This is a genomic window from Pantoea dispersa, assembly GCF_014155765.1.
In the GTDB taxonomy this organism is placed as follows: domain Bacteria; phylum Pseudomonadota; class Gammaproteobacteria; order Enterobacterales; family Enterobacteriaceae; genus Pantoea; species Pantoea dispersa.
Genome location: NZ_SCKT01000002.1, coordinates 653,216 through 710,164, shown reverse-complemented (window position 1 = coordinate 710,164; position 56,949 = coordinate 653,216). Strand labels below are relative to the sequence as shown.

The 56,949-nt window shown below is 59.1% G+C and carries 50 protein-coding genes (1 of these 50 running past the window's edge); 22 read left to right on the top strand and 28 right to left on the bottom strand.

The window, feature by feature from the left end; all coding sequences use genetic code 11:
* The 3 genes from H7K56_RS10070 to H7K56_RS10060 all read left to right on the top strand — a co-directional run.
* Positions 1-715: integrase core domain-containing protein (locus tag H7K56_RS10070; protein ID WP_182688995.1), on the top strand; the 715-nt coding region annotated here is incomplete at its 5' end.
* Between the two features lie 628 nt (positions 716-1,343).
* A complete protein-coding gene (kup, locus tag H7K56_RS10065) occupies positions 1,344-3,212 on the top strand; it encodes a low affinity potassium transporter Kup (protein WP_150360237.1) in 1,869 nt (622 codons plus the stop codon).
* Positions 3,213-3,494: 282 nt separating this feature from the next.
* Positions 3,495-3,800, top strand: a complete 306-nt coding sequence (locus tag H7K56_RS10060) for a YdgH/BhsA/McbA family protein (RefSeq protein ID WP_058770126.1) — start codon at positions 3,495-3,497, stop codon at positions 3,798-3,800.
* Positions 3,801-3,825: 25 nt separating this feature from the next.
* Here the strand turns inward: H7K56_RS10060 and H7K56_RS10055 are convergent, their stop codons facing one another.
* Genes H7K56_RS10055 through leuC form a run of 4 tightly spaced genes read right to left on the bottom strand, consistent with a single transcriptional unit; the run spans position 3,826 to position 7,776 of the window.
* Entirely contained in the window at positions 3,826-4,788 is a 963-nt protein-coding gene (locus H7K56_RS10055; RefSeq protein WP_021509484.1) for a LysR family transcriptional regulator, read from the bottom strand.
* A gap of 30 nt (positions 4,789-4,818) precedes the next feature.
* Positions 4,819-5,733, bottom strand: a complete 915-nt coding sequence (locus H7K56_RS10050; RefSeq protein ID WP_059012851.1) for an alpha/beta fold hydrolase — start codon at positions 5,731-5,733, stop codon at positions 4,819-4,821.
* Positions 5,730-6,353: a 3-isopropylmalate dehydratase small subunit gene (leuD, locus tag H7K56_RS10045; protein WP_058781436.1), complete on the bottom strand. Its 624-nt coding sequence runs from the start codon at positions 6,351-6,353 to the stop codon at positions 5,730-5,732. Before leuD ends, H7K56_RS10050 begins: the two co-directional genes overlap by 4 nt.
* Before the next feature lies 1 nt (position 6,354).
* On the bottom strand, positions 6,355-7,776 hold the full coding sequence (gene leuC, locus H7K56_RS10040; RefSeq protein WP_059012853.1) for a 3-isopropylmalate dehydratase large subunit: 1,422 nt from the start codon (positions 7,774-7,776) through the stop codon (positions 6,355-6,357).
* Positions 7,777-8,143: 367 nt separating this feature from the next.
* Between leuC and mqo the strand changes: the two genes are divergently transcribed.
* A complete protein-coding gene (gene mqo, locus H7K56_RS10035; protein ID WP_150360236.1) occupies positions 8,144-9,790 on the top strand; it encodes a malate dehydrogenase (quinone) in 1,647 nt (548 codons plus the stop codon).
* A gap of 734 nt (positions 9,791-10,524) precedes the next feature.
* Here the strand turns inward: mqo and H7K56_RS10030 are convergent.
* The 4 genes from H7K56_RS10030 to H7K56_RS10015 form a co-directional block, all read right to left on the bottom strand.
* Positions 10,525-11,775 (bottom strand): flavin-containing monooxygenase, encoded by a 1,251-nt coding sequence (locus H7K56_RS10030; protein ID WP_058775056.1) that lies wholly within the window; start codon positions 11,773-11,775, stop codon positions 10,525-10,527.
* Positions 11,776-11,883: 108 nt separating this feature from the next.
* On the bottom strand, positions 11,884-12,702 hold the full coding sequence (locus tag H7K56_RS10025; RefSeq protein ID WP_150360235.1) for an ABC transporter permease: 819 nt from the start codon (positions 12,700-12,702) through the stop codon (positions 11,884-11,886).
* A 1-nt stretch (position 12,703) separates the two neighbouring features.
* Positions 12,704-13,558 (bottom strand): ABC transporter permease, encoded by an 855-nt coding sequence (locus tag H7K56_RS10020; RefSeq protein WP_021509491.1) that lies wholly within the window; start codon positions 13,556-13,558, stop codon positions 12,704-12,706.
* A 69-nt stretch (positions 13,559-13,627) separates the two neighbouring features.
* A complete protein-coding gene (locus tag H7K56_RS10015; protein ID WP_150360234.1) occupies positions 13,628-14,659 on the bottom strand; it encodes a polyamine ABC transporter substrate-binding protein in 1,032 nt (343 codons plus the stop codon).
* Between the two features lie 364 nt (positions 14,660-15,023).
* Here H7K56_RS10015 and H7K56_RS10010 point away from each other — a divergent pair, with 364 nt between their 5' ends.
* The gene (locus H7K56_RS10010; RefSeq protein WP_021509493.1) at positions 15,024-15,986 is read left to right on the top strand and encodes a LysR family transcriptional regulator; all 963 of its coding nucleotides are present in this window, start codon (positions 15,024-15,026) and stop codon (positions 15,984-15,986) included.
* A 5-nt stretch (positions 15,987-15,991) separates the two neighbouring features.
* On the opposite strand, the gene H7K56_RS10005 is transcribed toward H7K56_RS10010, so the two are convergent.
* The 9 genes from H7K56_RS10005 to H7K56_RS09965 all read right to left on the bottom strand — a co-directional run bounded on the left by H7K56_RS10005 (position 15,992) and on the right by H7K56_RS09965 (position 23,319).
* Complete coding sequence (locus H7K56_RS10005) at positions 15,992-16,921, bottom strand: 2-hydroxyacid dehydrogenase (protein ID WP_182688993.1); 930 nt, start codon at positions 16,919-16,921, stop codon at positions 15,992-15,994.
* Positions 16,918-17,364, bottom strand: coding sequence for a type II 3-dehydroquinate dehydratase (locus tag H7K56_RS10000; RefSeq protein WP_150360233.1), 447 nt, complete (start codon positions 17,362-17,364; stop codon positions 16,918-16,920). The genes H7K56_RS10005 and H7K56_RS10000 overlap by 4 nt, the downstream gene beginning before the upstream one ends.
* Before the next feature lie 10 nt (positions 17,365-17,374).
* A complete protein-coding gene (locus H7K56_RS09995) occupies positions 17,375-17,989 on the bottom strand; it encodes a glutathione S-transferase (RefSeq protein ID WP_150360232.1) in 615 nt (204 codons plus the stop codon).
* Entirely contained in the window at positions 17,986-18,993 is a 1,008-nt protein-coding gene (locus H7K56_RS09990; protein ID WP_150360231.1) for an NAD(P)H-quinone oxidoreductase, read from the bottom strand. Before H7K56_RS09990 ends, H7K56_RS09995 begins: the two co-directional genes overlap by 4 nt.
* 3 nt (positions 18,994-18,996) lie before the next feature.
* Positions 18,997-20,139: an ABC transporter ATP-binding protein gene (locus tag H7K56_RS09985; protein WP_150360230.1), complete on the bottom strand. Its 1,143-nt coding sequence runs from the start codon at positions 20,137-20,139 to the stop codon at positions 18,997-18,999.
* A 38-nt stretch (positions 20,140-20,177) separates the two neighbouring features.
* Complete coding sequence (gene argE / locus H7K56_RS09980; RefSeq protein WP_150360229.1) at positions 20,178-21,329, bottom strand: acetylornithine deacetylase; 1,152 nt, start codon at positions 21,327-21,329, stop codon at positions 20,178-20,180.
* Between the two features lie 15 nt (positions 21,330-21,344).
* Positions 21,345-22,019, bottom strand: a complete 675-nt coding sequence (locus tag H7K56_RS09975; RefSeq protein WP_150360228.1) for a DUF1028 domain-containing protein — start codon at positions 22,017-22,019, stop codon at positions 21,345-21,347.
* A 13-nt stretch (positions 22,020-22,032) separates the two neighbouring features.
* Positions 22,033-22,458 (bottom strand): RidA family protein, encoded by a 426-nt coding sequence (locus H7K56_RS09970; RefSeq protein ID WP_021509501.1) that lies wholly within the window; start codon positions 22,456-22,458, stop codon positions 22,033-22,035.
* Between the two features lie 147 nt (positions 22,459-22,605).
* Positions 22,606-23,319 (bottom strand): IclR family transcriptional regulator, encoded by a 714-nt coding sequence (locus tag H7K56_RS09965; protein ID WP_021509502.1) that lies wholly within the window; start codon positions 23,317-23,319, stop codon positions 22,606-22,608.
* A gap of 170 nt (positions 23,320-23,489) precedes the next feature.
* Between H7K56_RS09965 and H7K56_RS09960 the strand changes: the two genes are divergently transcribed.
* Genes H7K56_RS09960 through H7K56_RS09945 form a run of 4 tightly spaced genes read left to right on the top strand, consistent with a single transcriptional unit; the run spans position 23,490 to position 27,455 of the window.
* Entirely contained in the window at positions 23,490-24,182 is a 693-nt protein-coding gene (locus tag H7K56_RS09960) for an RraA family protein (RefSeq protein WP_150360227.1), read from the top strand.
* On the top strand, positions 24,182-25,120 hold the full coding sequence (locus tag H7K56_RS09955) for a hydroxyacid dehydrogenase (protein WP_058770553.1): 939 nt from the start codon (positions 24,182-24,184) through the stop codon (positions 25,118-25,120). Before H7K56_RS09960 ends, H7K56_RS09955 begins: the two co-directional genes overlap by 1 nt.
* Positions 25,117-26,049 (top strand): SMP-30/gluconolactonase/LRE family protein, encoded by a 933-nt coding sequence (locus H7K56_RS09950; protein ID WP_150360226.1) that lies wholly within the window; start codon positions 25,117-25,119, stop codon positions 26,047-26,049. Before H7K56_RS09955 ends, H7K56_RS09950 begins: the two co-directional genes overlap by 4 nt.
* A 38-nt stretch (positions 26,050-26,087) precedes the next feature.
* Positions 26,088-27,455 (top strand): MFS transporter, encoded by a 1,368-nt coding sequence (locus tag H7K56_RS09945; protein ID WP_150360225.1) that lies wholly within the window; start codon positions 26,088-26,090, stop codon positions 27,453-27,455.
* Positions 27,456-27,577: 122 nt separating this feature from the next.
* Here the strand turns inward: H7K56_RS09945 and H7K56_RS09940 are convergent, their stop codons facing one another.
* Positions 27,578-28,918 (bottom strand): MFS transporter, encoded by a 1,341-nt coding sequence (locus tag H7K56_RS09940; RefSeq protein ID WP_021509507.1) that lies wholly within the window; start codon positions 28,916-28,918, stop codon positions 27,578-27,580.
* A 335-nt stretch (positions 28,919-29,253) separates the two neighbouring features.
* On the opposite strand from H7K56_RS09940, the gene H7K56_RS09935 reads away from it, so the two are divergent.
* Positions 29,254-29,640, top strand: a complete 387-nt coding sequence (locus H7K56_RS09935; protein WP_021509508.1) for an acyl-CoA thioesterase — start codon at positions 29,254-29,256, stop codon at positions 29,638-29,640.
* Positions 29,641-29,669: 29 nt separating this feature from the next.
* Here the strand turns inward: H7K56_RS09935 and H7K56_RS09930 are convergent, their stop codons facing one another.
* Positions 29,670-30,728 carry an NAD(P)H-dependent flavin oxidoreductase gene (locus H7K56_RS09930; protein ID WP_150360224.1) on the bottom strand — a complete coding sequence of 353 codons (1,059 nt, stop codon included), beginning with the start codon at positions 30,726-30,728 and terminating at the stop codon, positions 29,670-29,672.
* Between the two features lie 409 nt (positions 30,729-31,137).
* Here H7K56_RS09930 and H7K56_RS23495 point away from each other — a divergent pair, with 409 nt between their 5' ends.
* Positions 31,138-32,424, top strand: a complete 1,287-nt coding sequence (locus H7K56_RS23495; protein ID WP_021509510.1) for a methyl-accepting chemotaxis protein — start codon at positions 31,138-31,140, stop codon at positions 32,422-32,424.
* Between the two features lie 32 nt (positions 32,425-32,456).
* Here H7K56_RS23495 and H7K56_RS09920 read toward each other — a convergent pair whose 3' ends face one another.
* A complete protein-coding gene (locus H7K56_RS09920; RefSeq protein WP_150360223.1) occupies positions 32,457-33,524 on the bottom strand; it encodes an acyltransferase family protein in 1,068 nt (355 codons plus the stop codon).
* Between the two features lie 450 nt (positions 33,525-33,974).
* On the opposite strand from H7K56_RS09920, the gene H7K56_RS09915 reads away from it, so the two are divergent.
* Positions 33,975-36,569 carry a bifunctional diguanylate cyclase/phosphodiesterase gene (locus tag H7K56_RS09915; protein WP_282957648.1) on the top strand — a complete coding sequence of 865 codons (2,595 nt, stop codon included), beginning with the start codon at positions 33,975-33,977 and terminating at the stop codon, positions 36,567-36,569.
* A gap of 30 nt (positions 36,570-36,599) precedes the next feature.
* Here the strand turns inward: H7K56_RS09915 and H7K56_RS09910 are convergent, their stop codons facing one another.
* The 4 genes from H7K56_RS09910 to H7K56_RS09895 are packed head-to-tail and all read right to left on the bottom strand — an operon-like array spanning position 36,600 to position 40,578.
* Positions 36,600-37,913 (bottom strand): MFS transporter, encoded by a 1,314-nt coding sequence (locus H7K56_RS09910; protein ID WP_150360222.1) that lies wholly within the window; start codon positions 37,911-37,913, stop codon positions 36,600-36,602.
* Complete coding sequence (locus H7K56_RS09905) at positions 37,900-38,541, bottom strand: DUF4286 family protein (protein ID WP_141496047.1); 642 nt, start codon at positions 38,539-38,541, stop codon at positions 37,900-37,902. Before H7K56_RS09905 ends, H7K56_RS09910 begins: the two co-directional genes overlap by 14 nt.
* Before the next feature lie 2 nt (positions 38,542-38,543).
* Positions 38,544-39,887: an amidase gene (locus H7K56_RS09900; protein WP_150360221.1), complete on the bottom strand. Its 1,344-nt coding sequence runs from the start codon at positions 39,885-39,887 to the stop codon at positions 38,544-38,546.
* 10 nt (positions 39,888-39,897) lie between these two features.
* A complete protein-coding gene (locus tag H7K56_RS09895) occupies positions 39,898-40,578 on the bottom strand; it encodes a DUF2848 domain-containing protein (RefSeq protein ID WP_150360220.1) in 681 nt (226 codons plus the stop codon).
* A 114-nt stretch (positions 40,579-40,692) separates the two neighbouring features.
* Here H7K56_RS09895 and H7K56_RS09890 point away from each other — a divergent pair, with 114 nt between their 5' ends.
* Complete coding sequence (locus tag H7K56_RS09890) at positions 40,693-41,367, top strand: GntR family transcriptional regulator (RefSeq protein ID WP_058770544.1); 675 nt, start codon at positions 40,693-40,695, stop codon at positions 41,365-41,367.
* Between the two features lie 2 nt (positions 41,368-41,369).
* On the opposite strand, the gene H7K56_RS09885 is transcribed toward H7K56_RS09890, so the two are convergent.
* Complete coding sequence (locus H7K56_RS09885; RefSeq protein WP_150360219.1) at positions 41,370-42,389, bottom strand: LacI family DNA-binding transcriptional regulator; 1,020 nt, start codon at positions 42,387-42,389, stop codon at positions 41,370-41,372.
* Positions 42,390-42,652: 263 nt separating this feature from the next.
* On the opposite strand from H7K56_RS09885, the gene ascF reads away from it, so the two are divergent.
* From ascF to yfiB, 5 genes are all read left to right on the top strand, one after another.
* On the top strand, positions 42,653-44,092 hold the full coding sequence (ascF, locus tag H7K56_RS09880) for a PTS cellobiose/arbutin/salicin transporter subunit IIBC (protein WP_150360218.1): 1,440 nt from the start codon (positions 42,653-42,655) through the stop codon (positions 44,090-44,092).
* Between the two features lie 25 nt (positions 44,093-44,117).
* Positions 44,118-45,554: a 6-phospho-beta-glucosidase gene (locus H7K56_RS09875; RefSeq protein ID WP_150360217.1), complete on the top strand. Its 1,437-nt coding sequence runs from the start codon at positions 44,118-44,120 to the stop codon at positions 45,552-45,554.
* 322 nt (positions 45,555-45,876) lie between these two features.
* A complete protein-coding gene (yfiR, locus tag H7K56_RS09870) occupies positions 45,877-46,440 on the top strand; it encodes a regulatory sequestration protein YfiR (protein WP_058775074.1) in 564 nt (187 codons plus the stop codon).
* A 1-nt stretch (position 46,441) separates the two neighbouring features.
* Positions 46,442-47,656, top strand: a complete 1,215-nt coding sequence (gene dgcN / locus H7K56_RS09865; RefSeq protein ID WP_058770539.1) for a diguanylate cyclase DgcN/YfiN — start codon at positions 46,442-46,444, stop codon at positions 47,654-47,656.
* On the top strand, positions 47,653-48,126 hold the full coding sequence (yfiB, locus tag H7K56_RS09860) for an outer membrane lipoprotein YfiB (RefSeq protein ID WP_150360216.1): 474 nt from the start codon (positions 47,653-47,655) through the stop codon (positions 48,124-48,126). The genes dgcN and yfiB overlap by 4 nt, the downstream gene beginning before the upstream one ends.
* 8 nt (positions 48,127-48,134) lie before the next feature.
* On the opposite strand, the gene H7K56_RS09855 is transcribed toward yfiB, so the two are convergent.
* Together H7K56_RS09855 and H7K56_RS09850 are read right to left on the bottom strand one after the other, a co-directional pair.
* Entirely contained in the window at positions 48,135-49,091 is a 957-nt protein-coding gene (locus H7K56_RS09855) for an apurinic/apyrimidinic endonuclease family protein (protein WP_021509524.1), read from the bottom strand.
* Between the two features lie 105 nt (positions 49,092-49,196).
* Positions 49,197-51,227 (bottom strand): choline transporter, encoded by a 2,031-nt coding sequence (locus tag H7K56_RS09850; protein ID WP_021509525.1) that lies wholly within the window; start codon positions 51,225-51,227, stop codon positions 49,197-49,199.
* Positions 51,228-51,468: 241 nt separating this feature from the next.
* Here H7K56_RS09850 and betI point away from each other — a divergent pair, with 241 nt between their 5' ends.
* The 3 genes from betI to betA are packed head-to-tail and all read left to right on the top strand — an operon-like array spanning position 51,469 to position 55,256.
* Complete coding sequence (gene betI / locus H7K56_RS09845) at positions 51,469-52,065, top strand: transcriptional regulator BetI (protein WP_058758824.1); 597 nt, start codon at positions 51,469-51,471, stop codon at positions 52,063-52,065.
* Positions 52,066-52,078: 13 nt separating this feature from the next.
* Positions 52,079-53,551, top strand: coding sequence for a betaine-aldehyde dehydrogenase (gene betB / locus H7K56_RS09840; RefSeq protein ID WP_150360215.1), 1,473 nt, complete (start codon positions 52,079-52,081; stop codon positions 53,549-53,551).
* A gap of 25 nt (positions 53,552-53,576) precedes the next feature.
* Positions 53,577-55,256: a choline dehydrogenase gene (gene betA, locus H7K56_RS09835; RefSeq protein WP_021509528.1), complete on the top strand. Its 1,680-nt coding sequence runs from the start codon at positions 53,577-53,579 to the stop codon at positions 55,254-55,256.
* 173 nt (positions 55,257-55,429) lie between these two features.
* Here the strand turns inward: betA and H7K56_RS09830 are convergent, their stop codons facing one another.
* Entirely contained in the window at positions 55,430-56,347 is a 918-nt protein-coding gene (locus tag H7K56_RS09830) for a LysR family transcriptional regulator (RefSeq protein WP_150360214.1), read from the bottom strand.
* Positions 56,348-56,446: 99 nt separating this feature from the next.
* Here H7K56_RS09830 and aptA point away from each other — a divergent pair, with 99 nt between their 5' ends.
* Positions 56,447-56,949: the start of an omega-aminotransferase AptA gene (gene aptA / locus H7K56_RS09825; RefSeq protein WP_150360213.1), read on the top strand. The gene runs 829 nt beyond the window's last position; the window shows 503 of its 1,332 coding nt (coding positions 1-503); it begins with the start codon at positions 56,447-56,449; its stop codon lies off the right edge, out of view.

The window sequence follows — 56,949 nt, the reverse complement described above, 5'->3', positions numbered from 1 at the left end:
GAGCGCTGATTTTAAAGGGCGCTTCCGCCTGAAAGACGGCAGCTGGTGCCGCCCCTTCACGCTTACCGATAACCACAGCCGCTACCTGCTGTCCTGCGAGCCGGGCACGTCGGAGACCACGGTGTTCGTGCGCGGCTGCATGGAAAGGGCCTTCCTGGAAGGCGGGCTGCCCGACGTTATCCGCACCGACAACGGCTCGCCCTTCGTTGCGCCGGGCATTCTCGCGCTGACGCAGCTGAGCGTGTGGCTGATAAAGCCGGGGATACAGCCGGAAAGAACCGCGCCGGGCTGTCCGGGGCAGAACGCCCGCCACGAGCGGATGCACCGGTCGCTGAAGGTCGCCATGAGCCACCACGACGTCTTTGGCTCGCTGCCGGAGCAGCAGGCGTGGTGCAGCGGATGGCGGAACGAGTTCAATCAGGAAAAGCCGCATGAGGCGCACGGGCAGCAGCCGCCCGCGAAAATATGGACGCCTTCACCGCGAAGATGGGACGGAAAAGTGCCGGAGGTGGGCTATCCGGAGGGGGCGAAGCTGTACAAAGTCGGTGAAAAAGGCGACCTGAGGCTGAACGGGCGAACCTTCCTGAGCGCGGCGTTACGGGGGGAATACGTGCGGTTCCTGGAAGTGGACGACGGCATTGACGTCATCCTCTTCGACAGGCTCATCCTTGCGTATTATGACCGGGCAGAAAAGCGTATTATCCGGATCGACTGACCACAAAAGTGTTACCTGTGTGCCCGGTCTGATCTGTTACCCATGTGCCCGGTCGTACCTAAATGGCGACCCTACAACAATCGCGGTCATCATTAATCGCGAACCCGCGGCAATTACGGTCGCCATAAATGGCGACCCTACATCAATCGCGGTCATCATTAATCGCGAACCCGCGGCAATTACGGTCGCCATAAATGGCGACCTTACATCAATCGCGGTCATCATTAATCGCGAACCTGCGGCAATTACGGTCGCTATAAATGGCGACCCTACATCAATCGCGGTCATCATTAATCGCGAACCCACCACAATATTGTAGGGTGCGCATTCATGCGCACCTGGACCTGTCCCACCACCGCAACGCCTCCGCTACCTATCCCATTTTCTGCCAGCCAGCCCGCTTCTGCTGCTGTCTGAATCGTCTACACTTCAGGTTGAAAAAGCCGCAGCGGTGTAAAAATGGCGTAAAAATTTGGCCGATTGGTATAAAAATCGCGTACAAAAAAACGCCAACCCCTACCGATTACGCCGCTGAAACGCTATCTTCGCCAGCATAAAAGTGGGTGATTGCGACACGCCAGTGCGGTTGATGGCGCTCGCCCTTTCTCCCTGAAAAAACAGGAAATGTATGAGTCAATCAGAGAAACAGTCTCTGCCTGCTGGCATGCTGGCCGCCGCCGGCATCGTGTTTGGTGATATCGGTACCAGCCCGCTGTATACACTGAAAGAATGTCTGTCGATTTTGCCGGACGGCGCGCCGTCGGCGCTGGCGGTGATGGGCTTTCTGTCGCTGATCTTCTGGGCGCTGACGCTCATCGTCACGTTTAAATATGTCTGCTTCGTGATGCGCGCCGACCACGACGGCGAAGGCGGCATTCTCACCCTGATGTCGCTGGCTCGCCGCAACGTTGGCCGCAAAGCCGGTCATATCATCGTGCTGGCCGGTCTGATTGGCGGAGCATTTTTCTACGGTGATGGCGTGATCACCCCGGCCATATCGGTGCTGTCGGCCATAGAAGGGATTCAGGTGGTCTCGCCCGGGCTGGAAAAATATGTGGTGCCGCTGGCGCTCACCATTCTCGCACTGCTGTTCATTATCCAGAAACACGGCACAGAAAAGGTCAGCCGGGTGTTTGGCCCGGTGATGTTTGTCTGGTTTGTGGCCATCGGCGCGCTCGGCATTCGCGGTATTCTGCTCAATCCGGAAGTGCTGCACGCGCTCAGTCCGTCCTATGCGCTGACCTTCCTGCTCAGCCACAAAGCGCTCTCGCTCGCGGCGATGGGCATGGTGGTGCTGGCGGTGACCGGCGCGGAAGCGCTGTATGCCGACATGGGCCACCTGGGCAAAGCGCCGATTCGTCTCGCCTGGCTGGTGATTGCCATGCCGGCGCTGATACTGAATTACTTCGGCCAGGGCGCGCTGGTGATCGCCGATGCGCAGGCGCTGAACAATCCGTTCTTTAATCTGGCTCCCGGCTGGGCGCAGATTCCACTCATTGTGCTGTCAACGCTGGCCACGGTCATCGCGGCGCAGGCGGTGATTTCCGGCGTCTATACCCTGACGCATCAGGCCATTCGCCAGGGCTTTTTACCGCCGATGCGCATCATTTTTACTTCGCATACCGAGTCCGGGCAGATTTACATTCCGGTGGTTAACTGGCTGCTCTTCACCGCCGTGATGCTGATTGTGCTGGCTTTCCGTCAGTCGTCGGCGTTGTCCTCGGCGTACGGCATCGTGGTGACCGGCACCATGGTGATCACCGCCTGTCTGGCGGGCGTGGTGGCGCTGCGTAACTGGCGCTGGCCGCTGCCGCTGGCGCTGTTATTCCTGCTGTGTATGCTGGTGGTCGACGTGCCGCTGTTCATCGCCAACCTGATGAAACTGCTGTCCGGCGGCTGGGTACCGGTGCTGCTGGCGCTGACCATGATGGGATTGATGCTGATCTGGAGCAGCGAGCGTAACCGCCTGATTCGCCGTTTGAATAACGATCAGGACGGTTTACTGGCGCTGGTGAAATCGCTGGAGAGCAATCCGCCGAACCGCGTCGAGGGCACCGCCATCTTCCTCGCGCGTAAGGAGTTTGAAATTCCCCAGGCGCTGTTGCACAACCTCAAGCATAACCGCGTGCTGCACCGCCGCGTGGTGCTGTTGCATATCCGCACCACCGACACGCCGCGCGTCTATAATCAGCAGCGCATCAGCATTACGCAATTGTCGCCGTCGTTCTGGCAGGTCACTGCCGCCTACGGCTGGCGTGAAGTGCCGTCGATGGCGGAGATTCTGCATCTGTGCGGACTGGAAGGTTTTGGCTGCACGGTGAATGAAGCGTCATTTTTTACCGCTCACGATACGCTGGTGATGAAGAAACGTCGCGGTCTGGCGCGCATTCGCGGCGGAATTTTTCACTTCTGCCAGCGCAATGCATTACGTGCCCATGAGCAGTTTCATATTCCGCCCAACCGGGTGATTGAGTTGGGCGGTCAGCGCGAATTTTAAACCTCAGGCCACGGATGGCCTCTCCTCCCGCCTTTTATTCTGCGCGGTAAATGTAAGCAGATGAAAAAATAGTAGCGAAACATTACCGGAGTTGTGGCGGAACTTTTCTTAACATCTGATTAGCAATTAAAGCTAAAACGCATAACCTCAAAAGGTGTTTATTAACCCTACCGGCATGATCATTCACCGTGCGCTTTGCCGGAATGTATAAACCAATAAACAACGATCTCAGGATCGGTTAATTCACTTCCGGCTCTGTTGTTATTTTTGAGGAGTAAGACCATGAAAGCGTTAATTAACGATGTGATTTCCATTTTTACGCCGCAAAATGTTAAACCGGTTTTAATTCGCGCCGATTTGACGCACCGCGAATTATCTTCAATCCATCCGGCGGGTGTAACTACTGTAAGCTGGGCCACATCAATGGAAGAGTTAACAGACGCCATTGTGAAAAAAGCCCAGGCGGCCGGAGCCGTCGGTTATCACATCACCGACGTTGAATCACATGAGCCGGGCCACGACGGCCAGCACGTGATGGCCGCCACTGCCACGCTGTATCACATCAATGACAAAGTGGCTTACGGCTGATGCCGGGATTAACGCGTTTTTCTGTTTATGGCCTGCCCGTCATTTCCGGCAGGCTTTTTTCATTAAAATAGGCGGCGAGAAAATCGAGAAAAACTTTAATACGCTGCGATTCTGCGGCGCGTTGCGTATACACCGCCCAGATATTGGCTTCCTGATACCACTGCGGTAATACCGCCACCAGCTCGCCCGTCGCCAGATAGGGCGCCACATCCCACGCTGAACGCAGCGCAATACCATGCCCCTGCAACGCCCAGTGCAGAATCACCTTGCCGCTATTGGAAGAGTAATGGCTGTTCAGGCGACACAACACCTGCTGCTCGCCATTGGTCAATGCCCAGTTACCAAATGAATTATCGCGTTCATTAATGATCAGACAGCTGTGATGAATTAACGCATCCAGCGAGGCTGGCATACCGGCGCGGGATAAATACGCCGGCGCGGCACATAAAATGCGCCGGTTAGCAATCAGCCGGCGGGCAATATAGGAAGGATTGAGATCGTCGCCAACGCAGATTTCCACATCCGTGCCGCTCTGTAGCAGGTCGAATGCCCGATCGCTTAGCATCAGTTTAATATTCAGCGACGGATGCTGGTGAATAAATGCCGAAACCGCATCCGATAAATAGTCCTGACCGAAACCAAACGAGCAGCCGACGGTAATTTCCCCGGTCAGCTCGCCGCGCCACTGACGGAAATTATTGAGAAAGCCATCCATTTCCTGCACTACCTGCAGCGCGCCCTCCAGCGCTTTTTCACCTTCCGGCGTCAGGCGCATCACGCGGTTAGTGCGGAAAAACAGCCGCGTCTCCAGCTGTTTTTCCAGAATGGCGATGCGTTTACTGATGTAAGACGGTGACTGACCCAGCTCAATCGCCGCGCGGCCGAAACCGTCATGCCGCGCCACGCTGATAAACACGTACAGGTCTTCAATCGACGGCCAACCCTGTAACGGCTTCTGATAACTTTTTCCGGCAAGCAGTATTTTCATAACAGCACATGGTGAGTGAACGCCACGTGGTTATAACACAGATCCCAGGAAGCGCTGAAGCGAGTGCAGAAACCGCTCTGGCACCTCTTCCTGCGGTGAATGGCCGCACGGTAACGCCTCGCCCTGCACCTGCAGCGCCTTGTCCTGCCAGGTGTGCACCACATCATACAGCTGACCGACCGTGCCCTTTTCGCCCCACAACAGTAACAGCGGGCAGGCAATGCGCCGGTCGCTGTCAGCGGCATCGTGTTGCAAATCGATGCTGGCGGCGGCGCGATAATCTTCACATACCGCGTGGATCATCGCCGGATCCCGATAGCAGCGCAGATAATCTTCAAACACCGCCGCTTCGGTCGCGCCCGGCGTTTTCAGCTGGCCATCAATGTGTTTACGCAAAAAGAACGCCGGATCGTGACCAATCATGGTCTCCGGCAGCGGGTGCGGCTGAATCAGGAAGAACCACCAGAAATAGCGCGTGGCGAACGCCTGATCGGTCAGCGCGTACATGGTGGCAGTGGGTGCGATATCGACAAACACGCAGCAGCTGACTTTCTCCGGGTGATCGAGCGCCAGCCGGTGCCCGACGCGCCCGCCGCGATCGTGGCCGACAAACGCCACGCGCTGCAGGCCGAGCGCGTCGATCAGCTGGCTGATATCCTGCGCCATGCTGCGTTTGGCATACGGCAGATGTTCAGCGTCACTGGCGGGCTTGTCGCTGTCACCGTAGCCGCGCAAATCCGGCAGGATCACCTGATAATACTGCGCCAGCTGCGGTGCGATTTTACGCCAGGCCAGATGATTTTGCGGATGGCCGTGCAGCATCAGCAAAGGCGTGCCCTTGCCGCCGCTGGCCACGCGTAGCGTAACGCCATTATCCAGCGTCACATCCTGCAGGGTAAAACCGGCGATAAACGGCGACGGGCCGCGGTCGATAATCTTACTCATGGTTGCTCCCTGGTGCGCTGCAGCCACGGACGCTGCGCAAAGTGCTGCGCTTCAAACTGGCGGATATCTGCTTCATATTGCAGCGTCCAGTCTACCGCGCTGCCGCCACCGATCAGCATCTCGCGCTTCAGGGCACTGACCGTAAAGTGAATCACCTCATCCGCGAACTGAATGGTTTGCTGATCCAGCGACACGCTGATGGTGTTGCGCTGCGCATCGGCGGCCACCGCACTCAGACGCTGGTAATCAGCCTCGCTCAGGCTCAGCGTCAGCACACCGTTACGCTGGCAGTTGTCGTCAAAAATGCCGGCGAAGCTGGTGCCGATAATCGCGCGGATGCCCAACTGATTCAGCCCCCACACCGCATGTTCGCGGCTGGAGCCGCAGCCAAAATTGGCGCCGACCAGCAAAAACGTCGCGTTCTGCCAGCCCGGCTGATTAAGGATGAAATCAGGGTTTGGCGCACCGTCGGCCAGAAAGCGCAGGTCAAAGAACACGCCGCGATCCAGCCCCTGCCGGTCAATGCCTTTGAGAAACTGCTTGGGCATAATCACATCGGTATCGATGTTAGCAGCCGGCAGCGGTGCCAGCTTGCCGGTGATGGTAGTGAAAGCTTGCATATTAAACCCCGGATTGCAGATAGTGACGAACATCAACCAGATGGCCCGCCAGCGCAGCGGCGGCGACCATCGCCGGACTCATTAAGTGAGTACGCGCGCCCGCGCCCTGACGGCCGGCAAAGTTACGATTGGTGCCAGATGCGCAGCGATCGCCCGGTGCCAGCACATCCTCGTTCATCGCCAGACACATCGAACAGCCCGACTGACGCCACTCGAAGCCGGCGTCGATAAAGATGGCCGCCAGCCCTTCCGCCTCCGCCTGCTGCCGTACCTGGGTTGAGCCCGGCACGATGATGCCGCGCACGTGCGGCGCGATTTTGCGGGTGCCGATCACCGCTGCCGCAGCGCGCAAATCTTCAATGCGCCCATTGGTGCAGGAGCCGATAAACGCGTGGGTGATGGCAATGTCGGCCAGCGGCGTGCCGGCTTGCAGCCCCATGTAGTGCAGCGCATTTTTCATCGCCTGCTGTTTCACCAGATCGGGTTCGTCTGCCGGATTAGGCACGTGGCCGCTGATGGCGCAGGCCTGATCCGGGCTGATGCCCCAGGTGACCTTCGGTTCCAGATCGCTGCAATCAATGGTCAGTTGCCGGTCAAATACCGCATCATCATCGCTGCGCAACGTGCGCCACTCGGCCAGCGCCTGCTGCCACAGTTCGCCCACCGGCATTTGCGGTTTGCCGGCAATGTAAGCGTAGACCTTGTCATCCGGCGCGATAATCGCCCCGCGCGCACCGGCTTCCACTGCCATGTTACACAGAGTCATACGCCCTTCCATGCTCAGCGCATCAATCGCGCTGCCGGTAAACTCAATCGCATACCCCGTAGCGCCGGATGCGCCAATCTGTTCGATCAACGCCAGCACGATGTCTTTGGCGGCGCAGCCAAATGGCAGCTCGCCGGTGACTTCAACGCGCATGGTTTTCAGCGTGCGATAAATCAATGTCTGTGTCGCCAGCAGGTGCTCGATTTCCGAGGTGCCGATGCCGAACCCCAGCGCGCCAAACGCCCCGTAAGTGGTGGTATGGCTGTCGCCGGCGGCAATCACCATCCCCGGCATCACCAGCCCCTGCTCGTGAGCCACCACATGTTCAATGCCCTGTCGCGGATCGAGCACGTCAAACAGCTCAATGCCAAAGTGTTCAGCATTTTTGCGGAAGTAATCGACCTGCAGCTGGCCGCCAGCGTCGGTCATCGCCGCATCGCGCATCGGCCGCGTCGGGTTCACATGGTCGACGTTGAGTAGAATGGTGGCCGGATGGCGCACGCGCCGCGACCGGTCGCGCAGACCGCTAAACGCCTGCGGGCTGGTGTATTCATTGAGGATTGACCGGTCGATATAGAGCAGCACGTGCCCCTCATCGTCCAGGTGACGTACCACATGCTGTTCGATCAGCTTTTCATACAGGGTTTTGCCCGCCATGCTCATGTCCACGCGAAAGTTAAACAAGTCATCAGAGACCTTAGGGTAAACCCATTCGGCGTCAGATCATCAACACGCTCCGTGCAGTGATAGTGCATGATTTGTCATCGCGGCAGCGGATTTAATTTGACCTAAGTCGTGCCCGTCGTTATAAATAATAACCGCGCTCCGTTAGCGGATATATTGTTGCTTTTTCCCGCATTTCTGCTGTATTCCTGCCGTTTATTTCGCCATCCCGCTTTTATGAAAGTTAATTAATTGCCATCAATAGTTAATTAACTAAAAACAAGTTAATCTTTTCGTAACAATCTTTTAATTTGCCAACCGAATTTTTAACGTTCATCTGCAAAGAATAAACAGGACTGGCATGACTCAGACCAAAAAACTTGTGTCCGCGCTTTCGCTGACGGCACTGCTTGTCTCTTCAGCGGTTCACGCTGAGAACGCACCAGAAAAAACCGACGTGCTGCTGATTGGCGGCGGTATCATGAGCGCCTCGCTCGGTACCTGGCTGCAGGAGCTGCAACCGGGCTGGAAACAACTGATGGTTGAGCGTCTCGACGGCGTCGCGCTGGAATCCTCCAACGGCTGGAACAACGCCGGTACTGGCCACTCTGCCAACATGGAGCTGAACTACACGCCAGAGCGTGCAGACGGTTCCATCGATGTGAGCAAGGCGCTGGAAATCAATGAATCGTTCATGATTACCCGCCAGTTCCTGACCAGCCAGGTACAGCGTGGCGTGCTGCACGATCCGCGTTCGTTCATCAACTCCACCCCGCACATGAGCTTTGTCTGGGGCGACAAAAATGTCGAATACCTGACCAAACGCTATGCGGCGCTGCAGAAAACGACCCTGTTCCAGGGCATGAAGTTCTCTACCGATCACAAGCAGATCGAGCAGTGGGCACCGCTGGTAATGGAAGGTCGCGATCCGAATCAAAAAGTGGCCGCCACCTGGACGCCGGTGGGTACCGATGTGAACTACGGTGAAATTACCCGTCAGCTGATCGGCAGCCTGCAGAAAGATCAGAACTTCAAGCTGGAAACTTCCTCTGAAGTCACCGATTTCAAACGCAACAGCGACAACTCCTGGCACGTCACCATCAAAGACGTGAAGAGCGGCGCAAACCGTGAAGTGGATGCGAAATACGTATTCATCGGCGCGGGCGGTGCGGCGATCAAGCTGCTGCAAAAAACCGGTATTCCTGAAGCCGATAACTACGGCGGTTTCCCGGTGGGCGGTTCGTTCCTGATGACCGAAAACCCGGAAATCACCAGCCGTCACTTGCAGAAAGTGTATGGTCAGGCTTCCGTAGGCGCACCGCCAATGTCGGTACCGCACATCGATGCCCGTAACCTCGACGGTAAAAAAGTGGTGCTGTTTGGGCCGTTCGCCACGTTCTCGACCAAATACCTGAAGAACGGTTCGCTGTTCGATCTGCTGAGCGCCACCACCACCAGCAACTTCATGCCGATGACGCACGTGGGCATCGATAACTTTGACCTGGTGAAATACCTGATTGGTCAGGTGATGCTGAACGATGACGACCGTTTTGCCGCGCTGAAAGAGTACTACCCGAACGCGCGTAAAGAGGACTGGAAACTGATTCAGGCCGGCCAGCGTGTGCAGATCATCAAGAAAGATGCTGAGAAAGGCGGCGTGCTGAAGCTGGGTACCGAAATCGTGACCGATCAGCAGAAAACCGTGGCGGCCCTGCTGGGTGCTTCACCGGGTGCATCTACCGCGGCACCGATCACCCTGAACGTGATGCAGAAGCTGTTCCCGCAGCAGTTCGCGTCAGCGGAGTGGCAGCAGAAGATCCGCGCTATCGTGCCAAGCTTCGGCCAGAAGCTGAACGGCAACACCGCGCTGACCCAGCAGGTATGGGATAATACCGCATCCGTGCTGCAGCTGACCAAACCGCCAGTGATTAACATGGACGATCAGCAGTCGGCACCTGCGCAGGCCAAACCGCGCGAAGAGTCCGCGAAGCAGGATATGGCGCTGTAATAGGCCATCGCTGAGTCAATCGAACCGATGCCGGTGCGCGAGCCATCGCCCACCGGCATTTTTTTGTCTGGGATCTGATGATTGCTGTGTCAGATTGCGCAATAAAATTGCGCTGCTACGGTTTGTACGCGCTGTGATTACTGTATCTTCCAGCCGCACCTGGTGTAGCGGCACGATTTATCGTGCTAGTTGTCCATCGCACTGCTGCCTGTTGCGCAATAAATTGCGCCGCTACGGTTTGTGCGCGTTGTGATTACTGCATCTTGCAACCGCACCTGGTGTAGCGGCACGATTTATCGTGCTAGTTGTCCGCTGCGCTGCTGCCCGATGCGCAATAAATTGCGCCGCTACGGTTTGTGCGCGTTGTGATTACTGCACCTTCCAGCCGCACCTGTTGTAGCGGCACGATTTATCGTGCTGGTTGTCCATCGCACTGCTGCCTGTTGCGCAATAAATTGCGCCGCTACGGTTTGTGCGCGTTGTGATTACTGCATCTTGCAACCGCACCTGGTGTAGCGGCACGATTTATCGTGCTGGTTGTCCGCTGCGCTGCTGCCCAATGCGCAATGAATTGCGCCGCTACGGTTTGTGCGCGCTGTGATTACTGCACCTTCCAGCCGCACCTGGTGTAGCGGCACGATTTATCGTGCTAATTCAAAGGTTGCAAGACAACAGTACGTGCGGGCGTTGTAGATCTTCCGTAGGGTGCGCATTCATGCGCACCTGGAAAATAATTACGACTTTACGTAATCCGAATAGGCATTTTGCAGCGCGATGTGGTCGGCAATATATTTCGCATCGTGCCACACGCCGTAAATAAACGACGACGCCCGGTTGACCAGATTGGGCAGGCCAAGGAAATAAATACCGCGCTCGGCAGAAATACCGCGCTTGTGGAATGGCAGGCCCTGTTCATCAAACGCATCCACCTGCAGCCAGCTGAAATCAAATTTAAACCCGGTAGCCCAGATAATGGTGCTGATGCCCGCCGCCTGCACGTCCAGCTGCATCAGCGGATTTAACAGGCAGTCCGGATCCGGCAACAGCTCCCACGCCTGCGGCTCGGCCGGTAAATCCAGCCCGTTGCGTTCTATGTACGCATCCGCATCGCGCAGCACCTCGAAATAAGCTCTGTCACCTTCGGCGATATTCTCTGCCAGCCCCGGCGCAAAGCGCAGCACGCCGTTATCCCAGCGCTCGGTGATGCCGACCAGCGTAATGCCCATATGGGCCAGCCGGCGAAAATCCACGGTTTTACCGCCTTCATAGCCGCTGACGGCAAAGGCCACGTGCTGTTTCTTCGGCTTGATTTTCACTTCGTCCCACAGCCCCAGCGCGCCAAGCCACCAGCAGTAATCACGGTCGCGATAGGCGCGTGGCGGGCGGTAGTGCTCGCCGACCGACAGAAACACCTCGCGGCCGGCCTGACGCAACTCCTCGGCAATCTGGGTGCCGGACGCACCCGCACCGACCACCAGCACCGCACCGGGCGCCAGCTGCTGTGGATTTTTGTACGCCGATGAGTGGATCTGCTGCGGCACCGCGCCTTCAGGCACGATGGCCGGGAACGCGGGCTTCTGAAACGGCCCGGTAGCAGCCACCACATTGTCCGCGTCGAATTCTCCCACCGACGTCACCACCCGGAAGCCGCTGCGTCCGGGCAGCCGCGTCACCTGCTGTACTTCAACCCCGGTGCGCACCGGCGCGTTGAGCATCTTTGCGTAATCCTCGAAATACTGCGCCATGCGCTCTTTCGGCGGAAACGCCTCCGGTGAAATGTTATCAAACTTCAGCGAAGGAAAGCGGTCGTGCCACGCCGGGCCGTTTGCCACCAGCGAGTCCCAGCGTTCGGAGCGCCAGCGCTCGGCAATGCGGCTGCGCTCCAGCACCACGTGCGGGATCTGCATCTGCGCCAGATGTTCGCTCATGGCGATACCCGCCTGGCCCGCTCCGACAATCACGGTATTGATTTTTTCTACTGACATAGGTCATCCCCGAATAGTTGGCATGCCACCAGCGCGGCGCAAATATTGCGCCGCTGGCGATTAACACCAGGTTGTCATGTTTAACGGCGGCTTAATGGCACAGCGAAATTAATGCCCGGCCTCAACGTTTAATATTTTTCCCAGCCCGAAAAACTTATTGGCGATAATTAACATCGCGGCGGTCACCACAATATAAATAACCGACAGCGCCGCCAGCGTCGGGTCGGCAAATTCACGCACGTAGTTGTACATCGCCACCGGCAGCGTCTGCGTCGCCTGGGTGGTAATAAACAGCGAGGCGGTAAATTCATTGAAAGAGAGAATCGCCGCGAACAGCCAGCCACCAAACAGGCCCGGCAGAATCAGCGGCACGGTAATGGTCCATACCACGCGCAACGGCGATGCGCCGAGGCTGGCCGCCGCCAGTTCTATCCGCTGCTCAAGATTTTTCAGCGATACATAGATGCTGCGCAGCACGAACGGCAGCACCAGCACCACGTGGCAGAAAATCACCAGCGCGTAGCCGCGTCCCAGATTGAGCTGTGACACCAGCATCAGCAGGCCGAGGCCAATGGTGAAATGCGGAATAAACAGCGGCGACAGCAGAATGCTCTCCAGCACCTGTTTGCAGGGAAAGCGATAGCGCTCGATGGCAATCGCCAGCGTGGCGCCGATGACCACCGCCAGCGTTGACGCCCATGCTGTGACAATCAGTCCGGACCAGAAGCCGTGACGAAAATCGTCGTAGCTCAGCGCCCGCTCAAACCAGCGCAGCGACCAGCCTTTCGGCGGGAAGAACAGCACGGAGGTGCTGCTGAACGACGAGATAAACACCACGACGGTGGGCAACATGACAAACGTCAGAATGGCGATCACCAGCAGTTTGCCCAGCAGCGCAATCAGTTTGTCGTTGTGAGAACGGGTCATATCAGTGCCCTCCCATGGCATGCAGGAAGCGCGTCATGCGCTTCAGCGCCAGCAGCAGCAGAATGGTCAGCAGCAGGCCAGCAATGCTCAGCGCTGCGGCAAACGGGAAGTTCATCGAGGAGAAGCCCAGCTGATACACCAGCGTAGCCACGGTACTGACGCGTCCGCCGCCAATCAGTTGCGGCGTCGCGAAAGCGCTAAAGGTCCAGGCAAACGCGGTGGTCAGGCTGGCGATAATGCCGGGAATCGACAGCGGAATGGTCACCGTCAGCAGCGCGCGTACCGGCCCGGCGCCAAGGCTGGTAGCGGCTTTTTCGTAGTCCGGATTGATGTGTGACAGCGCCGTCGCCAGCATCAGCACCATGATCGGCATGGTGACATGCACCAGCGCGACCACCACACCGGTCTGGGTAAACATAAACTGGATCGGCTGGCTGATGATGCCCAGCGCCAGCAGCAGGCTATTAAGAAAGCCGCTGTTACCCAGCACGATAATCCACGAATAGGTGCGCACCACTTCCCCCAGAAACAGCGGAGTAATCGCGATGATCAGAATGGTGGATTTGATCCACGCAGTGCGGGTGCGCACCAGCGCATAGGCCAGTGGGTAACTCATCAGCAAACCAAATAAAGCCGTTTTGGCGCTGAGCAGCACGGTATTGAGAAACGCATCGCCGTAGATGCGTTTGAACAGGCCACTGAAATTGGCCAGCGTAAAGCCGCCGACATCCAGCGAGCCGGGAATGTACGCACGCACGCTGAACTGCATCACCGCAAACATCGCGACGACCAGCCCCATCGCGGTCAGCGTGGCGGGAAGAATGAACCAGGGTAAAAATGTCGGTTTTTTCGTCATGGACGTTACTGCCTGCATAGGTGTTACCGGCTACGGCGAGGCACCCGCCCCGCCGCAGCACCAGGACAATCAGTGAGACATGATGTTTTCAGAGAACCACTGACGCCACTCGGCAGTTTTCTCCGCACGCAGTTGTGGATCGGTATTGATGGTGGCATTCCACTGCGCCGGCGTGGTCAGCATGCCTGGCAGCTTCGCCAGCTCCGGATCGATATGCGCGTTGGTCACCGTCGGGCTACCGCGATAGATCTTCGCCACCTGCTGCTGAATTTCCGGTTTCAGTGCGATGTTGATGAACTTGTACGCCAGATCGGCATTTTTGCTGCCTTTATTGATGCCGACGGTATCCACGCCGAGGATCGCGCCCTCTTTCGGTATCGCCAGCTTGATGTTGACCCCTTCCGCAATCATGCTGTAGGCGTTCATCGACAGCATCACCTGCACCGGCGTTTCTCCGGTGGAGATCAGCTGCTGGCTGTTGGCATCATCGGTGTAGAACGATTTGATGTTAGGAATCAGCGCTTTCAGCTTCGCCTGGCCCTGCTGCCAGTGCGCGGCATCGCTGCCGGAGAGTTTGGCGGCCACGGCGATGATGTGGCTCGGATCCCAGTCGGGCAGTGCCAGCGTGCCTTTCAGCTCCGGTTTCCACAGGTCGTTCCAGCTGGTGAAGGTTTCCCCTTTCGGCACCAGATCCGGACGGTAGCCGATGGTGTAGACGTAGCCCCACACGCCCAGATGATACGGGCTCACTTTCGCCTGCTGCACCAGATTGACCGCGTTAGGGATTTTGCTCATGTCGAGTTTCTCGAACAGGCCGCTGTTGGCATACAGATAGCCGACGTGCGCGGTGGTGAAGGTCACGTCCGTTTCCGGCGAACCGCCCGCCAGTTTGGCTTTGTTGAGGCGATCGATGGTGCCGCCGGTGACGAACTGGACTTCGACGCCGGTCTCTTTAGTGAACTCTTTAGCGATGGTTTGATCGATCAGATCTTTAAAGCTGCCGCCCCAGGTGCTGACAATCAGCTTGTCGGCGGCCATGGCATTCCCTGCGCTCAGAATTCCCGTGGTTAACAACGTTAAGGCACACATCTTACGCAACATATTTTTGTCCCCAGTGAATGAAAAGGCTGTTATCGCTGCTCTGAACCACCGTTGATTCGCCACGGCGCGCTGCGCCAAAACAGTGCGAAAGTGAAAAGCAGGTGTCACAGCGATTCTGCCGCTGGCCGCTGCTGCGGTAAAACAGCCTTTTCCTCGCCGTTGCATCGGAATTTCTGACGCTAAAAAAGTCGCTGCTTTGCAACGGATTTTCTTAAGCCTTAGTGAGGCAGAAGCGAATGGGCGTGAAGGGTCAGGCAGGGGATTATGCTGCTATTCGCTGTCCGGCATGATAAATGCATGGAAACAGGGGTAAATAGAAAAGCCGGCGCGACAAGATCGCGCTGGCGACACCAGGAGAATCTGCATGCTCAGTCGCATCACCCAGCGCCAGCTGGAATACTTCGTCGCGTCCGGCGAAGCCGGCAGCATTATTGGCGCATCCGAACGTATTCACGTGTCGTCACCGTCGATCTCTGCCGCCATTACCCACATCGAATCCGAGCTGGGGGTGCAGCTGTTTGTGCGCCACCACGCGCAGGGCGTGTCGCTCACCGCCATTGGCCATCAGGTATTAAAAGAGGCGAAGCTGATCCTGGAACAGATGTCGAATCTGTATACCATCGCCTCAGAGTCGCTGAACAACGTGCGCGGCCCGCTGCGCGTCGGCTGTCTCGACACGCTGGCCCCGATGCTGACGCCGGAGCTGGTGTTTGGCTTTGGCCGCGCCTTCCCCGGCGTGCGCATCACGCTGGTGGAGGGCAATCATGAACAGCTGCTGAAACAACTGCGCGCCGCCGATATCGATATCGCGCTGACCTACGATCTGGTGCCGGCCAGCGACATCGCGTTTCAGTCGCTGGCGCAGCTGCCGCCGTATGTGATGGTCGGCGAACATCACCCGTTTGCCAGTCAGTCTGCGGTGACCATCCAGGATCTCGCTACGGTGCCGATGGTGCTGCTGGATATGCCGTGGAGCCGCGAATATTTTCTCAGCCTGTTTAGCGAAGCGGGCGTCACGCCCAACATTGTGATGCGCTCCGGCAATATGGAAGTGGTACGCGCGATGGTGGCCAACGGCGTGGGATTTGGCATCGCCAATGTGCGGCCCAAAGCCAATCTGTCGCAGGATGGCAAACGGGTGATCCGCGTGCGCCTTGCCGGCGTGAACCGGCCAATGTTGCTGGGATACGCCACGGTGGCCCACGTGCAGCAGTCGATGGTGGTCAACGCCTTCGCCGAACGCTGCCGCATGTTCATCTCCGATCAATACATTCCCGGCATGGCCGCGCCAAGCTACTTCGACCCGCAGGTGGTGCGCGTCGCCTGACGCGCTCAGTAACCCCGCGCGGGAAACACCTGGTTGAGCACCGGCTCGCCGCGCATCACCCGCTGGATGTTATCAGCCACCTGACGTGCGGCGCTGGCCGGGATCGCTACCGACGCCAGATGCGGGGTGATCAGCACATTTTCCATGCTCCACAGCGCATCGTCGGGCGGCAGCGGCTCGCGATCAAACACGTCTAATGTGGCGTGCCCGATCTGTCCGCTCTGCAGCGCCGCGGTCAGCGCGGGCTGATCGACAATCGCGCCGCGCGACACGTTGATCAGCGCGCAGCCCGGCGGCAACCGTGCCAGACGCTGCGCATCCAGCAATCCGTGGGTTTCAGGCGTGAGCGGCAGCATCACCACCAGAATGTCGCTGCTGGCCAGAAACGCATCCAGCGCCTGCATACCGCTGACGCAGTGAATGCCGTCCAGCGCTTTGGGCGACCGCGACCAGCCGCGCACGTCAAAGCCCTGACGCGCCAGTTCGCGCGCCGCATACGCACCCAGTTCGCCCAGCCCCAACACGCCCACGCGAATCGACGCCGGCGCGCGCGGATGCAGATAGTGCCAGCGATGTTCACGCTGTGCGCGCTCAAATGCCGGTATGTCACGCGCGTAACGCAGCACGGCAAACAGCACGTAACCGGCCATCATGCGCGCCATATCCGGGTCCGATAGCCGGACGATCGGGATGTCAGGCAGGTCGTCGCGCCCCACCAGCGAGTCGACGCCCGCGCCCAGATTCACCAGCAATTTCAGCTGGCGATACGGGGCAAAAAAGCCGCGCGGCGGCTTCCACGCCAGCGCAAACTGCACGCTATCGGCATCCGCAACCTGATCGGCACGGCAGATAGTGACATCCGGTAATTGTGGTGCCAGCAGCGCCGACCACGCCTCGAAGCTGTCGAACTCGCTATAAAACACCAGCGTCGTCATGCGCTGGGCTCCTGTAGCAGCGTCGCCAGCGCATCGATAGCCAGTTCATAACCCAGCGCGCCCAGCCCGGCGATCACGCCGGTGGCGGCTTTCGACACCAGCGACTGATGACGAAACGGCTCGCGCTGCCAGATATTGCTCATGTGCGCTTCGATGATCGGGCCATCGAACATCAGCAGCGCATCCAGAATCGGCACCGAGCGATACGACAACCCGGCGGCATTGATGATCAGCCCGTTTGCCTGCTGGCGCGCTTCCTGAATCCAGTCCACCAGCACCCCTTCATGGTTGCTCTGACGAAACTGCAGACTGAGGCCGTGCGCGTCGGCGCGCTGCTGACAGCGCTCGCCGATGCTGGCGAAACTGTCGCTGCCGTAAGTACCGTGGCGATCCATGCCGTAAAGATTGGCATTGGGCCCATTGAGAAAGAAAATCTGAGACATTGCGGCTCCATTAAAGGTGCGGGCGCGTCGCGGCCATCGCCGGGTGCGCGTCAAAGAGGGCAAACCAGGCGGCGCTCTGCGGATGTGTGGCGCGCCAGTTGAGTTCAGCAAAACGAAAGTCGAGATAGCCCAATCCGCAGCCGATGGCGATCAACCCGAGATCGTCGGGCGTGCGGCTGAACGCCTCCGCCTGCTGCTCAATGGCCGCCAGCGCCGCCGCCACTTTGGTCAGCTGCGCATCGCGCCACGCTGACCACTGCTTTTCCAGCGGGCGGGCGCTGGTTTCGTAGCGCGCCAGCAGCGCGGCGTCCAGCAGCCCATCACCCAGCGCCTGGCGCGTGAGGCACAGCCAGCGCGCCTCGCCGTCTGCCGGCAGCAACTGGCCCGCGGCGCGGTGGTTAAGGTATTCGCAGATCACCCGGCTGTCGTATAAACATAGTCCCTGTTCGGTGCGCAGCGCCGGCACTTTAGCCAGCGGATTAAACGCGGCAATGCGCGCATCGCGCTCGATGGGGTGCGCCGCCGACGCCAGCAGGGTGATCTCCGGCGCCAGACCCAGCAGCCGGGCGCACACCATCACTTTTCGCACGTAAGCCGAGGTAGAGGCGTAATAGAGTTCCATCATGGCATAGCCTCCGCATCTGGCAGCAGCAGCACTTTGCCGATATTGGCATTGGCTTCGAGGATGCGGTGCGCCTGCGCGGCGGCCGTCAGCGGCAATCGCTGATGCACCTGCGGCGTGATGCGCCCGGCGGCCAGTAAAGGCAGCAGATGGGCGCGCACGCACTGCGCCAGACGCGCTTTTTCCGCCGCGCTTTTCGGTCGCAGCGTGGAAGAGGTCAGGCTTAAGCCTTTGCGCATGATCAACTGTAAATTGATCTCCACCGTGGCCCGCTGCATAAAGGCGAGGCTGACGTGCCGCCCGCCCGCTGCCAGCACGCTGAGGTTGCGCGCAATGTAGTCGCCGCCGACGTTATCCAGCACCACATCCACGCCGCGTTCCCGGGTCAGCGTCTGAATCACCGCCACAAAATCTTCGCTATGGCGATCAATGGCGCGCCACACGCCCAGCTGCTGCAGCGCGGCAATTTTTTCTGCACCGCCGGCGGTGGCAATCACTCGCGCGCCACAAGCCTGGGCGCACTGGATCGCCAGCGTGCCCACGCCGCTGGCCGCGCCGTGAATCAGCACGCTGTCGCCCGGCATCAGACGGCCCAGCTCAAACAGGTTGTGCCAGACGGTAAACGCGGCTTCGGGAAAACCCGCCGCGTGGCTGAGCGGCAACGTGTCCGGCACCGGCAGGCACAGGTCGGCGCGCGCCACGCAGTATTGTGCATAACCGCCGCCGCTCAGCAGCGCCATCACCGCCATGCCCGGCTGCAGTTCGCTGACGCCTGCGCCGAGCGCAACGATGACGCCCGCCGCTTCCAGCCCGAGAATATCGCTGCAGCCTGGCGGCGGTGGCATGCCGTTGCGCTGCAGAATATCGGGCCGGTTAACCCCTGCGCTGACGACGCGCAGCAGCACTTCGCCCGGTCCCGGCTGCGGCACCGGGCGCTGCACCGCAGTCAGCACCTCTGCACCACCCGGCTGTGCGGCGATGATCGCCGTCATGGTTTCCGTTGCCATGCGTTAACCCTGTGCGTCGCTGGTGAAGGCGCAAACGCCCTCGTCATCAAACGTCAGCCCCACCACGCTGCCGACCGGCCAGCGCGTCAGCGCCTCCAGTCCGGACTGACGGGCAAACAGTGAGGCACTGCCGAGCGCCGGAATGTCGAGGTGCACGTCAACGTGATCGCCCTGAAACACGTGCGTCAGCACCGTGGCGCTGAGCAGCGCCTGCGGACCGAGCGGCGCCAGCTGCACATTTTCCGGACGCACATACACATCGAGCCGGTCGCCGACGCTGGCCTGCACCCGTTTGGCCGGCAGGCGCAGCGTGTTGCCGCCCAGCTCCAGCAGCGCGCTGGTGTCGCGGCCGGCGTAGCGGCCCGGCAGAATGTTCACGTCACCGACGAAGCTGGCGACAAACGGATCCTGCGGTCGGCGATAGATCTCATCCGGCGGACCGATCTGGCGCACGTGCCCGGCCGACATCACTACCACGCGGTCGCTCATGCTCAGCGCTTCGCCCTGATCGTGGGTGACGAAGACCGTGGTCACGCCGAGTTTGCGCTGAATCGCTTTCAGCTCGACCTGCATGGATAACCGCAAATTTTTATCCAGCGCGGAGAATGGCTCATCCAGCAGCAACACTTTGGGACGAATCACCAGCGCACGCGCCAGCGCCACGCGCTGCTGCTGCCCGCCAGACAGTTCACGCGGCTTGCGCTGGCCGTACCCCGCCAGCTTCACCAGCGCCAGCGCCTGCCCGACCCGCTCGGCGATTTCCGCTTTCGGCACGCCGCGCATACGCAAGCCGTAGCCGACGTTTTTCTCCACCGTCATGTGCGGAAACAGCGCGTAGTTCTGAAACACGATGCCGATCTCGCGCTGATAGGGCGGGATTTCCGTTACCAGTTCGCCATCGATAAAAATCTCACCGCCGTCGGCTTCGGCAAAGCCGGCCATCAGGTTCAGCAGCGTGGTTTTACCGCAGCCGGACGGGCCGAGCAGCGTAATGAACTCACCTTCGTGGATGGTGAGAGAAATTTTATGCAGCGCGATGGCATCACCAAAGCGCTTCAGGACGCCATCCAACTGCACCGCCACGTTGGCCTTATGCGGTGCCGATGACAGCGGCTGCGGAAACGGGGTTACTTCTGCACTGACCATACAATCTCCGGATTCGGACGGGGTGGCTCGTCACGGGTTCATTCGCACATCCAGGTCGCCAGCCGGCGTAACAGGCTGTCACAGGCGTCCAGCTGTGCGAGGGTGATAAATTCGTCGGGCTTATGGCCCTGCTCCATACTGCCGGGACCGCACACCACGCAGGGGATGCCGGCGGCGGCAAACAGTCCGCCTTCAGTGCCAAACGCCACGGTGCTGAAGCTGTCGCTGCCGCTCAGCCGGGCAATCAGCTGTGCCGCGACACTGTGCGCGGCGGTATCCAGCCCGGGATAGGCGCTGAGCGGCGAGAAGCGGATGGCGCTGGCGGGCTGCACCGCGCGCATCTGCGGCTCCAGTGTCTGCTGCGCATACGCCACCAGCTCATCTGCCACCTGCTGTGCATCATCCTGCGGCAGGGTGCGCACTTCGAAATCAAAACTGCAGGCGTCTGGCACGATATTCAGCGCGCGCCCGCCGTGGATCACCCCGGTTTGCACGGTGGTAAACGGCGGATCGAAGCGCGCATCCTGTCGTTCCGGCGCCGCCAGACGTTCACCGATGACAGTTAAGTGCTGGATCAGCTTCGCGGCGTATTCAATCGCATTGACGCCCTGCGGCGCGTATGCCGAGTGGCAGGCCGCGCCCTGCACGTCGCAGCGCATTGCCAGCTTGCCTTTGTGGCCCAGCACCGGACGCAACTCTGTCGGCTCGCCAATCAGGCAGATCGCCGGTCGATCGCTGCGCTGCGCCAGCGCCTTCACCAGCGAGCGCACGCCGAGGCAACCCACCTCTTCGTCATAGGAGATAGCCAGGTGCAGCGGCTGACGCAGCGGCTGGGCGAGAAAATGCGGCACGGCAGCCAGCATGCAGGCGAGGAAGCCTTTCATGTCTGCCGTGCCGCGTCCGTACAGCTTGCCGTCGCGTTCGGTGAGCGCAAACGGCGGCACCGTCCACGTCTGGCCATCAACCGGTACCACGTCGCTGTGGCCCGATAGCATCACCCCGCCGCTGCCGGCTGGCCCGAGCCGCGCATAGAGATTGGCCTTGCTGCGTTCTGCGTTGTGCATCAGTTCACAGGTCACGCCGAGCCCGCTGAGGTAGCGCCAGCAGAAATCGATCAGCGCGAGATTGGATTCGCGGCTGGTGGTGTCGAAAGCCACCAGATGTTCGAGCAGGTTACGGCTGGTCAGCATCGCGTCTCCTCACGCTTATTCATCGCCCGGCACGCCGTAACGGGGTGCCAGCGTGGGATTGAGCGCGCGCGTCAGGTAATCCTGCATCTGCGGCTGATAGGCCAGCCACAGCTGATGAAGTTCCGCGATGGGATCGCCCTCCGTCCAGTCAACGCGCAGATCAACCAGCGGCCACGGCTGTTCGCCCACCACCGCCAGCGCCGACGAGTGAACCGGCCCGGCTTCGCCTCCGGCGGCCATCCCGGCCTGCATGGCCGCGATTAACCGTGCGGCCAGTTCGCCCGGCTGCTGCGTAAACGCGCTGACCATCGCCGAAATCACCTCGGGATTCGCCAGCAAATTACCGGCCGCTACGCAGTCGCTGCCGCACAGCGCGTGATTCACCCCCAGCGTGTGCGTTCCGCTGAAGCAGGCACTGCTGCCGTCGGCCGCCAGCACCGTAAGCTGGCGATAATCAAAAAAGTCATCGCTGGCAAGACCGCTCTGCAGCGCCTGCTGCGCCGTCTCGCCCTGACTCAGCCGATCAAGAATGCGCGGGCCCAGCGCCGGCAGCGTGATGTTCTGCGTGGAGACCGCGCCGACACCGGCGCGCAGCCACGGACAGCGTGCGCCGACCGCAATACTCGACGAGCTGACCGCGATGCCCAGCTGGCCGGTTTGCGCGCAGCGTCCAACAATCGATAACGTCATGATGCGGCGCTCCTTATTGTGGCTGCCAGTCGTCGGGGATTACCGCAATCACGTCGATCTCCATCAGCCACTGCGGCTGGCCCAGTCCCGAGATCACCAGACCGGTGGAGATGGGAAACACGCCTTTCAGCCACTTGCCGACCACCTGATACACCGGCTCGCGATAGCGCGGGTCGATGATGTAGGTGGTGGTTTTCACGATGTGCGACAGGTCGCTGCCCGCTTCTTCGAGCAGTTGCTTCACGTTTTTCATCGCCTGCTCGGCCTGCGCTGCCGGATCGCCCAGCCCCACCAGGTTGCCTTCGAAGTCGGTGCCAATCTGACCACGCACGTAAACGGTGTTGCCGGCGCGCACGGCCTGACACAGGTCGTTGTCCAGCGACTGATTAGGATAGGTATCTTTGGTGTTGAATTTGCGGATGCGGGTATGGGTGCTCATGATGCCTGCCAGCGTTTAATTGGTTTCCGCAAGGTATACCGGGCTTAGCGCAGCAGGGAAAACAGCATTAACTGAGGTGTTGCTTTGAAAAATCCGAAGGAGTGCGGCAGGCCTGCTGGCCCGCCGGTGAGTGATTAATGCGCAGCCTTATTTAGCCGCATAAACCGCATCACAAAATGCTTTGCGCGCGCCCAGTTTGGCTGACAGGCGTGCAGCCGCTTCGCGCATCAACACACCTAACTCTTCATCTTTGCGATTCAGCGTCAGACGCGAAACCGGGCCAGTCAGCGCCAGCGCAGCGGTCAGCCGATCATTTTCGGCGAATACCGGTACGGCAAAGGCCGCGATGTGCGGATCGCGCGCGCCTGAGCTGAATATTGGCAGCGACGGCAGCGCATCGAAGAGATTTTCATTCATGCCCCAGAAACGCAGCACCTTACTGATGGCTGAGTTATCGAGCGGAAAAATCGTCCCCGGCAGGCGCGTATGACGCAGGCCATCAGACGATTCAGCACGAAACAGGCACAGACGCTGGCCGTTATCCAGTACGTACCAGCTGGCGCTCTCGTTGGTCGCCGTTGCCAGCGCCTGCAATTCCGGCTGCACCACGCTGGCCAGATGGAATGATTGCTCATAAAGCTTGCCGAGGTATAACAGACGCGGGCCGAGCGTGTAGACACCGCTGTCACTGCGCACCACATAGCCCATCCTTTCCAGCGAGTTCATCAGACGATAGACAGTGGTTTTGTGATAGCCGGAAAGCTGCGACAGCGCAGTTAGCGACAGGCTCTCTTCGCCCGGCTTAAAACAATCCAGCAGGGACAACGCCTTCTCCACCGCATTAACGCCTTCATTTCCCATTTTTTCCTCCTGATTTGTGCCGTCCTGAGTGTACCTGAAAACTGTGAGTCACATCGTGTTTACATCACAAACACCTTCGTAACACTGGCATGCGGCGTCAGATCGTCGATATAGTTGTTTTATATTGTACAACATTGTTGTACCAGGTAAAACAAACCACGAGGTGAATTATGTCTGTCTCTGCAAATAACCTGATCAACCGCAACATCGAGCGCGTCAGCGCCCTGTCCGTCAGCCAGGCCGCCGCATTCCAGGCCGCGATTCTGGCCGATGTCGCCGGTCGTCGCGGCACCCTGCATGGCCGCGTTAAGCCGCTGTCGCCGCAGATGAAAGTCGCCGGGCCGGCCATCACGGTGGAAGTGCGTCCGGGCGATAACCTGGCGATTCACGCGGCGCTGGCTATCGCCCAGCCGGGTGATGTGCTGGTGGTGGACGGCAAAGGCGACATCAGTTGCGCGCTGCTGGGTGAAATCATGGCAACCCAGGCCGAAGCGTCCGGCATCGCCGGCATCATCATTGATGGCGCGGTGCGTGATGCTGACGCCCTCGCGCAGGGCAGCTATCCGGTGTTTGCTGCCGGCCTCAACCCAAGCGGCCCCACCAAAAGTATTCCCGGACGCGTGAACCATCCGGTGTCGGTGGCCGGTGCGTCGATTGAGCCGGGCGACCTGGTGGTCGGCGATGCCGATGGCGTGGTGGTGATCGCTAAACAGTATGTGGAACGCATCATTGCCCTGGCGGCGAAGAAGCTGGACGCCGAAACGCGCCGCATCGCGGGTATTAAGCAGGGCGATTTGCGTCCGGGCTGGCTGGAAGGTGCCCTGCGCGCGGCGGGTATGTTAGCAGAAGGAGAATCGCTGTAATGAGCAACGTAAAAACTATCCTCATCACCGGCAGTGACCTGGCTGCTGAAGCCGTCGAGCTGCTGCAGGACTATCAGCTGATTTATGCCGGACGCCAGCCGCAGGAAGCCGATTTGATCGCGCTGTGTGAGCGCCATAATCCTCAGGCGATCATTGTGCGCTACGGCAAAATCAACGGGCGCATCATGGACGCCGCGCCGGCGCTGCGCGTGATCTCCAAGCACGGCAGCGGTATTGACGTTATCGATCAGCAGGCAGCGGCGGAACGCCAGATTGCGGTCCGCGCGGCAGTGGGTGCCAATGCCGCTGCCGTGTCGGAGCATGCGTGGGCGCTGATCCTCGCCTGTGCTAAATCGGTGCCGCAGCTGGACCGCCGGATGCGCGACGGACACTGGGATAAAGCGCAGCATAAATCGCTGGAGCTGGAAGGACGCACACTCGGCCTGGTCGGTCTGGGCGCCATCGGCAGCCGCGTGGCGCGCATCGGCCAGGCCTTCGGTATGCAGGTGCTGGCCTACGATCCTTATGCGCAAACCTTGCCGGCTGGCTGTGAAGCGGTTGAATCACTGGATGAACTGTACAGCCGTGCCGATGTGGTGTCGCTGCACTGTCCGCTGACGGACAGCAATCACCAGATGATCAACGCGGCCGCCCTCGCCCGTTTTAAGCCTGGCGCGATTCTGGTCAACACCGCGCGCGGCGGACTGATTGACGATCAGGCGGTGGCGACCGCGCTGCAAAACGGCACACTGCGTGCCGCCGGACTGGACAGCTTCACCAGCGAGCCGCTGAATGCACCGCATTTGTGGCAGTCGCTTAACAACGTGATTATTACGCCGCACATTGGCGGCGTGAGCGACAATGCTTACGTGCGCATGGGCACCGGTGCCGCGCGCAACGCGTTACAGGTTCTGCAGGAGCAGGAGGCGGTATCATGACCGTACTCACCGTACCGGAGGTGCGCGAGTTAACGCTGTTTTCGCGCCTGCCTGAAGCGTTTCGCCGGCCGGACGCCGGCAATGTCTGGGCTGCCGCCAATCGCGGCGGCCAGCTTACCGACTCCTTTCTCGAAGGCCCGGTGTGGCATCCCTCCGGCTGTCTGTATGTCACCGATATTCCCTATGGCCGCATCTTTCGCGTCGATATGAGCGGCAACTGGGAGCTGGTGGTGCAGTATGACGGTGAGCCCAACGGCATGAAGCTGACCGATCCGGACACGCTAATCATCACCGATTACCGTAACGGCCTGATGAAGCTGTCAATCAGCAGCGCCACTATCACGCCGTGGCTGACGCGGCGTAACAGCGAAAGCTTTCGCGGCGTCAACGACTTAACCCCCGACAGCCGCGGCAATCTCTATTTTACCGATCAGGGCCAGACCGGGCTGCACGATGCCAGCGGACGCGTCTATCGGCTCAGCCCGGATGGCCGGCTGGATCTGCTGCTGGATAACTGCCCGAGCCCGAACGGCCTGGTGCTGTCGCCGGATGAGAAAATCCTGTACGTGGCGATGACGCGCGGCAACTGCGTGTGGCGCGTGCCGCTGCTGGCGGATGGTTCGGTGAGCAAAGTTGGACTGTTCTTTACCTCGCACGGACCCAGCGGGCCGGACGGGCTGACCATCAATCAGCGCGGCGAACTGCTGATCGCCAATCCCGGCCTGGGGCGCGTCTGGCGTCTTAACGATCTGGCTGAACCGGAAGAGATTCTGCTCAGTCCACTGGGTCGCTCCACCACCAACCTGTGCTTCGGCGGGGCCGACCTTAATCAGCTGTTTATCACCGAATCGGTCAGCGGCAGCATCCTGACCTGTACCCAGAACACGCCAGGCCGCACGTTGCCGGCCATCGATACCTCGTTTCTCTGACTACAACTCTGCGTCATCCGAACGCACCGGAGATTACTATGACCCTGCACTCAACATCCAGCCCTGCGCCGGCTCAGCCGGCTGCGGTGCCACCCCGCCATGAAACGCTCAGCGAACAGGATTTCCAGGACAGTGAGCAGGCGGCCGCCAAAGCCTTTCGTCGCATTCTGCCGTTTATCTTTATCTGTTATGTGGTCAGCTACCTTGACCGCACCAACGTCAGCTTTGCCGCGCTGGGCATGAACGCCGATCTCGGCATCACCGCCGAACAGTTTGGCTTTGGCGCGGGCATGTTTTTTATCGGCTATTTCCTGTTTGAAATTCCCAGCAACCTGATCATGCAAAAAGTGGGCGCGCGCATCTGGATCGCGCGCATCATGATTTCGTGGGGATTGATTTCAATGGCGACCGCGTTCATCAGCGGCCCCGTCAGCTTTGCCGTTGCGCGCTTCTGTCTCGGCGTAGCAGAGGCCGGCTTTACGCCTGGCATCTATCTGTTCTTTACCTACTGGTTCCCCGGCAGCTGGCGCGCCAAAATCACCGCCGCGTTCCTGGTCGGCATTCCGGTGGCCAATATCATCGGCTCACCGATTTCCGGCGCGCTGATGCAGATCACCGGCCATGAGCATATCCGTAACTGGCAGTGGCTGCTGTTGATTGAAGGCTTACCGGCGGTGATCCTCGGCATCATGTGCCTGTTTGTGCTGAGCGACCGGCCGGAGAAAGCGCGCTGGCTGGCGCCGCGTGAACAGCAGTTGCTGAGCAGGCGGCTGGCCGATGAGCAGCAGCAAATCGCGGCAACGCACGGTTCCCAGATGCGCGACGCGCTGCGCAATCCGCTGCTGTATCTGCTGGCGTTTATTAACTTTTGCGGCATTGTGGGTTCGATCGGTGTGGGACTGTGGATGCCGCAGATCATCAAACAGCTCGGCGTGAGCCATACGGCAACCGGCTTTCTTGCCGCGCTGCCCTATGTCTGCGGTGCCGTGAGCATGCTGTTGTGGGCGCGCCGCGCTAATGCATCAGCGCACCGTATTCGCTGGATCAGCGGCGCGCTGGTGATCGCCGCCTTAGCCCTGATGTGCAGCGCGCTGAGCGATGCGCCGGTGATCAAAATGCTGGCGCTGTGCTGCACCGTCAGCGGTATTCTGGCGTTTCAGGCCTCGTTCTGGGCGCTGCCTTCCGGCTTTTTAACTGGCAATGCCGCGGCAGGCGGCTTAGCCATGATTGTCTCGATTGGTAATCTCGGCGGCTTCTTCGGCCCGTCGCTGATCGGCTATGTGCGTCAGTCTACCGGCGGCTTTATGTGGGCGCTGTTGGCGGTGGCGGCAGTCCTGATGATTGGCGCACTGGCGGTTGCCATGGTGAAAGATCCGTGGCGCCAGCGCAGCGCTGAGCAGAGATAATAACGCCGCGTTTCCCGGTGTGCTGTGGCGCATCGGGAAACGAATGTTTTAAAGGATGAAAGCAGGATAACGTCAGACGTGATGAGCCAGATGCGTGCCCTCCCTGGCACAGGCTCATGAGATTATTTCCCGGTGCTGGCCACCGGCTGTTCCGCTTCAACGTGTAGCTTTTTGCTGCGTCCCATCAGCAATACCGCAATGCCGCCCGCCGCGCACAGCAGCGCCAGAGGAATCATCGCCATCGCATGGCTGCCGGTTTTCTCATTGATGATGCCGTAAACGTTCACCATCAGCCCGCCACCAATCAGGTTGGCCATCGCGCCGATAGCAGCCAGACCGGCCGCTGCGGTGGTTGAGGACATCCAGCCCGAGGCCAGCGCCCAGAACGGCCCTTTCATCGAGTAAGCACCAATCAGTACCAGTGACAGAATCACCACGCTGCCCGCCAGCGTATCGGTCAGGAACGCCGCCAGCAGTCCACCGGCAATCAGGAACAGCGTCAGCGCGGTGTGCCAGCGACGCTCACCGCTACGGTCAGAGCTGCGGCCCCAGACAATCATCAGAATCGATGCCAGACCGTACGGGATCGCATTCATCAAACCGGTGGTGAAGTTATCCAGGCCAAATGATTTCAGCAGCTGCGGTGACCAGACGCTAAGCGTCGAACCCGCTGCCGACGCGCCGGCGTAAATCAGCGCCATCACCCAGATATGCTTGTGGCGCAGCAGCTGCCACAGCGTGATATGACCAATCGCTTTGCGCTGTGCATTCTCTTCAGCCAGTTTGCCGCTCAGCCAGTTGCGCTGTTCACTGGTCAGCCAGTGGGCATTTTCCGGACGGTTGCTGAGCAGGAAGAAAGCCAGCACGCCCAGCACAATCGCCGGGAACCCTTCGATGATAAACAGCCAGTGCCAGCCGCGCAGGCCGAACCAGCCGTCCATCGTCAGGATTGCGCCCGAGATCGGCGAGCCAATAAAGTTGGCTGCCGGGATCGCCACCATGAAAGTCGCAATCACGCGCGCGCGATATTTCGCCGGAATCCAGTAAGTCAGATAAAGGATCACGCCGGGGAAGAAGCCGGCTTCGGCGGCGCCCAACAGAAAGCGCAGCACGTACAGCATTTCCGCACTGCTGACGAACGCGGTGCACACCGAGACAATGCCCCAGGTCACCATGATGCGCGAAATCCAGATTTTGGCGCCAATCTTCTGCATCGCGAGGTTGCTTGGCACCTCAAACAGAAAATAGCCAACAAAAAACAGGCTGCTTGCCAGGCCAAACACCGCTTTGCTCAGCCCGAGATCTTCATTCATTTGCAGGGACGCCATGCCGATGTTGCCGCGATCGATAATGGCGATCAGATAGCAGACGATCAGGAACGGCAGAATGCGCCAGATGACGCGTTTTACGGTCTGCTGCTCAATATCGGGCACAGCGGCCGCGCGGGTTATCTTGTCAGACATAGGGTTCCTCACAGAGTCATGGCTTAACGCAAATCGGCCAGTGTTGTTGTTTTACTCTGTACAACATGTGTGTACATAGTAAAACTATTATGTTTGGCCGCGCGACCCTGCGCAGAAAAATGTGTCCGGGCTGCGTGATTTGTCACAAAAAGGTAGCCAGTTGATTATGGATATGTGATGCAGCTGTCAGTTTCTGCTGCAGCACGGGAAAATACCAGCATTCATTCCGTCAGGCGACAGTGGAATTACTTTGCAACATCTTGCCGTTTTCCCGCGGCGTCATTCTGCGGTATACCCATTGCCTCACCGCATAACGCGCTTATCAGGATGCAAAAATGTTCGTAAAGCACTATGACGTAGATGAAAGCCATATCGATTTTCAGGGCGTGGTCGACGGGCTGTACTACCCGTTTTACATGGAGTGGACGCGCCACGCTTACATGCGCGAGGCGCTGGGTATCGACATTGAAGAAGAGTTCAGTCAGGGCAAGATTTACATGGTGCTGGAGTACACGCTGCGCTTCCGCAAGAGCCTGGTGAAAGGCGATAAGGTGGAAGTCACCTGCGCGCTGGAGCAGAACGAGAAGCGCAATCGCGTGAACTTCGTGCAGCAAATCAAGGTCGACGGCGTGGTGTATGCCGAGGCCACGTTTGTTGCCACCTGTCTCGCCAATGGGCGTCCGTCAATGCCGGAAGCGGTAACGCGCGCGCTCGGTCTGTAACGTTACACACTATGTGGCAGCAGCCTGCTCTATGCCTGCTGCCACTCTGCAACCAGCGTCTCCACCAGCTGTGCCGCCGGCAGCGCGCGCACCCGCGCCACCCCCTGACCCGCCCACTGCGCACCGAAGCCGTCCTCGCCGTGTGCAGCAGCCGCTGCTGCCAGGGCTTTTCCCAGCGCATAGGTCAGCGGATAGTCAGGAATCTCCTCCGGCGTTACGTCATGGCATAATTCACAAAATGCGTTGCGCACGCAGCGCGCCTGACGCCCGGAGATCGCCGCCGTCATTACCGTGCCACGCGCGCCAGCTGCCAGCAGCGCGCGACGATAGGCCGCACTGGCCGCCGATTCGGGACACAGCACAAACGCCGTACCGAGCTGTACACCGCTGGCACCCAGTTTCATCATCGTCGCGATGCCGGCACCGTCCATCACGCCGCCCGCTGCCACCACCGGCAGCGCGGTGTGCTGACGAATCGCCTGCACCAGCGCAACGGTCGAAAGCTGCTGGTCTGGCGCGCCCGGATCAAAATGGCCGCGATGACCACCGGCTTCATAACCCTGCGCCACAATGATATCGATACCACTGCCTGCAATTGCCCGTGCTTCCTGCGGACTGGTGGCGGTCGCCAGCGTGACAATGTCACGTTGCTTTAGCCGGGTGATGGCCGTGGCATCGGGAATGCCGAAATGGAAACTGACCGCCGCCGGCCGCGCCTGCTCCAGCACCGTCAGCATCGCCTCATTGTGCAAAAAGCTCTGATAGATCTCCGTTAGTGCCGGCGGCAGCGCCGTCTGGTACTGCGCAAACTGCGGGCTGAACCGGCTGATCCACGCCGCCTCGCGCGCGGCATCCCGCTTTGCCGGCGCGTGGCAAAATACGTTGACGTTGATCGGGCCACGCGTCAGCGCCTGGGTGTGGGCAATCATTTCTGCCGCCTGCTGCGGTGTCACCGCGCCAACGCTAATCGATCCCAGCGCCCCGGCATTGGATACCGCTGCGGCCAGCTGCGGCGTGGCGACACCGGCCATCGGTGCCTGAATCAGCGGATACTGCAGTTTTAACAGCTGGCACAGCGCGGTCGTCATGGTGGTTTTTCTCCAACCCGTCATCGGGCGTTGATTGCGTCACGTCTCGGGCATTAACATACATTTAACATGCATCTTTTAACAAGTCTGCCGGGCACTTTTCTTACCCACACGCGCTACGTTGATCACTTTTTTCTCACATTTTTAACGCCACGGTCGATAATCAAAGTTGCATAGCAAAATCAGCTTTCAGCTTGCGCTGTAACAACATCAGGCAGGTAACACCATTACACACCCCACCTGCGCACATCGGTGCGCAGCGAGACAGCAGCCTGTGCCTGTGGCACGGCTGTAATGGACAACCGGGGAAATCATGCGGTGCCGTCCACTGGACGCGCCGAATGCGTTAGCACGCGCGCATCTGCGCCTGCATTTCGTTCAACAGCATACCAAGCGCCTGAGGTCTCTCATGTTCGGGGTGAAAAAATCGAGCCTTTCTCTGCCATTTGCCAAAAGTGGCGACATTGCTAAGGATATTGAAGCGATAAAGCAGCATGTTGCGTGGATTGAGTTTTCACCGGCCGGTGAAATCCTCAGCGCCAATGCACAATTTTTACAGGTCACCGGCTATCAGCTGCATGAAATTCAGGGACAGCATCACCGGATTTTCTGCAGCCCTGCTTACAGCCAGTCTTCCGACTATTACGCCTTCTGGCAAACGCTGGCCGCCGGCGAATCGGTGAACGGCATTTTTGAGCGTTTTAACAAGCAGCATCAGCGCTTCTGGCTCAGCGCGACCTATTTTCCGGTGAGCGATGAGCGCGGCAAAGTGTACAAAGTGATCAAGGTCGCGAGCGACATCACTGCGCGCCATCAGGAGCTGGAGCATAAAGAGGCGGTGATAACGGCGCTGGATCGATCGATGGCGGTGATTGAATTCACGCCGGACGGTCACATCATTACCGCCAACGCCAACTTCCTCACTCACATGGGCTATACCCTGCCAGCCATCGCCGGCCAGCATCATCGCCTGTTCTGCTTCGACAATTTTTACCGCGAGAATCCGGACTTCTGGCGCAAAATCGGCAACGGTCAGCATTTTGTCGGTCGCTTTGAGCGTAAGACCGCCAGCGGCGAGCGCATCTGGCTGGAGGCGAGCTACAACCCGGTGTTTGACGGCGACGGTAAGGTCTACAAAGTGATTAAGATCGCCTCGGATATCACCGCGCGCGTTGAAGCGGCGAAGCGCGTGGCGGATATCGCACTGACCACCTCTGAGCAGACCTCACAAATTACCGATAACGCCAATGAAGTGCTGGATGAAACGGTGCGTAACTCCGGACTGGTGGCGCAGCAGGTGAATGCCGCCGCCGAAATTGGCGCGCAGCTCACCGCCTCGGCCAGGAGCATCAGCGACGTGGTGGAAACCATCAACCTGATTGCCTCGCAGACCAACATTCTGGCACTGAATGCCGCCATCGAATCCGCGCGTGCCGGCGAGGCCGGACGTGGCTTCAGCGTGGTGGCAGGTGAAGTACGCCGCCTGGCGGCCTCGACCGCCAGCGCCACCAAACAGATTTCCGTGGTCGTGGAGCAAAATGCCGACCTGATCCAGCAGATGTATCAGCAGCTGGATGAGGTCAGGCAATTTGTGGTGACCGAACAGGAGAAGATCAGCGTGCTGTCGCGCAGCCTGCGGGAAATCAACAGTGGCGTACACGAGTTTGTGAACGTCATTCACCGGCTGGATGTGTGACAGCGTACGCGGGAGCGCTGGCTCCCGCGCGTTTACAGCCCACTGCCCGCCTGCGGCGCGGGCTGCCGCTTCCACTTCAGCGCATTACGCAGCGCCGGTTCGGCATATTTACTGATCAGCCAGGCAACGTAATACAGTACGCTGGCCACCACCACCGGCAGCATCGTCATCACCGCCTCATTTTTGATATAGCCATTAAGCTTAATCAATATCGCGATCATTAAATTTTCATGAATCAGATACAGGGCGTAACTGACAAATCCGATGGCGGTGAAAAAGCGCAGGGAAAGCCAGCGCTCAATCTGTCTGGAATAAAAGCTGGCGATAAAAAACAGCATTACCAGTAGCAGCGGTATCACGGCGACCACGCCGCTGTTTTTAACGTAGTAGCTGAAATTAATCAGCAAGGCCAGCGCGGTCAGTGCGTAGTGATAACGTTTATCGCGCCCGTGCAGACGTTCATAAACCAGACAGCCGACCATAAACCAGGCGTAGTGAATAAAACCGAATTTTGAAATGACATCGATTAATAATGGATGGCCGAGTGATTTCAATACCGATGAGGCGGAAAGTAATAACATCGGCACAATCAGCGCCGGCAGACAGTATTTACGTCCGAGGGTGAAATAAACCGCGCCAATAATCAGATAAAACAGCGCTTCAACATAGAGAGACCAGAACGATCCGGCCATGGAGCGGAATTCAATGCCGGTGAGCTGCGTCAGCGTCTCAGGATTAATAAATATCAGACCGGGCAGCAGGTTGCGGCTTTCCGGTGTCATCAGCGACCACTCCGGAAAAAAGCCGCCGGCAACGTACAGCAGCAGACTGGCTATCAGCATTGCCGGAAACAGGCGCAGCCAGCGTTTTTTGAGAAAGCTGAGGTAGCCGGACGATTTATCCAGCGTCATAAATATGACAAAGCCGGAGATCATAAAAAACAACTGCACGCCGACCCAGCCAAATGCCAGCAGCGGAATATGCTGGGTAGTGGCGGCATACGGCAACAGTTCGGGCCAGCGAGCATAGGCGTGATAAGCAATCACCAGCAGGATCGCTAATCCGCGCATGCCATCAAGATGCGTGATACGTGGTTGCATAAGTGGTCTCTGGAAAGAGGAGCAGATGGGTTTCAGCAAATTAGCACTGACAAAGATTTACACTCAACAAGAATAGTCCTGGATAACGCATCATCATTTAACCAGGAAATTATTCAGGTCCTGAACGTTAAATCACGCTCTGATAAATTATGGCTGTAATATATTTATCGTCATCAGCATGAAATAAACACTAAGCTATTAGCGCAACGGGAAAAGTTTACCGGCATTCGCCGAATTGCCCTGGTACAAACGCAGCGGCAGGGCCTTTTATTAACAGACCTTATGCAGATCTGATTGCGCCACGGCATCGTCGGGCACCTGGCCGAATATGCGATCTGTTTTTGCCGCTTCGCTCACGCTTTTTTTACTTTTTCGCCCAGGTTCGGCGCAGTCATGCCGATACTCATAACGTACTTATGAAATATCATTTTACTGGTTTGTGATAAGTCTATGATGGCGAAACGTTCACTGATGGATTTCCCGACCGATGGTCGGATGCGCGGACTGATGCGCCAGCCGATGCTGCTGATGGTGCTGCTGATTTTTCTTTCCTTTATGGTGGCGCTGGTGACGCTGTGCTTTATCGCCAGCGATCTCAACCAGCAGGAGGCGCGGCAAAACCGCCTGCTGCTGGAGAAGGCGTTGCAGACGCGTCAGGAAGTGATGCAGTTTCACCTCTCCGATAATGCAGAATGGGGCGAAGCCTACCAAAACCTGCACCGCACGCTGAATACTGACTGGGCGTGGACGCGGCAGAATCTGGGTGAGTCGCTGTTCCAGACCTTTGCCTACGAGGGCGTGTTTGTCATCGCGCCGCGCGGTGAGACGGTTTACAGCGTGATCGACGGTCAGCTGCAGCAACGCGATTTCACCGGCTGGCTCGGTCGCCAGCAACTGCCCGCGCTGCGTCAGCAGTTACAGCACAATGACGGTAAGGCGCTGTCGCGCTTTGTGGTGGTAAATCAGCAGTTAGTGCTGCTGTGCGCGGCCTGGATCACTACCGGTGGCGATAACAGCGTGCCGCAGGTGCCCGGTGCGCCATCGCTGATGATCTTTGCCGATCGCCTGACGCCGCAAAAATTACAGCAGCTGGGGCACGAGTACGGCATCAACGCGCTGCGGGTGGAATTCGCTGCACCCCGTGCGCCAGTGGCAGAAAGTCTGCGCCTCGCCGCCGACGGCCATGACGCCACGCTGCGCTGGACCAGCAGCAACCCCGGCGGTAAATTGCTGACCGCCCTGCTGCCGCTGCTGGTGATCGCCATGCTGATCACCCTGTATGGTGCCATCATGCTGATGCGCAACGCGCTGCGTAAGGCGCAGCTCAATGATGAAAATACGCTGCTGCTGGCGCAAAGCCAGCGGGCGCTCAGCGCAAGCGAACGCCGCTTTCGTGATATCGCCGAAATTACCACCGACTGGATTTGGGAGATGGACGACCAGCTGCGCTTCAGCTGGGTTTCCGGCCGTTTCCCGGTAGTGACCGGGTTTACCAGCGAGGAGTGGCTGCAGCGCACGCTACTGGATTTCCTGCTGTGCGATGAACACCAGCGCGCCCGGCTTTTGCAGCTGGCAGACTCGGGCGCTCAGCTCACGCTGAACGGCTGCCGCTATCTCTCCGCCCAGCATCAACCGCGCTACTGCAATCTGACCCTCAAGCGCGTTAGCCTGGCGCACGGTATCAGCGGCTTTCGCGGCAGCGCCAGCGACGTAACGCTGGAAGTTGAAGCGCAGGCGCGCGCGCACTATCTGTCGCACTTCGATGAACTGACCGGACTGGCCAACCGCGTGCAGATGCGCGAATTCCTCACGGGGCAGCTGAGCCTGCCACTGCCGGCGCAGCCGCTGCTGGCGATGATTATGATCGACCTGGATAAATTCAAACCGGTCAATGATCTCTACGGTCATGCAGCGGGCGATCAGGTGCTGCATGCGGTATCAGATCGTATCCGGCGCACGCTCAACGGCAACGGCCTGGTGGCGCGGCTCGGCGGCGATGAGTTTGTGGTGATTCTGCCGGAGGCGGGCAGCCGCGAACAGGTCGACGCGCTGTGTCAGCAGCTCATCGCCCAGCTCAATCTGCCGTTCCCGGTGTACGACAACGACATCCACATCGGCGGCAGTCTCGGCATCGCACTGGCCCCGCAGGATGCCGACAACGCCAGCGATCTGCTGCGCTTCGCCGACATCGCCCTGTATAAAGCGAAAAACAGCGGTCGCAACCAGTGGATATTTTTCGACCGTGACATGGAAGAGAAAATTGTGCAGCGGCGCGAAATGGAGCATGAGCTGCGCGCAGCGCTGCAGGAGAACCAGCTGCGGCTGGTGTATCAGACGCGCTATGACCTGATCGCGCAGCGCATCAGCGCGGTCGAGGCGCTGGTACGCTGGCAGCATCCGCGGCTGGGCTTACTGATGCCCGATCAGTTTATTCCGCTGGCCGAAGAGACCGGCCTGATCAGCGCGCTGAGCGACTGGGTGCTGCTCAATGCCTGCGAGGACATCGCCCGTTACCGGCCGGAAATGGCGGTTTCAGTGAATATTTCCGCCAGCGAGTTGCAGGATAGCGCCTTAGCCGAACGCATCACCCGGGTGCTGCAGCTCAGCGGTTTGCCGAGCCAGCGGCTGGAAATTGAAGTCACGGAAAACGCGCTGCTGAGCGATCCGGAAAAAACCCTGGCGGTGATGCAGGCGGTGAAAGCGCTGGGGGTGAGATTTCTGATTGATGATTTTGGCACCGGCTATGCGTCGCTGTGCTACCTGCGCGCCTTCCCGTTCGACGGCATCAAAATCGATAAATCCTTTATTTTTCCGCTGGCCGATTCGCCCCAGGCGCGCCAGGTGGTGGAAAACATGATTGGACTCGGCAAAGCCTATTCCCTGTCGGTAACTGCGGAAGGCGTGGAAACGCCGGTGCAGATGTCGCAACTGCAGGAGCTGGCGTGCGATGCCATTCAGGGTTACTACATCGGACGACCGCTGCCGCTGCCGCAAATCTCGACCGAGCCGCCGCAGAGTGAACCGGCGCTGCACATGAATATTTAATAAAAGGTGGCGATCCTTCGCCAGAGGTGATTACAGCGACTGGTGCGCGGTTTCTTTGGCTTTCCATAAGGCAAACAGCGTGATCGCCAGCGCCAGCGTCACATACAGCGACACCCACAGCGTGCTGCCCAGTTCTTTGTACAGCGAGGTAATGATCAGCGGAGCAAAACCGCCGCCGATAATGCCAGCCAGCGTATAGGCCAGTGACGAACCGGCATAGCGCACGTGACTCGGGAACTGCTCGGTGACAAACGCCGCCTGCGGACCGTACATCATGGCGTGAATCAGCAGGCCAATCACCACCGCCAGCACAATCAGCCACGGCTGAGTGCTGTCGAGCAGGACAAAAAACACAAACGACCAGACAATAGCCAGCAGCGCGCCGGCAATGTACACCGGACGGCGGCCGAGGCGGTCGGACAGCGCGCCAAACAGCGGCACCGTCAACGCGTTGCCAATCGCGCCGACCATCGTCGCCATCAGCGCCAGCGGACGCGGCAGCTGTAACACGGTGGTGACGTATGTCAGGGTGAACACCACCACCAGCGCGTACAGCACGTCAGAGCCGATGCGCGAGCCGCCGGCGATCAGCAGTTCACGTGGATAGCGCAGGAACACCTCTTTCAGCGGCGAGTGGCTGGTTTTCTCCGCCTGCTGCATCGCCACGAAAGTCGGGGTTTCTTCCACGCCACGCCGCAGCCACAGGCCAAACATCACCAGCAGCAGACTGAGCAGGAACGGGATGCGCCAGCCCCACTCCTGAAACTGTTCGCCGCTGAGTGACAACGTCACTAAAGTGATAAAGCCGGTGCCAATCAGCGTACCGCAGGAAGGCCCGACTTGGGCGAACGAGGCGTTACGCCCGCGCTTACTGGCTTCGCCGTGCTCCATGGAGAGCAACACCGCGCCGGCCCATTCGCCGCCCAGCGCGATGCCCTGCACAAAGCGCAGCGCCACCAGCAGAATCGGGCTCCAGATGCCCCACAGCGCATATCCGGGCAGCATGCCCATCAGCGCCGTGGTCACGCCCATGATCACCAGCGTGGTGATCAAGACCGCCTTGCGTCCGGCGACATCCCCGAGATGGCCAAAGATAAAACCACCCACCGGACGTGATACATAACCGACCGCGTAAGTTGAAAACGCCAGAATGGTCCCGACCAGCGGATCGAAGCTGGGGAAAAACACATGGTTAAACACCAGCGCCGCCATGATGTTGTAAACGGTAAAGTCGTACCACTCCAGCGCGGTGCCGATGGAGCTGGCCGCGGCAAGACGGCCGGTGTGGGTTTTCCCTGCTGCGGCACGCGCGGCGTGCGGCAGAGTAGAATCAGTATTCGCCATGAGCCATCTCCTGTTTAGTGAGCTGCCAGCTGAGCGCATAAAATTCAGCGCGGGCATTGAGCGCCTGTGACGCGGCGGCCGCCAGTGTCTGGCAGGCATCGGCGCACGAACAGCTGAGCAGCAGCATCGGCTGCATGGCGCGCTGCGCCCGATCTTCCTGAGGCAGCGGCGTGCTCAGCGTGGTGTCCGGCGTAAGTAAGCGCGAGGCGATATAGCCCGGCACCGTAGCAACCTGCTGCTGCCAGGCGTTGAGCGTTGCAGTTTCAATGCCAGCCTGTAGCGTCAGCACCGCAAGGTGGCTGCCGCTGCCCTGACCGTGCTGCTGAGTGATGGCGCACACGCGGCGCATCGGTTTGATCATCCGCTCCAGGTTTTTTACCGACCAAGGCGTCTGGCGCGTGAAGGCGGCGTAGTAATCGGCGCTGGTGAAGGTTTCCAGCGAGCGGGTTTCATACAGTCCGAGGTACTTGCGTTCAGCATCCAGCGCCTGATAGCGCGTGCCGCTGAGAAAGCCGTCAATGGCGACGCGCTCGGCGACATGTTCATGGTCATACCATTGATTGAAATCAGCTTCGTTTTCAGCGGCGACGTTGGTGGCGACAAACAGCATGCCGTGAGGATGTGTCATTTTCAGAGACTCCGTTGCAGGATGGATTCAAGCGCCAGCGCCCAGCTGAGCAGCGCGGCATCGTGGCCATGGGTGGCGGCCAGCATCAGACCCACCGGCGCACTGCCGGGCTGATGACAAGGCAGGGAGATGGCGCAGCCGTCCAGCATGTTGATCACGCTGGTGTTGCGCAGCATCAGCAGGTTGACCTGGCGATAGCGCTCCGGGTCGTCGAGTTCGGCGATGGTCGGCGCAATCAGCGGCACGGTGGGCAGCAACAGGCCATCGAACGGTGCCACCGCCTGCTCCACCCGCTGCCGCCAGTCGGCGCGCTGCTGATACAACAGTTGTGCGTCGGTCTCATTCAGCAACGCGCCGCGCTCAATGCGCATCCGCACCTGCGGGTCATAACCCGTCGCGTGCGACTGCAGCAGCGACTGATGCCACTGCCAGGCTTCCCAGGCGGTGATGCCGCCACGGGCGTTCATGGTTTCCAGTTCTGCCAGTTCAGACAGCGGCAGCTCGGTGAGCGTGGCACCTTGCGCGCGCAGCTGTGCCAGCGCGTGGTGCCACGCCTGGCTGACCGCGAGATCCAGCCCGTCCAGCACCCGGGTCTGTGGAATCGCAAAGTGCGCCCGCTTGATATCACGCTCTGTCAGCGGCAAAGGCCGATCGGCGATGACGCTGTCGAGCAGCCAGCAGCTGCGCACGTCATGGGCAATTACGCCAATACTGTCGAGTGCCGCCGATAACGGTAGCGTGCCGGCCTGATTGATGCGGCTGGCGCTGGGTTTGAAGCCGGTCAGCCCACACAGCGCCGCCGGTATCCGCACCGAGCCGCCGGTGTCCGTGCCGACCGCCGCGAGGCACATGCCGTCGGCCACCGCCACCGCCGCGCCGGATGAAGAACCGCCGGGAATGCGTTTTTCGCCGCGCTGCCATGGGTTAGCCGGCGTGCCGTAGTGCGGATTAATACCGAGCCCGGAAAAAGCGAACTCGGTCATGTTGGTTTTGCCGACGATAGCGGCACCGGCCTGTTTCAGCTGCTGCACGATATGCGCGTCGCGCGCGGCGGGCGGCGCATCCGCCAGCACGCGCGATCCGGCGCAGGTGGGTTCGCCCGCCACATCAAACAGGTCTTTGATGCTGACTGGCAGTCCATCAATCGGGCTGCGCGGCTGCTGCTGTTGCCAGCGCGCATCAGCCTGCTGCGCCTGCTGAACGGCGCTGTCGGCGCAGGTCCGCGTAAACACGCGTGCGCCTTCGCCCGATGGCTGCTCAGCGGCGCGTAGTGCCTGTTGCGTCGCGGCGCTTGCGGTGAGGTCTCCGGCGCGCAGTTGCTGGCTCGCCTGCCATAAGGTGGTCATACGCGTCTCCTCAGGCAATCACCGGCAGCGTGCCGGTGACATAGTGGTGTTCCAGCGTGCGATTCAGCAGCGGATCGTGCAGCGCCATGCGGAACTCGCTGGCCGGACGGATGCCGCCGATCGCGCTCAACGTGCCGCATGACATCGCAAAGCCTTCGCTGACCGGGCGACCGCCGAAGTAGCGCGCCAGCAGATCCATCGGCGTGAGCAGAGAGTCGAGCGTGCCCTGCTGATAAGTCACCCAGTCGCCGTTGACTTTGATCCACGCGCGCAGCTCCAGCCGATCCCAGTGCGGATCAACCTCTGCCATACGCCACGCATGACCGGCGACCGGCTTAACGCAGGCCTGCTTCGACAGTGCCACGCTGAAGGTTTCCAGGTGACGGTCGGTGTGATCGGAAATCAGCGACACCCAGTATTCGCCGCGATGGAAAAACACAAACGGCTCGGCTTCGCCGGAGGTTTGCTCGCCCACCACTTCCAGCGGGCTGTGCTGCGCCAGCTGCTGGGTGGCTACGCGATAAAACAGCGGGACTGCACCAGGTGCGGGCACGCCCAGCGCCTCCAGCTCCCTGATATGGTGCAGCACCGCCGCCTGGTCGCGGCCAACCCATCCGGCAATGACCAGCTGCTTAATGTCGACATCCAGCACCGGGGCGGCTTGTGAGTCGGTTGTAAAGCGTAAATGCATGCGACGATCTCCTGATGAAAAATGCGTGTGAAATTTCACTGCAATTTCAATATAGCCATTTTCATGCCAGGTTTTTGTGTAAGATGTCTCAGTACCCCAATAAGGATCTGCGTGATGAGTGATTCAGTTGCTGAAAATGTGAAGTCACAGGCCGGACAAAAAAGCGTTTCATTGAATGAACAGGCCTATCTGGCGTTCAGGCATCGCCTGATTACGCTGCGCTATAAGCCAGGTGAATATCTCAATACCGCGCAGGTGATGGAGGATCTGGCAATGGGCCGCACGCCGGTTAACCAGGCAGTACATCGGCTGGCGACCGAAGGGTTACTGCAGATTATCCCGCGTAAAGGGGTGATGGTGGCACCGCTGTCGATTGACGATGCGCTGGAGCTGATTGAAGTGCGGCTGGTAAATGAAGCGCTGTGCCTGCGGCTGGCGACGCAGCGCGTGAATCCGGCGCAGATTGCCCAGCTACAGGCGCTGAATCAGCGCATCGCCGCCGCCAGCGTGGCGCGCGATCGTGAGCAGATGATGCTGCTGGACCGCGAGTTTCATCAGGTGCTGGCTGACATCGCCGGCAACGGTCGTCTGTCAGATATTCTCAGCATCATTCACGCCCAGGCGCAGCGCTTCTGGGCAACCACGCTGTCGAGCGCGCAGCACATGCAGGAGGTGATCGCCGAGCATGACGCAATCATTGCGGCGCTGGCGCAGGGTGATGTAACACGGGCAGAAGACGCCGCGCGCGTGCACATCTATTCGTTTAAGCAGGCGCTGCTGAACGCCTGATTTCAGCCAGGATAAAACGGGCCGGGACCGATAGATTCGCGCAGAATCAGCTCGCCGGCAAAGGTTTTGCGGTTACGCATTTCGCCGCCGTCGAGCATCGACACCAGCCGTTCAATGGTCTCCTCGATCATGCCGGTCACCGGCATGCGCACGCTGGCCAGCGCCGGAATGGTATAGGGCGCCAGCGGTATATCGTCGAAACCCAGCACCGCCACCTGCTGCGGCACGCGGATGTTATGCGCCGCCAGCGCTTTCAGCGCGCCCACCGCCATCTCATCGTTACTGGCGACCAGCGCGCTGAACGGTTTACCACGCGCCAGCAGCGTTTCTACTGCCGCTGCCCCTTGCTGCGCCTGCCATTTGCCTTCCACTACCAGTGCGTCATCCGCCACCAGCTGATGCTGCGCCAGTGCCGCGTGATAACCCGCCAGCCGCTCGCGCCCGGTCGGCGAGTCGAGCGATCCGGTGATAAAAGCGATATCGCGATGGCCGAGCGCAATCAGCTGCGCCACCGCCTCGGCGCTGGTGCGCTGCTGATCGGAGTAGATGCAGTAACTGTCGTGCTGACGCAGCCGCCGGTTGATCACCAGAATCGGATGGCGGTGCTGGGCAATGATGCTGTCCATCTCATCGATGGTAAGAAAACGCGGATAGATGATCACGCCATCGCAGCGCAGATCGAGCAGAAACTGAATCGCCGCACGCTCCTCTTCGGCGCTGTGTTTGCCGTCCACCAGCAGTAGCTGACGGCCCTGCTGCTCAAGAATGCGCGCCGAATGCTGCATCATTTCACTGAAATAGCTGCCGGTATACAGCGTGTTGGTGATCACCAGGCCGATGGTCTGGCTGGATTTAGTCGCCAGATTGCGCGCCAGCAAATTCGGCCGGAAGCCGGTCTCGGCAATCGCCTGGTACACCCGATCGCGCTTCTCCTGGCTGACGTAGCCGTTGCCGGACAACACGCGCGACACCGTCGCTTTTGACACGCCGGCCTTTTTTGCCACCTCAAGTATGGTTGCCATGCTTCACTCTGCTTCGCTGCTCATCGCCTCAGTGTACCTAAGCGATGAATAAGACGGGGAATTTTCTTGTCGCCCTGCGCCTGCAGGTGAAGATCCTGCCGTACGCCAGCCGATCAACATCACAAAATTAAAACGAGAATAGCGATTTTTCTTGTCTGAATGAATGCTCCTGTTCATGATTTTGTGAAACCGGTTTCTCATGAACACATAACAGCCAGACGAAACCGACGTTTCCTCTACCCTACAATCAGAGACAAACATTCATGGCGACCAACTACGCTGACGCCGCACGAGCCATTGTGGCCTCGCTCGGCGGATTAGAGAATATTGAAGCCGTTACCCACTGCATGACACGCCTGCGCTTCGTGGTGAAAGACAGCGCGCGCGTCGACAACGCCACACTGAAAGCTATTCCCGGCGTGATGGGCGTGGTGCACACCGACAGCCAGTGTCAGGTGATCATCGGCAACAACGTCAATCTCGCCTTTCAGGAAGTGATGAAACTTGGCACGCCGGGCAACAGCGGCAGCGCGCCGGTGAAACGGAAAATCACGCTGCACAGTATCGGCGCGGGCATTCTCGATGCGCTGGTCGGCACCATGTCACCGCTGATCCCGGCGATCATTGGCGGATCGATGGTGAAACTGCTGGCGATGATGCTGGAGATGAGCGGCGTGCTGCCCAAAGGCTCGTCGACGCTGATCATCCTGAATGTGATTGGTGATGGCGCCTTCTTCTTCCTGCCGGTGATGGTGGCGGCTTCGGCAGCGCTGAAATTTAAAACCAATATGTCGCTGGCGATTGCCATTGCCGGCGTGCTGGTGCATCCCAATTTTATCGACCTGATGGCCAAAGCGGCGCAGGGTCAGGTAGTGGAATTCGCCTCGGTGCCGGTCACCGCGGTGAAATACACCTACACGGTGATCCCCGCGCTGGTGATGACGTGGATTCTGTCGCACATCGAATACTGGGTCGATCGCTTTACCCCGGCGGTAACCAAAAACTTCCTTAAACCGATGCTGATTGTGCTGATTGCAGCCCCCATCGCCATCGTCTTTATTGGCCCGCTCGGTATCTGGATAGGTAGCGGTATTTCGGCGCTGGTGTATACCATTCACGGTTATCTCGGCTGGCTGTCGGTGGCGATCATGGGCGGGCTGTGGCCGCTGCTGGTGATGACCGGCATGCATCGCGTGTTTACCCCGACCATTATTCAGACCATCGCTGAGACCGGCAAAGAAGGCATGGTAATGCCGTCGGAAATTGGCGCCAACCTGTCACTGGGCGGCTCATCGCTGGCGGTGGCGTTCAAAACCAAAAATCCGGAACTGCGGCAGACGGCGTTCGCGGCGGCAGCTTCCGCCATCGTCGCCGGCATTTCCGAACCGGCGCTGTACGGCGTGGCGGTGCGCCTGAAACGTCCGCTGATTGCCAGCCTGATCAGCGGCTTTATCTGTGGTGCGGTGGCCGGCATTGGCGGCCTCGCCAGCCACTCGATGGCCTCACCGGGCCTGTTTACCAGCGTCCAGTTTTTCGATCCCACCAACCCGATGAGCATCGTCTGGGTGGCTGGCGTGATGGTGCTGTCAGTGGTGCTGTCGTTCATCCTGACGCTGATTCTTGGCTTTGAAGATATTCCGGTGACGGAGACCGCGCCGCGCCCCGGTAAGTCGGAAGCGGCAAAGCCGGTCAGCGCAAACTAATAATGGGCTGTGATTGAGGTGAGTGATGTCTGAAGTGACATTTCCTGCGGGATTTTTATGGGGCGGCGCATTAGCCGCCAACCAGTCAGAGGGGAGTTATCGCGCCGGCGGTAAAGGCTTAACCACGGTGGATATGATTCCACACGGCGAGCATCGCATGGCGGTTAAGCTGGGACTGGAGCCGCGCTTTACGCTGCGCGACGATGAGTTCTATCCGAGCCACGACGCCATCGATTTTTATCACCGCTATAAAGAAGATATCGCCCTGATGGCGGAGATGGGCTTCACGGTGTTTCGCACCTCCATTGCCTGGAGCCGCATTTATCCCAACGGCGATGAGCTGACGCCGAACGCGGCAGGTATCGCCTTCTATCGCAGCGTATTTGAGGAGTGCCGCAAATACGGCATCGAACCGCTGGTCACGCTGTGTCACTTCGATGTGCCAATGCATCTGGTCACCGAATACGGCTCGTGGCGCAACCGTAAAATGATCGATTTCTTCGCCCGCTACGCCCGCACCTGCTTCGAAGCGTTTGATGGTCTGGTGAAGTACTGGCTGACCTTCAATGAGATCAATATCCTGTTGCACAGCCCGTTCTCCGGTGCCGGTCTGGTGTTCGCGCCGGATGAACATCACGAACAGGTGAAATATCAGGCAGCGCATCATGAGCTGGTCGCCAGCGCGCTGGTAACCAAAATCGCCCATGAGATCAATCCGCAGAATCAGATTGGCTGCATGCTGGCCGGCGGCAACTTCTATCCGTGGTCCTGCAAGCCGGAAGATGTGTGGGCCGCGTTACAGAAAGATCGCGAGAACTTATTCTTTATCGATGTCCAGGCGCGCGGCGCTTATCCCGCTTATGCCGCCCGGGTATTTCGCGAGAAAGGCGTGGAGATTGTCATGGCGGAAGGCGATGACGAACTGCTGCGCCACACCGTCGATTTCATCTCCTTCAGCTATTACGCCTCGCGCTGCGCGTCGGCAGAGATGAATGAACAGAACAGCAGCGCCGCCAACGTGGTGAAGTCGCTGACCAATCCGCATCTGGCGCGCAGCGCCTGGGGCTGGGGCATTGATCCCCTTGGCCTGCGCATCACCATGAATATGATGTACGACCGCTATCAGAAGCCGCTGTTTCTGGTGGAAAACGGTCTCGGCGCGCACGATGAAATCAATGCCAGCGGGGAAATTGCAGACGATTACCGCATCAGCTACCTGCAACAGCACATTCGCGCCATGGGTGAAGCAATTGCTGACGGCGTGCCGGTGATGGGCTACACCACCTGGGGCTGCATCGATCTGGTCGCGGCGTCGACCGGTGAAATGAGTAAACGCTACGGATTTGTCTATGTCGATCGCGACGACCACGGCAACGGCACGCTCAACCGGCTGCGCAAAAAATCCTTCTGGTGGTATCAGCGGGTCATTGCCAGCAACGGCCGGGATTTGGATTTTAATTAAAAAAATGCGGTGAATGGCGCTGAATGATTGTTCAATTCAGGGCCATTGCGCCACAAAGGGAATATCCGGCGTCGCCGGACAATTCATTTTGCGAAAAATCGCGCCGCTGCGCTAATTTTGCTGCGGGAATATCCGGCAGAAGTCAGCCTTAATACGCTTATTCTGCTGCGTTTTTATTCATTACTCTTTTAACTCTCTATTTAAATCCGGTCCTGACGAATTTATTCTAACCTGCCTGATCGCGGTATCAGCGCCTGTACGGCGGTACTCTTTTGTACAGCGCGATGGTACTATTTCCCGGTTGCTGTTCAGAGATAGCGCTATGTTACAACTACAATTAAAGGTGAAGGGCGACAGCCAGCTGCTCTATTTATTGCAGGGCTTACGCGCATTTCTTCCCGTATTTTCTCTCATTTATCTCCTCTGTTTTCCTGCTGCTCAGGCGGCAAACAGTGCGGTTCAGCGTGACGATCAGGCTAACCGCATCGTCAGCGGCATCATCAGCTTTAGCCACTGGCCACAGTTAACACAGCCGCCACAGCTGTGCGTATTCGCGTCAGCACAGCACCTTGCGCAGCCTCAGGGCCCGACGCCGTTCAGCGTGGTGTGGATTAACCAGACCAGTGAACTCAGCCGCCAGCGCTGCGATGCCATTTACTTCGGCGATCAGACGCCGCAGCAGCAAACTGAACTGCTGGCGATGCTACAGGGTAAAGCCGTCCTGTCCATCGCGGAAAACAACCCGGACTGTGCGGTTGGCGCGGCCTTTTGTCTGATCTTTAACCGCGATCACACCGCATTTTCCGTCAACCTTGACTCGCTGGCGCGCAGCGGTGTCAGAGTGAGCCCGGACGTGTTGTTGCTGTCCCGCAAAGGAAGCAAATAAGATGAAGTTTGATAGCATAAAAAAAGATAAATCATCGATTCGCAATAAGTTGCGTCGTATCAGCACCGTCAATGCCGCCGTGATATTACTGCTGTGCTGGCTGCTGCTGACATCGACGTCTTTACTGTTTATTAAACGCTATGAGAAAAGAAACCTCGAACTCATTGCCGCCACACTCAGCACCAGCCTGACCGCCGCGACGGTATTTGAAGACAGCTATGATGCCCGCAACAAAATAGCCCTGCTCGGCAATGAAGGGATGTTTGCCTCCGCGAAGCTGGTCACGGCGGGCAATACCGTACTGGTGGACTGGCACGATCGCCAGCAAGAGAGCGGCTGGTATGAAACGCTACTGCGTCGCTGGATTTATCAGCAGCCGCTGGCGGTGGAAATTAATCACGCCGAAACCCAGGTCGGCCATTTAATGCTGGCTGGCACCGTCAGCGGTGCGGCCGATTTTATTCGCTATTCGGTGATGATTTTATCCATCGGTATGCTGTGCGTGCTGGTGATTTCCTGCCTGCTGAGTGAATTTCTGCATCGCGGTATTCTGCGCTCGCTGCGCAATATCACCAGCGCCATCCATTACGTGATTCGCTCTGGCGATTTCTCGACGCGCGTACCGCAAAATCCGACCAAAGAGTTTCAGCTGTTTTCTGAAGATCTCAACTCGCTGCTGAGTGAAATGCAGACGCTAAAAGCCTCGCTGCTGCGCGATAACCGTTCACTGGCGGCCAAAGCGCTGGAGGATCCATTAACCGGACTGGCCAACCGCTCGGCGTTTGTTGGCCGCCTGTCGCAGCTGCTGGATCAGCAGCTGGCGCATGAGAATTTTGTGCTGCTGTTTCTCGACGGCGATCGCTTCAAGAGCATTAACGACAACTGGGGCCATGCCGCCGGTGATGAAGTATTGAAGGCCATCGCGGCGCGCCTCAGCGCGCTGGCGTATCAGGACGATCTGGTGGCGCGGCTGGGCGGTGACGAGTTTGCCATGCTGATCACCAGCCGCACCTCAGAAGCCGATCTGCAGCAGCTGACGGAAGATATTCGTACCGCAATCGCGCAATCGATTGTGATTTCGGAAGGCACGCAGATCACCACATCGGTGACCATCGGCTACGCCTGGTCGCAGCATGGCGATTCGGTGGCGTCGATTCTGGAACGCGCCGATATGCACATGTATAAAAACAAAGGAATGAGTAAGGTACGCGTATGAAACTGAAATCATGTTTGCTGGTTATGGTGCTGGCCTGTGTCGGCTGTCAGTCAACCGGGCGTTTTAGCGACGCGCAGATTAAAGCGATGCGCGACGCCGGCTTCAGCGAAAACACCGAAGGCTGGGGACTGGGCCTGTCCGATAAGATCCTGTTTGGCATTAATGAATCTGACCTGACGCCCGCCAGCAAAGCCAGCATTGCGCAGATGGCGAAAAGCCTGGCCGCTACCGGCATCGAACATCTGCGCGTTGACGGCCACACCGATAACTACGGCAAAGCGGATTACAACCAGCAGCTGTCGCTGAAACGCGCCAACGCGGTGGCCGATCAGTGGGCCACCGGCGCGGCGATTCCACGGCAAAACATCGTGACGCGCGGGCTGGGCATGAGCGCGCCGGTCGCCAGCAATAACACTGCGCAGGGCCGGGCGCAAAATCGCCGCGTCGCCATTGTGATCACGGCACCGTAAGCGGTTAATCAGCGCGTCTGCGCATAGTCATACAGGCGATCGCGCGCGAGGTTCTTCATTTTGACTTCGCACATGATGTCGAAGCGATCAAACGACAGCGCCCAGTCATTCAGCGTCTGGTTGAAATAGTAGTCAGAATGGGCGCGCAGCTTCGGCTTTGAGGCGGCGAGTTGCTCCTGATCGGGAAAGCCGCTCTCCGGAATCAGCCCTTCCTGGGCGATCGAATAGTGCAGCACCGGCCGCACGCCGCGCCACGACTCCAGAATCAGCGCCACGCGTTCATCGCTGGCCTGAATAAACTGATTCTCTTTCACCCAGTGATGGTGAATATCCAGCACCACCGGACACAGCGCACGCGCCTGCAAGACGTCATCCAGCGAGCAGGAAATTTCGTCATTTTCCACCGTCAGCATGTTGCGGGCTTCCGGGCTGAGGCGCATAAACGCCGCGCGAAAACCCTCTATACCGCGTTTGCCGTTCATGTGGATGTTGATTTTGAAATCCTGAAACTGCCTGCCGTAGCCCATCAGTACCGCGCACAGCGTGTGGTACTCGACATCCTCCAGCGCCCGATCCACCACGTCATCATTATCCGAAGCCAGCACCGTATACTGGCCGGGATGGAACGACAGGCGAATGTTGTGCGCGCGGGCCAATTCGCCGCAGCGGCTAAACAGCGGCTGCAGCTCGGGCAGAATATCGCCATACAGTTCAGTGGCCAGCGGCACGGTGTACAGCGGCAGCAGATCGCTGCCGATGCGCATCATGCGCAACGCATCCGGCTGCTGCGCCAGCTGTTCCAGCGTCAGAGAGAGGTTCTGCAGGTTATTTTGTGCCAGTGTCAGCAGCAGCGTGGCCGCCGCGTTACGCTCCATAGCGAGAAAGCGTGTGCGGGTGGTGGTTTTAAATGGAAAGGGCTGTTTAGCCTCAGAATCAAAGTACTTACACGCAAAACCCAATTTCATTATGTTCCCCTTCAGGTCAGCTAGTGAGTCTAGCTGCCGCTGGCAATTATGCGAGGAACGCCGCGTGATTAAACGGGCAGCCGCCTTGCACGGCTGCCCGCACTGTTACACGCTCGGGTAAGTGATATTGCTGCCCGGCGCTTCACGATGCAGATGGATAAAGTTCAGGTGACGCTCGTACTGATCGAGAATGTCAATGATCACCTGCTCCTTGTTGTAGTCCATCAGATCGTTACCCTGACTGCCCTCCAGCAGGAAGGTTTCCAGCCGGTAATAGTGCGACTTACCGCTGCGGGCGCGATAGGTAAAGCCCGGCACCGAGTACTGCTGCGGCCACACCTGATAGACGAAATCCTGCTCCTCGCCGAGGTGCACGCGCAGATCAAGGTAGCCCAGCGGCTGGCCCTCTTCCGGCGCAACGCTCTCCAGCGATACGCGACCGCCGCGCAGCTCCAGCTCTTTGGCGACATCCTGCATCGCCGGATAGATCACCGTTTCCATCATCTGCTGGGTATAGCGCGTGCCCGGGTAGTTCATCAGGCGCGACAGCCGCTTTTTCCAGCTCAGACGGTCATTGCTAGCCGGAATATAGGGCGCGGTATCACGGCTGGCGCTGGCGCGGCGGTGATCTTCCACTTTGAGTGATTTATACAGCCCGGCCATCACAAAGAAAATCACGAAGCTGAACGGCAGGCCCATGATCACCGTGGTGTTTTGCAGCGCAGAGATGCCGTTGGTCATCAGCATGCCCATGGTCAGCACGCCAATCGCCACCGACCAGAAAATGCGCAGCCAGTTTGGCGCATCGCTGTTGATGTCTTTCAGCTTCGAGGTGAAGTTCCCCAGCACCAGCGAGCCGGAATCCGCCGAGGTAACATAAAACAGCATGCCGGTAATGGTGGCGACCGAGGCGCTGAACTTAAACGCCGGATACTGCGCCAGCAGGCTGTAGAAACCGCGCTCGGCATGCGCCATCACTTCCTGGGCAAAACCGGCATCGCCGTGGATGATCTCGTACAGCGCCGCGTTACCGAACACCGACAGCCACAGCAGCGTGAAGGTGAACGGGATAATCAGCGTGCCGAGCACAAACTCACGGATGGTGCGGCCACGGGAAATACGGGCGAGGAACAGGCCGACAAACGGCGACCACGCCACCCACCACGCCCAGAAAAACAGCGTCCAGCTGTTCATCCACTGCGTCGGACGATCAAACGCAAAGGTGTTGAGCGTCATGCCCATAAAGCGGTTGATGTAATCACCGACGTTCAGCACCAGCGCGTTGAGCAGGAAATCCGTCTTGCCCATAAACAGCACAAACAGAATCAGACCAAGCGCCAGCGCGACATTCAGCTCCGACAGGATGCGGATGCCTTTATCCACGCCCGAGGTCACCGAAATGGTGGCAATCACCACCGACAGTACAATCAGCGCCATCTGCGCCGTCAGCCCTTCCGGCACATCAAATAACACTTTCAGCCCGTAGTTGAGCTGTACCACGCCGATACCCAGCGTGGTGGCGATACCAAAAATGGTACCGATCACCGCCGCGATATCCACCGTGTGGCCAATCGGGCCGTTAATACGTTTGCCAAAAATCGGATAGAGCGCCGAGCGAATGGTGAGCGGCAGATTATAGCGGTAGCTGAAGTAGCCGAGCGCGATGCCCATCAGCGCATACATCGACCAGCCGGTCAGACCGTAGTGGAACAGCGTCCACACCATCGCCTGACGCGCCGCTTCCAGAGTCTGCCCGGCCCCTTCCGGCGGCTGCATATACTGCGTGACCGGTTCCGCCACCGAGAAGAACATCAAATCGATGCCGATGCCGGCGGCAAACAGCATCGCCGACCAGCTCAGCAGACTAAATTCGGGTTTGGACTGCTCCGGGCCCAGCTTGATGGCGCCGTAGCGTGAACAGGCCATATAGATGACAAAGACGATATACAGCGTGGCGGCCAGCATGTAGTACCAGCCAAAAGTGGACGATACCCAGTTGACGGCGCTCTGGATCCAGCCGGCAGCGAGATCGCTGTACAAAATGGTGACAAGTGAAAATGTCAGAATCAGTCCGGCAGAGGTGTAAAACACCACGGGATTGATTCTGTCTTTTTCACTGGCAGGTGGATTAATCATCGGTTACCTCTGGTTAATTTCCTGTAATTATTCAATGAAGTAGCAGGGCCGTAGCGATCAGCCTTATCGGTATCGTTCTCCTGTTTTCCCTCCTGATTGTTCGGCACGGTTCAGTATTCACCTTCCCGTTGCGCTTTCATAACAACCGAAGCACAGTATCCTAACAAGTTTCTTTTTTATATTGAACGTGCAATCAAAAAAAGTTTTAATAGGGGTCTTACATTGTGGTGGAGCTGGAGTCATGCCAAAGGTGGGAATGCAGCCGATACGTCGTCGGCAACTGATTGATGCGACCCTGAGTACCATTAACGAAGTCGGGATCAATGACGCGACCATTGCGCAGATTGCGCGGCGCGCCGGCGTCTCGACCGGCATCATCAGCCACTACTTCAAAGACAAAAACGGTTTGCTGGAAGCCACCATGCGCGACGTGACGCGTCAGCTGCGTGATGCGGTGGCGGCACGACTGAAACCGCTGGCGGGAGCCGGCACCGAAGCGCGCCTGCTGGCGATTGTCGAAGGTAACTTCGACGACACCCAGGTGCACAGCGCAGCGATGAAAGCGTGGCTGGACTTCTGGGCCAGCAGCATGCATCAGCCGCAGCTGGGTCGCCTGGAACGCGTCAGCAGCCGTCGCCTGTTTTCTACGCTCGCTGCCGAGTTTCGCCGCGAGCTGCCGCGTGAGCAGGCGCGGCTGGCCGCGCACGGTCTGGCCTCGCTGATTGATGGCCTGTGGCTGCGCGCTGCGCTGAGCGGCAAACCGTTTGATCTGGCGATTGCCAGAACGCTCACCACCCAATTCATTCGCCAGCAGCTGGCTGGTGCCGCGAATCACTGAGGAAGGAGCAACCATGTCCCGATTCACCGAGCAGCATTTATACATTGATGGTCAATACGTTGCCGCAGCAGCGGGCGACACATTCCAGACCATCAACCCGGCCAATGGCGAAGTGCTGGCCGAGGTCCATGAAGCCGCGCAGGCGGATGTCGATCGCGCGGTCGCCGCCGCGCAAAAAGGCCAGAAAATCTGGGCGGCCATGACGGCGATGGAGCGGTCACGCATCCTGCGCCGTGCGGTGGATATCCTGCGCGAGCGTAACGATGAGCTGGCGGCGCTGGAAACCCTCGACACCGGTAAACCGCTGAGTGAAACCCAGGCGGTGGACATTGTTACCGGTGCCGATGTGCTGGAGTACTACGCTGGCCTGATCCCGGCGCTGGAAGGCCAGCAGATCCCGCTGCGTGATACCTCCTTCGTCTATACGCGCCGCGAACCGCTTGGCGTGGTCGCCGGTATTGGCGCATGGAACTATCCGATTCAGATCGCGCTGTGGAAATCCGCACCGGCGCTGGCGGCCGGTAACGCGATGATCTTTAAACCCAGCGAAGTGACGCCGCTGAGCGCGCTGAAGCTGGCAGAAATCTACAGCGAAGCCGGCGTACCGGATGGCGTGTTCAATGTGCTGAACGGGCGCGGCGCGGTGACCGGTCAGCTGCTGACCGACCATCCGGGCATCGACAAAATCTCTTTCACCGGTGGCGTGGCCAGCGGCAAAAAAGTGATGGCCAACGCGGCCGGCTCCACGCTGAAAGAGGTGACCATGGAGCTGGGCGGCAAATCTCCGCTGATCGTGTTTGACGACGCCGACCTCGATCTCGCCGCCGACATCGCCATGATGGCGAACTTCTACAGCTCCGGCCAGGTGTGCACCAACGGCACGCGCGTGTTTGTGCCGACGGCATTGCAGCAGGCGTTTGAAGCAAAAATCGCTGAACGCGTGGCGCGCATCAAAGCTGGCGATGTCAACGATCCGGCCACCAACTTCGGCCCGCTGGTCAGCTTCCCGCACCGTGACAATGTGTTGCGCTATATCGAATCCGGCATCAGCGAAGGCGCGCGCCTGCTGTGCGGCGGTAAACGCATGAGCGGCGCGGCGTTTGATAACGGTGCCTGGGTAGAACCGACCGTGTTCACCGATTGCCGTGATGAGATGACCATCGTACGCGAAGAGATTTTCGGACCGGTGATGTCGATCCTGACCTACGACAGCGAGCAAGAAGTGGTGCGCCGCGCCAATGCCACCGAATACGGCCTGGCGGCGGGTCTGGTCACCCGGGATCTCAATCGCGCGCACCGCGTCATTCACCAGATTGAAGCGGGCATTTGCTGGATCAACACCTGGGGTGAATCCGCCGCTGAAATGCCGGTGGGCGGTTACAAGCACTCCGGTATCGGCCGCGAGAATGGCCTGATGACGCTGCAGAGCTACACCCAGGTGAAGTCTGTGCAGGTCGAACTGACCCGTTTTCAGTCGGTATTTTAATCAAGCTTAACCTGAGGAGCGACTAATGGAATTTGATTACATCATTATCGGAGCCGGATCCGCAGGGAACGTTTTGGCAACAAGACTGACCGAAGACAGCAGCGTGAACGTCCTGCTGCTGGAGGCCGGCGGTCCCGATTACCGCTTTGATTTCCGCACGCAAATGCCGGCGGCGCTGGCCTGGCCGTTACAGGGCAAACGCTACAACTGGGCGTACGAAACCGAGCCTGAGCCACACATGAATAACCGCCGCATGGAGTGCGGACGCGGTAAAGGGCTGGGCGGTTCGTCGCTGATCAACGGCATGTGCTACATCCGTGGTAACGCCATGGATCTGGACAACTGGGCGCAGCAGCCGGGTCTGGAAAACTGGACTTACCGCGACTGCCTGCCCTACTACCGCAAGTCGGAAACGCGCGATATCGGTGCTAATGATTATCACGGTGGCGAAGGCCCGGTGAGCATCACTACCTGTAAGCCTGGCAACAACCCGCTGTTCGCCGCGATGATTGAAGCCGGCGTGCAGGCGGGCTATCCGCGCACCGACGATCTCAACGGTTATCAGCAGGAAGGATTTGGTCCGATGGACCGTTTCGTGACGCCGCAGGGCCGCCGCTCCAGCACCGCGCGCGGTTACCTGGATACGGCAAAACAGCGTCCGAACCTGAAAATCATCACCCACGCCACCACCGATCGTATTCTGTTCGAGGGCAAACGCGCGGTCGGCGTGCAGTATCTGCACGGCGCCAGCGATACGTCGCACACCGTGCATGCGCGGCGTGAAGTGCTGCTGTGCGCAGGTGCTATCGCCTCGCCGCAGATTCTGCAGCGCTCCGGCGTTGGCGCGGCGGCATTGCTGAAGCAGCACGACATCCCGCTGGTGCATGATCTGCCGGGCGTCGGTGAAAACCTGCAGGATCATCTGGAGATGTACCTGCAGTACGAGTGCAAAGAGCCGGTATCGCTCTATCCGGCCCTGAAGTGGTGGAACCAGCCGAAAATCGGTGCCGAGTGGCTGTTCAAAGGCACCGGTATCGGCGCCAGCAACCAGTTTGAGGGCGGTGGCTTTATCCGCAGCCGGGAAGAGTTTGCCTGGCCCAACATTCAGTACCACTTCCTGCCGGTGGCGATTAACTACAACGGCTCGAATGCGGTAGAAGCGCATGGCTTCCAGTGTCACGTCGGTTCGATGCGTTCGCCAAGCCGCGGTCACGTGCGCATTAAGTCGCGCGATCCGCGCCGTCATCCGGCGATTCTGTTTAACTACATGGCGCACGAGCAGGACTGGCATGAGTTCCGCGATGCCATCCGCATCACGCGGCAAATCATCAACCAGCCGGCGCTGGATAAGTATCGCGGCAAAGAGATCAGTCCGGGGCTGGAGTGCCAGAGCGACGAGCAGCTGGATGAGTTTGTGCGCAACCATGCTGAGACCGCTTACCATCCGTGCGGCACCTGTAAAATGGGCAGCGATGAGATGGCGGTTGTGGATGGCGAAGGTCGCGTACACGGCCTGCAGGGGCTGCGCGTGGTCGACGCCTCAATTATGCCGCTGATCATCACCGGTAACCTGAATGCCACCACCATCATGATTGGCGAGAAGATCGCCGACAACATTCGTGGCCGCCAGCCGCTGCCGCGCAGCGAAGCGGACTACTTCGTGGCGGGCGATCGCCCGGTACGCGGCGAACCGCTGCGCGCATAAAGCAGTGATATCTCAGGGGAGAACGCATGGTTCTCCCCTTTTTTTCGCCCTCTTCTCTCTCGTCACCCCGCCTGCCATCAAGGCCTGTCAGACTTTACGCCGCACGGTGCTGGCGTCCGGATTGATGTAGCACACTAACAGTATGTTGTAACTAGATAGCCTAAACGCCTCCGCTAAGCGCCGGGCTCGTCCAGCGCCAGCGCCTGCAAAAAGCGTTGCAGGATGGCGTTGTGACGCGAGCCCTGGCGCGTAACGAGCGCGATTTGACTGTGGTAATGGAACTGCTGCGGCGCGAGGGCGCGCATCTGCTTTTTCTCCACCCACTGCGCGGCGTAGTGGTCCGGCAGGAAACCGATATAGCGCCCGGTGAGAATGAGAAATGCGATCCCTTCGCGATCGGAAGCGGTGGCGCTACAGTTCAGCTGCTGGTGCAGCGCAATCGCCTCCGCCGGCATGCGAAACAGCGGCGCTATCGCGTCGCAGGCCGCCAGCGCGTGGTGTTCCGGCCGCTCCGCCTGGTTAAACAGCGGGTGCGCGTGGCTGCAATAGAGCTGCGCATGTTCATCATACAGCTGTGCGTACGCCAGCCCGGAGACCGGTGCCGCCATCGGCAGCGCACCCATGTGCAGGCGCCCTTCCAGCAGACCCCGCTCGATGTCCGCTGCGGTTAACATACTGATGTTGATACGAATCCCTGCCCCGCTCTCCCGCAGCGCCGCCAGTGCATGGGTGAGACGCATGCGCGGCTGCGTCACCAGATTATTGATGATGCCGATGTTGAACTCCCCGCGCAGCTGCTGATGCATCTGGTTCACCTGCTGGCGAAAATCTTCCACCGCCGCCATCATGGTCTCACTGTGTCGTAAAATTTCACGCCCTTCCTCAGTGAGCGCAAACCCGGCGCGACCGCGCTGGCACAGGCGCATGCCCAGCCGTTTTTCCAGATCGCTCATGTGCAGGCTGATGGCCGAGCGCGTAATGCCGAGCAGGCTTTCGGCGGCGGAAAAGCTGCCGCACTCGCTGACGGTTTTGAAAACGCGCAGCAGTCTGAGGTCGAAGTCGGTCACCTGGGCCAGCGTTTTCTTTTTCATTCAGGTGAGTAAATCCATAAGTGAAGACAAGTTAATTAGCATTTAACTTAACCGGCGGTGGATTGCAAACTCTGCTTATCACCCGCCGGAGAAAACCCGATGTCACAGCCGATCAATACCGCCGACCTGAATTTACAGGCGCACTGGATGCCGTTCACTGCTAACCGCTATTTTCAGCAGGATCCCCGTTTTATTGTCGCCGCGCACGGCCACTGGCTGACCGATGGCGACGGCCGTCAGATTTTCGATAGTCTGTCCGGTTTATGGACCTGCGGCGCGGGCCACACGCGCCGTGAAATCCAGCAGGCAGTCGCGCAGCAACTCGGTACGCTGGATTACTCGCCGGGCTTTCAGTACGGCCATCCGCTGTCGTTTCAGCTGGCCGAGCGCATCGCCAGCCTGATGCCCGGCAATCTCAACCATGTGTTCTTTACCGGTTCGGGGTCGGAGTCGGCGGATACTGCGGTGAAAATGGCGCGCGCCTGGTGGCGGGCCAAAGGCCAGCCCAATAAAACCCGGCTGATTGGTCGCGCGCGCGGCTATCACGGCGTGAACATCGGCGGCACCAGCCTTGGTGGAATCGGCGGCAACCGTAAGGCCTT

What these genes read in the sequence shown, in the direction of transcription:
- kup (WP_150360237.1), top strand. Translation starts at nt 1,344, where the DNA reads ATGAGTCAATCAGAGAAACAGTCTCTGCCTGCTGGCATGCTGGCCGCC.
- H7K56_RS10060 (WP_058770126.1), top strand. Translation starts at nt 3,495, where the DNA reads ATGAAAGCGTTAATTAACGATGTGATTTCCATTTTTACGCCGCAAAAT.
- H7K56_RS10055 (WP_021509484.1), bottom strand. Translation starts at nt 4,788, where the DNA reads ATGAAAATACTGCTTGCCGGAAAAAGTTATCAGAAGCCGTTACAGGGT.
- H7K56_RS10050 (WP_059012851.1), bottom strand. Translation starts at nt 5,733, where the DNA reads ATGAGTAAGATTATCGACCGCGGCCCGTCGCCGTTTATCGCCGGTTTT.
- leuD (WP_058781436.1), bottom strand. Translation starts at nt 6,353, where the DNA reads ATGCAAGCTTTCACTACCATCACCGGCAAGCTGGCACCGCTGCCGGCT.
- leuC (WP_059012853.1), bottom strand. Translation starts at nt 7,776, where the DNA reads ATGGCGGGCAAAACCCTGTATGAAAAGCTGATCGAACAGCATGTGGTA.
- mqo (WP_150360236.1), top strand. Translation starts at nt 8,144, where the DNA reads ATGACTCAGACCAAAAAACTTGTGTCCGCGCTTTCGCTGACGGCACTG.
- H7K56_RS10030 (WP_058775056.1), bottom strand. Translation starts at nt 11,775, where the DNA reads ATGTCAGTAGAAAAAATCAATACCGTGATTGTCGGAGCGGGCCAGGCG.
- H7K56_RS10025 (WP_150360235.1), bottom strand. Translation starts at nt 12,702, where the DNA reads ATGACCCGTTCTCACAACGACAAACTGATTGCGCTGCTGGGCAAACTG.
- H7K56_RS10020 (WP_021509491.1), bottom strand. Translation starts at nt 13,558, where the DNA reads ATGACGAAAAAACCGACATTTTTACCCTGGTTCATTCTTCCCGCCACG.
- H7K56_RS10015 (WP_150360234.1), bottom strand. Translation starts at nt 14,659, where the DNA reads ATGTTGCGTAAGATGTGTGCCTTAACGTTGTTAACCACGGGAATTCTG.
- H7K56_RS10010 (WP_021509493.1), top strand. Translation starts at nt 15,024, where the DNA reads ATGCTCAGTCGCATCACCCAGCGCCAGCTGGAATACTTCGTCGCGTCC.
- H7K56_RS10005 (WP_182688993.1), bottom strand. Translation starts at nt 16,921, where the DNA reads ATGACGACGCTGGTGTTTTATAGCGAGTTCGACAGCTTCGAGGCGTGG.
- H7K56_RS10000 (WP_150360233.1), bottom strand. Translation starts at nt 17,364, where the DNA reads ATGTCTCAGATTTTCTTTCTCAATGGGCCCAATGCCAATCTTTACGGC.
- H7K56_RS09995 (WP_150360232.1), bottom strand. Translation starts at nt 17,989, where the DNA reads ATGATGGAACTCTATTACGCCTCTACCTCGGCTTACGTGCGAAAAGTG.
- H7K56_RS09990 (WP_150360231.1), bottom strand. Translation starts at nt 18,993, where the DNA reads ATGGCAACGGAAACCATGACGGCGATCATCGCCGCACAGCCGGGTGGT.
- H7K56_RS09985 (WP_150360230.1), bottom strand. Translation starts at nt 20,139, where the DNA reads ATGGTCAGTGCAGAAGTAACCCCGTTTCCGCAGCCGCTGTCATCGGCA.
- argE (WP_150360229.1), bottom strand. Translation starts at nt 21,329, where the DNA reads ATGCTGACCAGCCGTAACCTGCTCGAACATCTGGTGGCTTTCGACACC.
- H7K56_RS09975 (WP_150360228.1), bottom strand. Translation starts at nt 22,019, where the DNA reads ATGACGTTATCGATTGTTGGACGCTGCGCGCAAACCGGCCAGCTGGGC.
- H7K56_RS09970 (WP_021509501.1), bottom strand. Translation starts at nt 22,458, where the DNA reads ATGAGCACCCATACCCGCATCCGCAAATTCAACACCAAAGATACCTAT.
- H7K56_RS09965 (WP_021509502.1), bottom strand. Translation starts at nt 23,319, where the DNA reads ATGGGAAATGAAGGCGTTAATGCGGTGGAGAAGGCGTTGTCCCTGCTG.
- H7K56_RS09960 (WP_150360227.1), top strand. Translation starts at nt 23,490, where the DNA reads ATGTCTGTCTCTGCAAATAACCTGATCAACCGCAACATCGAGCGCGTC.
- H7K56_RS09955 (WP_058770553.1), top strand. Translation starts at nt 24,182, where the DNA reads ATGAGCAACGTAAAAACTATCCTCATCACCGGCAGTGACCTGGCTGCT.
- H7K56_RS09950 (WP_150360226.1), top strand. Translation starts at nt 25,117, where the DNA reads ATGACCGTACTCACCGTACCGGAGGTGCGCGAGTTAACGCTGTTTTCG.
- H7K56_RS09945 (WP_150360225.1), top strand. Translation starts at nt 26,088, where the DNA reads ATGACCCTGCACTCAACATCCAGCCCTGCGCCGGCTCAGCCGGCTGCG.
- H7K56_RS09940 (WP_021509507.1), bottom strand. Translation starts at nt 28,918, where the DNA reads ATGTCTGACAAGATAACCCGCGCGGCCGCTGTGCCCGATATTGAGCAG.
- H7K56_RS09935 (WP_021509508.1), top strand. Translation starts at nt 29,254, where the DNA reads ATGTTCGTAAAGCACTATGACGTAGATGAAAGCCATATCGATTTTCAG.
- H7K56_RS09930 (WP_150360224.1), bottom strand. Translation starts at nt 30,728, where the DNA reads ATGACGACCGCGCTGTGCCAGCTGTTAAAACTGCAGTATCCGCTGATT.
- H7K56_RS23495 (WP_021509510.1), top strand. Translation starts at nt 31,138, where the DNA reads ATGTTCGGGGTGAAAAAATCGAGCCTTTCTCTGCCATTTGCCAAAAGT.
- H7K56_RS09920 (WP_150360223.1), bottom strand. Translation starts at nt 33,524, where the DNA reads ATGCAACCACGTATCACGCATCTTGATGGCATGCGCGGATTAGCGATC.
- H7K56_RS09915 (WP_282957648.1), top strand. Translation starts at nt 33,975, where the DNA reads ATGATGGCGAAACGTTCACTGATGGATTTCCCGACCGATGGTCGGATG.
- H7K56_RS09910 (WP_150360222.1), bottom strand. Translation starts at nt 37,913, where the DNA reads ATGGCGAATACTGATTCTACTCTGCCGCACGCCGCGCGTGCCGCAGCA.
- H7K56_RS09905 (WP_141496047.1), bottom strand. Translation starts at nt 38,541, where the DNA reads ATGACACATCCTCACGGCATGCTGTTTGTCGCCACCAACGTCGCCGCT.
- H7K56_RS09900 (WP_150360221.1), bottom strand. Translation starts at nt 39,887, where the DNA reads ATGACCACCTTATGGCAGGCGAGCCAGCAACTGCGCGCCGGAGACCTC.
- H7K56_RS09895 (WP_150360220.1), bottom strand. Translation starts at nt 40,578, where the DNA reads ATGCATTTACGCTTTACAACCGACTCACAAGCCGCCCCGGTGCTGGAT.
- H7K56_RS09890 (WP_058770544.1), top strand. Translation starts at nt 40,693, where the DNA reads ATGAGTGATTCAGTTGCTGAAAATGTGAAGTCACAGGCCGGACAAAAA.
- H7K56_RS09885 (WP_150360219.1), bottom strand. Translation starts at nt 42,389, where the DNA reads ATGGCAACCATACTTGAGGTGGCAAAAAAGGCCGGCGTGTCAAAAGCG.
- ascF (WP_150360218.1), top strand. Translation starts at nt 42,653, where the DNA reads ATGGCGACCAACTACGCTGACGCCGCACGAGCCATTGTGGCCTCGCTC.
- H7K56_RS09875 (WP_150360217.1), top strand. Translation starts at nt 44,118, where the DNA reads ATGTCTGAAGTGACATTTCCTGCGGGATTTTTATGGGGCGGCGCATTA.
- yfiR (WP_058775074.1), top strand. Translation starts at nt 45,877, where the DNA reads ATGTTACAACTACAATTAAAGGTGAAGGGCGACAGCCAGCTGCTCTAT.
- dgcN (WP_058770539.1), top strand. Translation starts at nt 46,442, where the DNA reads ATGAAGTTTGATAGCATAAAAAAAGATAAATCATCGATTCGCAATAAG.
- yfiB (WP_150360216.1), top strand. Translation starts at nt 47,653, where the DNA reads ATGAAACTGAAATCATGTTTGCTGGTTATGGTGCTGGCCTGTGTCGGC.
- H7K56_RS09855 (WP_021509524.1), bottom strand. Translation starts at nt 49,091, where the DNA reads ATGAAATTGGGTTTTGCGTGTAAGTACTTTGATTCTGAGGCTAAACAG.
- H7K56_RS09850 (WP_021509525.1), bottom strand. Translation starts at nt 51,227, where the DNA reads ATGATTAATCCACCTGCCAGTGAAAAAGACAGAATCAATCCCGTGGTG.
- betI (WP_058758824.1), top strand. Translation starts at nt 51,469, where the DNA reads ATGCCAAAGGTGGGAATGCAGCCGATACGTCGTCGGCAACTGATTGAT.
- betB (WP_150360215.1), top strand. Translation starts at nt 52,079, where the DNA reads ATGTCCCGATTCACCGAGCAGCATTTATACATTGATGGTCAATACGTT.
- betA (WP_021509528.1), top strand. Translation starts at nt 53,577, where the DNA reads ATGGAATTTGATTACATCATTATCGGAGCCGGATCCGCAGGGAACGTT.
- H7K56_RS09830 (WP_150360214.1), bottom strand. Translation starts at nt 56,347, where the DNA reads ATGAAAAAGAAAACGCTGGCCCAGGTGACCGACTTCGACCTCAGACTG.